35 protein-coding genes and 1 pseudogene (1 of these 36 running past the window's edge) are annotated in these 57,671 nt (G+C 64.4%); 10 read left to right on the top strand and 26 right to left on the bottom strand.

The window, feature by feature from the left end; all coding sequences use genetic code 11:
• Positions 1-280 precede the first annotated feature (280 nt).
• Positions 281-2,428: an InlB B-repeat-containing protein gene (locus JS533_RS04005; protein WP_241513232.1), complete on the bottom strand. Its 2,148-nt coding sequence runs from the start codon at positions 2,426-2,428 to the stop codon at positions 281-283.
• A 720-nt stretch (positions 2,429-3,148) separates the two neighbouring features.
• A complete protein-coding gene (locus JS533_RS04010) occupies positions 3,149-5,620 on the bottom strand; it encodes a YfhO family protein (protein WP_241513233.1) in 2,472 nt (823 codons plus the stop codon).
• A 307-nt stretch (positions 5,621-5,927) separates the two neighbouring features.
• Between JS533_RS04010 and JS533_RS04015 the strand changes: the two genes are divergently transcribed.
• From JS533_RS04015 to JS533_RS04025, 3 genes are all read left to right on the top strand, one after another.
• A complete protein-coding gene (locus JS533_RS04015; protein WP_241513234.1) occupies positions 5,928-6,953 on the top strand; it encodes a glycosyltransferase family 2 protein in 1,026 nt (341 codons plus the stop codon).
• A 47-nt stretch (positions 6,954-7,000) separates the two neighbouring features.
• Positions 7,001-8,200, top strand: a complete 1,200-nt coding sequence (locus JS533_RS13775; RefSeq protein WP_241513235.1) for a glycosyltransferase — start codon at positions 7,001-7,003, stop codon at positions 8,198-8,200.
• Between the two features lie 182 nt (positions 8,201-8,382).
• Positions 8,383-9,315: a lysylphosphatidylglycerol synthase domain-containing protein gene (locus JS533_RS04025; RefSeq protein ID WP_241513236.1), complete on the top strand. Its 933-nt coding sequence runs from the start codon at positions 8,383-8,385 to the stop codon at positions 9,313-9,315.
• Between the two features lie 906 nt (positions 9,316-10,221).
• On the opposite strand, the gene JS533_RS04030 is transcribed toward JS533_RS04025, so the two are convergent.
• The 5 genes from JS533_RS04030 to JS533_RS04050 form a co-directional block, all read right to left on the bottom strand.
• The gene (locus tag JS533_RS04030; protein WP_241513237.1) at positions 10,222-11,478 is read right to left on the bottom strand and encodes a L,D-transpeptidase; all 1,257 of its coding nucleotides are present in this window, start codon (positions 11,476-11,478) and stop codon (positions 10,222-10,224) included.
• A gap of 90 nt (positions 11,479-11,568) precedes the next feature.
• Positions 11,569-13,506: a glycoside hydrolase family 25 protein gene (locus JS533_RS04035; protein WP_241513238.1), complete on the bottom strand. Its 1,938-nt coding sequence runs from the start codon at positions 13,504-13,506 to the stop codon at positions 11,569-11,571.
• Between the two features lie 154 nt (positions 13,507-13,660).
• Positions 13,661-15,121, bottom strand: a complete 1,461-nt coding sequence (locus JS533_RS04040; protein ID WP_241513239.1) for a DUF6020 family protein — start codon at positions 15,119-15,121, stop codon at positions 13,661-13,663.
• Between the two features lie 137 nt (positions 15,122-15,258).
• On the bottom strand, positions 15,259-17,547 hold the full coding sequence (locus JS533_RS04045) for a DUF4012 domain-containing protein (protein ID WP_241513240.1): 2,289 nt from the start codon (positions 17,545-17,547) through the stop codon (positions 15,259-15,261).
• A 163-nt stretch (positions 17,548-17,710) separates the two neighbouring features.
• Positions 17,711-19,201, bottom strand: a complete 1,491-nt coding sequence (locus tag JS533_RS04050; RefSeq protein WP_420838618.1) for an LCP family protein — start codon at positions 19,199-19,201, stop codon at positions 17,711-17,713.
• 569 nt (positions 19,202-19,770) lie between these two features.
• On the opposite strand from JS533_RS04050, the gene JS533_RS04055 reads away from it, so the two are divergent.
• Positions 19,771-21,132, top strand: a complete 1,362-nt coding sequence (locus JS533_RS04055; protein ID WP_241513241.1) for an FtsX-like permease family protein — start codon at positions 19,771-19,773, stop codon at positions 21,130-21,132.
• Positions 21,129-22,457, top strand: a complete 1,329-nt coding sequence (locus JS533_RS04060; RefSeq protein WP_241513242.1) for an ATP-binding cassette domain-containing protein — start codon at positions 21,129-21,131, stop codon at positions 22,455-22,457. Before JS533_RS04055 ends, JS533_RS04060 begins: the two co-directional genes overlap by 4 nt.
• Before the next feature lie 342 nt (positions 22,458-22,799).
• Here the strand turns inward: JS533_RS04060 and JS533_RS04065 are convergent, their stop codons facing one another.
• The 8 genes from JS533_RS04065 to JS533_RS04100 all read right to left on the bottom strand — a co-directional run bounded on the left by JS533_RS04065 (position 22,800) and on the right by JS533_RS04100 (position 33,460).
• Complete coding sequence (locus JS533_RS04065; RefSeq protein WP_241513243.1) at positions 22,800-23,609, bottom strand: HD domain-containing protein; 810 nt, start codon at positions 23,607-23,609, stop codon at positions 22,800-22,802.
• A gap of 66 nt (positions 23,610-23,675) precedes the next feature.
• Positions 23,676-24,560, bottom strand: coding sequence for a class II glutamine amidotransferase (locus JS533_RS04070; protein WP_241513244.1), 885 nt, complete (start codon positions 24,558-24,560; stop codon positions 23,676-23,678).
• A gap of 57 nt (positions 24,561-24,617) precedes the next feature.
• Positions 24,618-27,014 carry a KUP/HAK/KT family potassium transporter gene (locus JS533_RS04075; RefSeq protein WP_241513245.1) on the bottom strand — a complete coding sequence of 799 codons (2,397 nt, stop codon included), beginning with the start codon at positions 27,012-27,014 and terminating at the stop codon, positions 24,618-24,620.
• A gap of 259 nt (positions 27,015-27,273) precedes the next feature.
• Positions 27,274-28,233 carry a TatD family hydrolase gene (locus JS533_RS04080; protein WP_241513246.1) on the bottom strand — a complete coding sequence of 320 codons (960 nt, stop codon included), beginning with the start codon at positions 28,231-28,233 and terminating at the stop codon, positions 27,274-27,276.
• Between the two features lie 541 nt (positions 28,234-28,774).
• Complete coding sequence (locus JS533_RS04085) at positions 28,775-29,740, bottom strand: CTP synthase (protein WP_241513247.1); 966 nt, start codon at positions 29,738-29,740, stop codon at positions 28,775-28,777.
• Positions 29,741-29,923: 183 nt separating this feature from the next.
• Positions 29,924-30,220: a hypothetical protein gene (locus JS533_RS04090; RefSeq protein WP_241513248.1), complete on the bottom strand. Its 297-nt coding sequence runs from the start codon at positions 30,218-30,220 to the stop codon at positions 29,924-29,926.
• 377 nt (positions 30,221-30,597) lie between these two features.
• On the bottom strand, positions 30,598-31,563 hold the full coding sequence (locus JS533_RS04095; RefSeq protein ID WP_241513249.1) for a family 43 glycosylhydrolase: 966 nt from the start codon (positions 31,561-31,563) through the stop codon (positions 30,598-30,600).
• Positions 31,564-31,840: 277 nt separating this feature from the next.
• Complete coding sequence (locus JS533_RS04100) at positions 31,841-33,460, bottom strand: type 2 periplasmic-binding domain-containing protein (RefSeq protein WP_241513250.1); 1,620 nt, start codon at positions 33,458-33,460, stop codon at positions 31,841-31,843.
• Between the two features lie 305 nt (positions 33,461-33,765).
• On the opposite strand from JS533_RS04100, the gene JS533_RS04105 reads away from it, so the two are divergent.
• Both JS533_RS04105 and JS533_RS04110 read left to right on the top strand, forming a co-directional pair.
• Positions 33,766-34,911, top strand: coding sequence for a LysR family transcriptional regulator (locus tag JS533_RS04105; RefSeq protein WP_241513251.1), 1,146 nt, complete (start codon positions 33,766-33,768; stop codon positions 34,909-34,911).
• A gap of 96 nt (positions 34,912-35,007) precedes the next feature.
• Positions 35,008-36,324 carry a MalY/PatB family protein gene (locus tag JS533_RS04110; protein WP_241513252.1) on the top strand — a complete coding sequence of 439 codons (1,317 nt, stop codon included), beginning with the start codon at positions 35,008-35,010 and terminating at the stop codon, positions 36,322-36,324.
• A 254-nt stretch (positions 36,325-36,578) separates the two neighbouring features.
• Here the strand turns inward: JS533_RS04110 and JS533_RS04115 are convergent, their stop codons facing one another.
• From JS533_RS04115 to leuC, 5 genes and pseudogenes are all read right to left on the bottom strand, one after another.
• Entirely contained in the window at positions 36,579-37,481 is a 903-nt protein-coding gene (locus JS533_RS04115; RefSeq protein ID WP_338024161.1) for a LacI family DNA-binding transcriptional regulator, read from the bottom strand.
• A 57-nt stretch (positions 37,482-37,538) separates the two neighbouring features.
• Positions 37,539-37,676, bottom strand: a pseudogene (locus JS533_RS13780) (LacI family DNA-binding transcriptional regulator); the annotation flags it as partial.
• Positions 37,677-37,927: 251 nt separating this feature from the next.
• On the bottom strand, positions 37,928-42,184 hold the full coding sequence (locus JS533_RS04120) for a DEAD/DEAH box helicase (protein ID WP_241513254.1): 4,257 nt from the start codon (positions 42,182-42,184) through the stop codon (positions 37,928-37,930).
• Between the two features lie 322 nt (positions 42,185-42,506).
• Complete coding sequence (leuD, locus tag JS533_RS04125; RefSeq protein WP_033495654.1) at positions 42,507-43,193, bottom strand: 3-isopropylmalate dehydratase small subunit; 687 nt, start codon at positions 43,191-43,193, stop codon at positions 42,507-42,509.
• Positions 43,194-43,389: 196 nt separating this feature from the next.
• A complete protein-coding gene (gene leuC, locus JS533_RS04130) occupies positions 43,390-44,793 on the bottom strand; it encodes a 3-isopropylmalate dehydratase large subunit (RefSeq protein ID WP_241513255.1) in 1,404 nt (467 codons plus the stop codon).
• Positions 44,794-45,096: 303 nt separating this feature from the next.
• Between leuC and JS533_RS04135 the strand changes: the two genes are divergently transcribed.
• Positions 45,097-45,891 carry an IclR family transcriptional regulator gene (locus tag JS533_RS04135; protein WP_033495729.1) on the top strand — a complete coding sequence of 265 codons (795 nt, stop codon included), beginning with the start codon at positions 45,097-45,099 and terminating at the stop codon, positions 45,889-45,891.
• Positions 45,892-46,092: 201 nt separating this feature from the next.
• Here JS533_RS04135 and leuA read toward each other — a convergent pair whose 3' ends face one another.
• Positions 46,093-48,006: a 2-isopropylmalate synthase gene (gene leuA / locus JS533_RS04140; RefSeq protein WP_033495658.1), complete on the bottom strand. Its 1,914-nt coding sequence runs from the start codon at positions 48,004-48,006 to the stop codon at positions 46,093-46,095.
• Between the two features lie 240 nt (positions 48,007-48,246).
• Between leuA and JS533_RS04145 the strand changes: the two genes are divergently transcribed.
• Positions 48,247-49,689 carry a metallophosphoesterase family protein gene (locus JS533_RS04145; RefSeq protein WP_051923970.1) on the top strand — a complete coding sequence of 481 codons (1,443 nt, stop codon included), beginning with the start codon at positions 48,247-48,249 and terminating at the stop codon, positions 49,687-49,689.
• A 365-nt stretch (positions 49,690-50,054) separates the two neighbouring features.
• Complete coding sequence (locus JS533_RS04150) at positions 50,055-50,909, top strand: FadR/GntR family transcriptional regulator (RefSeq protein WP_081892314.1); 855 nt, start codon at positions 50,055-50,057, stop codon at positions 50,907-50,909.
• 185 nt (positions 50,910-51,094) lie between these two features.
• Here JS533_RS04150 and JS533_RS04155 read toward each other — a convergent pair whose 3' ends face one another.
• From JS533_RS04155 to JS533_RS04175, 5 genes are all read right to left on the bottom strand, one after another.
• The gene (locus JS533_RS04155; protein ID WP_241513256.1) at positions 51,095-52,057 is read right to left on the bottom strand and encodes a dihydrodipicolinate synthase family protein; all 963 of its coding nucleotides are present in this window, start codon (positions 52,055-52,057) and stop codon (positions 51,095-51,097) included.
• A 251-nt stretch (positions 52,058-52,308) separates the two neighbouring features.
• Positions 52,309-53,154, bottom strand: a complete 846-nt coding sequence (locus JS533_RS04160) for an ABC transporter ATP-binding protein (protein ID WP_033495661.1) — start codon at positions 53,152-53,154, stop codon at positions 52,309-52,311.
• A complete protein-coding gene (locus tag JS533_RS04165; protein ID WP_241513257.1) occupies positions 53,151-55,226 on the bottom strand; it encodes a dipeptide/oligopeptide/nickel ABC transporter permease/ATP-binding protein in 2,076 nt (691 codons plus the stop codon). Before JS533_RS04165 ends, JS533_RS04160 begins: the two co-directional genes overlap by 4 nt.
• A 2-nt stretch (positions 55,227-55,228) precedes the next feature.
• Positions 55,229-56,185 carry an ABC transporter permease gene (locus tag JS533_RS04170; protein WP_152600630.1) on the bottom strand — a complete coding sequence of 319 codons (957 nt, stop codon included), beginning with the start codon at positions 56,183-56,185 and terminating at the stop codon, positions 55,229-55,231.
• A 141-nt stretch (positions 56,186-56,326) separates the two neighbouring features.
• Positions 56,327-57,671: the 3' portion of an ABC transporter substrate-binding protein gene (locus tag JS533_RS04175; protein ID WP_241513258.1), read on the bottom strand. 230 nt of this gene lie beyond the right edge of the window; the window shows 1,345 of its 1,575 coding nt (coding positions 231-1,575); its start codon lies off the right edge, out of view — the gene reads right to left on this strand; its stop codon occupies positions 56,327-56,329.

A 57,671-nucleotide genomic window follows, 5' to 3' on the forward strand; every position in this document is an offset into this window, starting at 1 on the left:
TACAAGGGCAGCGAGGAGCACCTGTACACGGCCGATCAGAACGAGTACAAGGTCAACACCACGAAGAACGGCTACACCGGCAACGGCGTGATGCTGTACGCCTCCCTGACCAAGGTCACCGAGTGACATCAGACGGCATGACCCACAGGGTCTAACCGTCGAACGATGAAAGGGCCAGCCCCCACCACGGGGACTGGCCCTTTCGTCATATGCGAGAACGATAGTCGATGTTTAGCAGTGGAAGGAACCCGTCTTCCGAGGCTTATTTATCGACGCTCGATCAGTAGCCGAGGAAAGCGGTGCCTTCGTTCTTCCAACCGTACTTCTTGGACAGAGCGGACTGCTCGTTACGGTCGGTGGACAGGAGGTGGCGGCTGTCCTTGTGCAGGCGCGACACGGTGACGGTGCCGGTGTACGTGGGGGTGAAGAAGGCGATGCCTTCGTAGTTCCAGTCCGCCTTCTTGGACAGCGAGGTCTTCTCGTTGTCGTCAGAAGACCAGACATGGTCGCCATTCACCTTGTTGTACAGACGGTAAACCGGGGTGACGATCGGATCGGAGATAGCGGCGATCTGAGCCTTGACGGCCGTGGTGCCGGGGAACTCGGTGAATTCCTGGAGATCCTCGTTCTTCTCCACTGCCGGGGCCTCGAACAGTCGGCCTTCATCGGACCAGCCGCCCTTGGTGCTGGTGGTGGAAGTCAGGACCGCGATCTCGTTCGCGTCGCTAGTGTAGAAGTGCTCGCCGGCCTTGTACAGACGGTGCACGGTGGCTCCGCCGAGAACATTCGCGTTGGTTTCGTGCTTGAACACGAGCTTCTGCCAAGCGGTGGCAAGCTCCTTGACCAGCTTGGACGCGGTCTCGGAAGTGATGCCCGAAGCAGGGGCAGCGTACTTCGCGGCGACGTATTCGTCCTGAATCTTCTTGTACGTCGACTTGTATTCAGCCCAAGAAGACGCCTCGAAGCGTTCCGCGTTCGCGTCATTGACCTCGATGTACTTGAACGCAGAAGTCACAGTGTCGGCGGTGTACTGGGACCAGACGGCAGTCAGCACGAAGTCTTCAGTCGTGTCGGTGAACAGCTGGCCGAAGCTGTAGGCCTTGCCATTCAGAGTCCAGCCAACCAGCGTGTAACCGGAACGCGTCCAAGCCGGAGCGTCAGAAGAATTCAGCGTGGAGCCGGCATCGAAGTACTTCACGACGTCATCGTGCTTGCCGTTGTAAGAGGCATCCTGGAACGTGACCTTCACCTGAGTGGTCTTGTTGCCGTACACCGCGACAAAGCGAACGTTGTTCGTAATGGCAACGTTGTTGATCGCGTCATTGCCCTTGGTCACATACTTCTCGGAACCGACATACGCATTGAACGCATCGACGGTGGCATTGGAACCGGAATCAGCCACGGCCAGCCAGCCCTTGAAGGCATATCCGGCAACGGTCGGATTCGCAGGCAGCTTGGCATAGGAGCCGCTGGCGACTTCCTGAGAGTCGTACAGGGCGCCATCATTGTAGAAGCGGACCGTGTAAGCCTTGGACGTGGACTTGAGAGAGAAGGTACGATCTTCGTTCACACCCAGCGTGATCGAATCGCCCGGCTTGTACTCCTTGCCGGAATCGTCACGGTCGCGAGTCCACACCGGAGAAGTCTCGGCCTGAGTCGTATCGTCGTTCTGCGGATAGGAGAACCACGCCGGAATGGTGAACTTGGAACCGTTCGCCACGTCCACGACGAGATCCTGATCCGACGTGCCGTCGGACTTCGCACCGGTCACATAGCCAGCGGAATCGCCCTTAACGGTAACCGTACGAACAGCATCCTTGCCGGCAACGGCAGCCACGGTGACCTTGACCTGATCGCCCGGATCGCCAGCGGCGACAGCCAGGAACTTCGGATCGGACAGAGTGGAGACGGTGAAGGCCTTGCCCTTGGTCGGAGTGACGAGGTAGCTGGTGACCAGCTGATGGTCGCCGCCCTTATCGACGGGCAGCACGTTCTTCGACAGTTCCTTCGTTCCCTGCTGGACCTGGAAGTACTCGCCACCGGGCAGCTGCTCGTACTTGGCGAGGTCGGTCAGATCAAAGGAAACCACGGAACGGCCGCTCTCGGTGACCGTGTCGGCGTAGTTATAGGACTTGAGGACGGACAGGGTGGTGTCCTCCTTGATAACGGTATTCCAATCCGCCGGGGTCTTACCGTCCAGAGTCCAAGTCTCATCGTCATATCCGTAAGCGTTGACGATATCAGCGAGGGTCTCGCCCTTGTAGCCCGTGACGCTGCCGGAACCCTTAAACGTCACCGTGGCCTGATCCTCGGCCGCGGTGCTGGGAGCAGCGTTCGCGGTGCCGGCGGCGACGCCCATGGTCGCGAGCATCGCGACGGAGGCGAGGCCGGCGAGCGGCGCGCGCCAAACCTTGTTGTTTCCTGTCATAGTCAGGAACCTTTCTTCTAGGGACATCGGGTTTTCTTATGGGGACTTTCCCCATCCCGACTGTGCTCTTTTTTACCTCTACCCCTCGGACATTGTCAACTCGGGGTCGGGAGGCATCTCACAGAATCCGTGTCGGGTTCCACAAGTCTGCCTCAACTCGGTTGACAGTCTAGCGCCAGCCCGTCCCAAGCTTTCCGGGCGACTTTATGGGGGTATTCCAGCGTTTTCCCCGGCGACTACGGGCTTCTACGTAGCTTTGCCAAACGCTGAATCCTTTCAGGCAAATATCAGGAATGAGACGTTCGTATTTCCTTTTTGTTACGCCACCTTATAAGAGAAAGTGATGGCTTCGGCGTGTCGTCGTGAACCGCCTTGGAATCGGATGCGACAATGACCTCACATGTCCGCTTGGCGAACTCCGTATCAGCTCGACACGCCCGAACTTCCCCCCTATCGGCAAAACGGGCCATTTATGTCCGTGGACGCATTTATCGTTCGTTTTAGGCGCGGGATTTGTGTGCGAGCATAAGTTTTGTACCTACTCTTCGTAATGCGTTACGCAAAATGCATTACGCTTTTTTCGGGACATCGCGGTGTCGTGAGCCCCCGCAGGCGATCACTCGTCTGCGGGGGCTCACGACATTTCTGGGCCGGTTTCCCGATTCCCGGGTTCCCGGCCCTCCCAAGGCCACGGTGTAAGGATCCGCGGCCGGCTCCTCATCAGATCGCGGCGAGCAGCTCGTTCTCCTTCCTGGAGCACACGATCGCCGCGACCAGCAGCACCGCACCCACGCCGGTGGCGATGAAGAACAGCCGCTGCGTGGTCGGCTCGTACTTCAGCTCGACGGTATGCTTCCCCGCGGGCACCTCCACGGTTCGGAACAGGCCGTTGCCCTTGTACAGGTCCGTCTTCTGCCCGTCGATGTAGGCGTTCCAGCCGGTGTCGGCGTATTCCGCGACCACCAGATACTTCTTGGCCGTCGTGGACACGGTGATCGTCATATTGCCGTTGCCGGCCGTCTGCACGTTCTCGATGCCGGAGGTCGTGTCCACGTCGCCGGAACCGTCCGTCTCCCCCGCATCCGTCGACGCACCATCCGCGGCATCATCCGGAACCCCATACTCGCGGCTGAAGAACACCGTGTTCGTCCGGTACTCCTCACCCATGTCGGCGAGCACATCCGCGTTCGTGTCATAGACCACCGCATTGTCCACCAGCTGGACCTCGGGCGCGGTCTCGCCCAAGTCCTTGACCAGCAGACCGTCGTCGCCCACGGCCGTCATGCCCTCGCCGCTCGAATACTCGGGAGTATCCTCCTGATTGGGACTGCTGACGATATATTTGACGCCCATGTAGCGCAGCAGGTTCTCGTTGCGCACGTTCAGGAACACCGTGTTCGTCGGGCTGGACTTGTACGCGGTCTCGTCGATCGCGTTGTAATAGGCCATGATGTCCTCGTTCGTCATGCTCAGGCCATGGCCGCGAATATCGCGCAGACCGTAGAACATCGGCGAGTCGACGGGGAAATCGACGTTCTTGGACACGATCTTCTCGCCGTTCTTCGTATGCTCCTGCAGATACGTGATCGTCGACGTCGCCGGCGGCACCGCGGGCGCGCTCTTGTCGACAAGCGGCACGTACTGCGCGGCGAAATAGCCCGTATCCACGACGACCGAACCGCACAGCGCGATCGTGCACACGATCGACAGCGCCTGCGCCGCGCGACCACGCAGCACGCCCGTCAGACACGTGCGGGCGATCACTACCAGCAGGAACACGATCACCACCGCCAGCGCCAGCCGCCGCTGCAGCGCACCGTATCCGTTCTCCTGCAGGCCGAGGCCGCGCGTACGCAGCGCGATGGCCGCGAACCCGGCCGCTCCGATCGCCGCGGCGACCCATACGGGCACACGGTCGCGCATCGTGTCGAACACGCGCGTCAGCAGATCGTCCATGTTGATGCCGAGCATCACGGCGAGCGCGAAGTTCAACAGAATGACGATGCGGAACTTGTACGAGGTGTTCACCATCGGCATGTGCGTGAATACGATGTCAAGGGCCGGCGTGAACAGCAGCAGCGTGACCACGATGGCCGAGATCGCGAAGAAGCCGACGCGCGGCTTGCTGCGGAAATGCACGACGGTCAACGCGACGGTGAGCACGGCCAGCACGCCCGTGTACAGCATGCTTTCGATGTTGTTGCGCGTCGCGGTGGTGGCGAGGAACGGGAACACCAGCGTCTTGAGCTGCGGCCATTCCAGGCCGATGGTGCTCCAGCCGGCGCGCGACTCCGAATAGCCGTTCGAACCGACCGACGTAAGCAGCTCACCCGTGTACGGCAGGGACATCACCGCGCCGACCGCGACCGAGCCGATGCCGCACGCGAGCGTGGCCGCAAGCCTGCGCCACGAGCCCCAATGGCGGCGGCATGCATAGAACAGCGCATAGAAGAACGCCAGATACAGGAAGTACGCGGCAAACGTGGGCATGCCCGCCATGAGCATCAGGAAGGTGAGGACGGCGGTCCACACCATATATTTCACCTTCAACTGCTTCACCAGCAGGTCAAGCACCATGAACAGCCACGGCGCGTACATGCCGACCTCGGTGTGCGGCCATCCCTGCCAGGTGACCATGGCCGCGGACAGCGCGTACGTGGTGCCGGCGATGAAGCCGCCACGCGCCGAATAGCCCAGCTGGCGCATGAGGAACACCATGCCGAGGAAGGCGACGACCACCTTGAGCACGGCGATCAGCGGCATCGCGATATCGAACGGCAATATATATAGGTAGTTCAACGGCGAAAAATACAGGTTCACCGTCATGGGCGCGCCGATGCTGAACATCGGCACCCACGAGGTGAAGATGCCCGCATGGATGGTCGTGTAGGCGATCGGCAGCACGTTGTCGGTGATGTCCGAATAGCAGTAGCCCTGCGTGGCCACGCCGAGCGATGAGAACGGCTTCCAACGGTACAGGCAGTTGGTGTACGAGTACGACCAGTGGCCGAAGACGACGTTGTGGTACACCACCATGAGCAGGGCGATCAGTCCCGCCACGACGCAGAGCGCGGCGATGAGCGACCGCCGGCGCTTCGGGGACAGCCACGGGACGCCGTGCCGTACGGACGGGCCGGCGGCGGATGAGCCGTCTGAAGATGCACTGTCTGAAACCGCGCGCGACATGGACATACTGGGGATTCCTTACTTTCGCACTACCTTGGAACTGGACCGATAATACACGCGCGAACTGAACTCAAATCTGAACGGACGGTGAACGGGACGGCAACCGGGAACGTCACCGAGTAGGATTGAAGCGTTTGCATCGCAGGACCGGACACCACGGCGGCCCGCCGCGCCGGCCGACAGCCCGGGCCGACGGCCGATCGGACGGATCGGCCGCACGGTCTGACAGCCGCACGGCCCGATAGCCACACGGCCCGACAGCCGCACGGCCCGACAGCCACACGGCCCGACATACAGCTTAAAAAGAGGAATCATGCGTCTGTTTATCCAAATCCCCTGCCTGAACGAGGAGAAGACCCTCCCGCTCGTGCTCAAGGAGCTCCCCACCAGCATTCCCGGCATCGACGACGTCGAATGGCTGGTCATCGACGACGGCTGCTCCGACAAGACCGTCGAAGTCGCCAAATCGTACGGCGTGAAGCATTTCGTGCACCATGCCAAGCCGATGGGCCTCGCCCGCGCGTTCCGCGACGGCGCCGACTACGCGCTCAAGCACGGCGCCGACATCGTCGTCAACACGGACGGCGACAACCAGTATCCGAGCCGGTACATCGCCGATCTCGTGCAGCCGATCGTGCGTCACGAGGCCGAAATCGTCGTCGGCGACCGACAGACCTCCAAGATCGCGGAATTCTCCGCGTTCAAGAAACTCATGCAGCACTTCGGCTCGTGGGTCGTCAACAAGGCCGCCGGCACGCACATCCCGGACGCGGCCAGCGGCTTCCGCGCCTACTCGAAGAAGGCGCTCATCCAGCTGAACATCGTCACCGAATTCAGCTACTGCATGGAGACCATCATCCAGGCCGGCAACAAGCGCGTGCCGATCACCAGCGTGCCGATCACCACCAACGCGAAGACGCGCGAATCGCGCCTGTTCTCGAACATCTTCGAGCATATGGCCAAGTCGGGCGGCGCGATCATCCGCAGCTTCCTCATGTTCAAGTCGAACGTGATCTTCAAGTGGGCGGCGATCGTGTTCGGCGTGCTCGGACTGATCCCGTTCGTGCGGTATCTCGTGTTCTTCTTCCAGGGGCATTCCGCGGGGCATCTGCAGTCGATGCTGGCCGGAGTGGCGCTGATTCTGCTGGCCGCGTTCTGCATCGCGCTGCAGATCATCTCGGAGGTGCAGAGGATTCAGCGGCGGCTGGTCGAGGATCAGCTGGAACGCGTGAAGGAGATCCAGTATTGCGAGCCTTATCAGAGGATCTGGGGCAAGCAGGACGAGTTCGGCGGGTATGACGGGGCGCCGACGGGGATTGACGAGGTCCACGCCGCATGACCGCACGGAATAATGCGCCGCGAGTGGTGGCGTTTGGGACGTTTAATGTGCGGAAGCATCCTCGGGTAGGGATTCTGATCGATGGACTGCGCAAGAACGGGTGCGTGGTGGAGGAGATCAACCGTCCGCTGACGCTCTCGACCGCGCAGCGCGTGGAGATCCTCAAGAAGCCGTGGAAACTGTTCGGCTTCGCATGGAACCTGCTCGGCCTGTGGCGCGGGCTGCGCCGCGACGCGCGCGCATGGATGAAGCGCAACGGCCGGCCGGACGCGGTACTCGTGGGCTACATGGGGCATTTCGACGTGCTGCTCGCGCATCACGTGTTCCGCGGCGTGCCGATCATCCTCGACCATCTCATCTTCGCCGGCGACACGGCCAAGGATCGCGGCGCGCAGGGGCTCAAGGTCAAGCTGCTGAAGCGTCTGGACCGTATGGCGATCGACGCCGCCACGCTCACGCTGCTCGACACGCGCGAGCATCAGGCCATGTGCAAGCCGGGCGACGAGACCATGGTCGTGCCGGTCGGCGCGCCGGACGAATGGTACGCGGCCGGAGCGGCGCAGGATACATCGACGGCAACGGCGACAACGGCCGACGGTACAGACGGCACCGCCGTCTCCGTCGCAGGTACTCAGGCCGCATCGGCGAACGCGGCGGAACAGTCGTCCGCGCCGATCCGTCATGCATCCCGCAGTCATGCAGATCGCACCGCGGACATCGTGTTCTACGGACTGTACACGCCGCTGCAGGGCGTGCCGGTCATCGCGCAGGCCGCGCGCGAACTCGCGTCGCGCGGACTCACGCCCAAGTTCACGCTCATCGGCAAGGGACAGGACTACGCCGAAGTGCGCCGCATCGCGGACGGACTCGACAACGTGGAGTTCCGCGAGTGGGTCGAGCCGGAGGAACTGCCGGCATTGGTGGCCTCGCACGCGATCTCGCTCGGCATCTTCTCCACCACGCCGAAGGGACTGCACGTGGTACCGAACAAGGTGTACCAGTCGATGGCCGCCGGCTGCGCGGTCATCACCAGCAACACCGCACCGCAGCGACGCATGCTCGGCGACGGCGTCGTGTACGTCGCGCCCGGCGATCCGGTCGCGCTGGCGGACGCGATCGAACGGCTGCTCGACGATCCGGCGGCACTGTGCGAGGCGCAGCAGGCCGCCGTCGCGACGGCGCAGTCGTTCACCGACGACAAGATCACCCGGCCGCTGACCGAATGGATACGTGCGCATACCCGGTGACGGGATTCGGTGACGCGGTTCGGGAACGGGATTCGGGAACGGGACCCGGCAGCGGGATCCGGTGAGGACGAGGTCATGCTGAACGGATGCGGTCCGGATGCGGTCCAGTTACGGTCCGTCTGCGGACCGACTGCCGGCCGGCCGGGCGCGAGACGTGACCAAATGATGTGAGGAAAACGACCATGAATATGTTGAAGAAAATCGCGAAATCGCCGGTGACGCGCTGGGTGTTCCTGGCCGTCGCGCTGGCGGGACTGCTGTGGGCGGTCATCAAGAACTGGGATTCGCTCCTGTCCGCGCTGGCGGTGCTGCCGCCGTGGATCGCCGTGGTCAGCGTGGTGCTGTCCATCGTGTACGTGTTCTTCACGCTGTGGTCGTGGAAGGTGATCCTCGCCGATCTCGGCTCCGATCTGAACTGGAACGCGGCGGTGCAGCTGTTCGGCGTCAGCCAGATCGGCAAATACATTCCCGGCGGCGTGTGGAACATCGTCGCCGCGGCGGAAATCGGACGCGACCATAAGATCCCGGCCCGCCGGTCGGTCACGGCCATGACCGTCGCTGTGCTCATCTCGCTGCTGTCCGGCACGGGCATCGGCGTGATCACCGTGCTCGGCACGTCCGTGAACATTCAGGTACCGACGTGGATGATCGTCGTACTGCTGGCGGTACTGGTCGCCCTGCTCACTCCCCCGGTGCTCAACCGGCTCATCGGATTCGGATTCGCGCTGCTCAAGCGGCCAGCTCCGGAACGGCAGATGACGTTCCGCGGACTCGGGCTCGCGACCCTGCTCGCGGTGATCGCGTGGGCCGTGGCGGGCGTGCAGGTGTGGCTGCTGGCGGTCGGCTTCGGCATGAAGGCTGGTCTTGCGGGCATGATGCTGGCGATCGGCGCCTATGCGCTGGCCTGGGTGGTCGGTTTTCTTGTGGTGTTCGTGCCGGCGGGCACCGGCGTGCGCGAAAGCGTGCTCGGACTGTTCTTCGCCGGAGTGCTCAGTTCCGGCGGCGTGCTGGCCGTGGTGCTGGTAAGCCGCATCGCCATGACCATCGCCGATCTGGTGTTCGCGGGCGTGGGCGCGCTGCTGCTGCAGCGGCATAAGGCAACGCGTAATGCGTGATTGCGGTATCGCGCGAAGCGCGATGCTGTGTTGTTTGCGGCCTTTGGCCGCGGAGCTCCCCCACCCGGCTTCGCCGGGAGCCCCCTCAGTGAGGGGGCCGAGGCTCCGCCAGCGTCGTCCGCCAGCGTCGTCCGCCAGCGTCGTCCGCCTATCCGGTAGGGAACTATAGAATCGTGCTTTAGTAAATTACGATTCTATAGTTGACGCAACAGTGCTTGCGCTTGTGGGCAGAGATCAGGAGCTTGCCGCGTCCAGGACAATCTCAGCGTGGAGATCCGGCGACGGTCTATCTGGCTTGCATCGCTAAGAACGGCCAGCGTGGCAAATCGGTTGGAGTATCGGCAAAGCGCCGCGGATAGGGATACGTAAGCGTGGCGATATGGAGGAGCCCTATCCGTTTCTCTACGCTGAGACCGCTCAGCGTAGAGAAACGGCTGGAATATCGGCGGGTTACCACGCTGAAGAGGGTCTCAGCGTGGTGATTTGACGGAAGACCATCCGATTTGCCACGCTGAGACCGGTCAGCGTAGTGAAACGGTTAGAACTTCGGCGGGTTACCACGCTGAAGAGGATCTCAGCGTGGTGATTTGACGGAAGACCATCCGATTTGCCACGCTGAGACCGGTCAGCGTGGCGAATCGGTCGGGACATCGGCAAAACGCTACGATGAGGGGAGTATAAGAGCAGCGACACGGAGAAGGCCTATCCGATTTGCCACGCTGATAATGAAGTCTGCAGGCGGCTATGGGCTTCCGACCAAAGGTAACTTCCTCATCTACATACATGGGGGTATCGGCGGCGGTAGCGGCACCGATGCCAAGATTATGCGGAGGCGATGATGCTGAAACGCATGTGCATCGCTCGTAGCGCAATTTCGCCTCGTGCATTGGGCGCGCGGGGGAACTTTTAGTGGATGACTACCTTGGTGCCTTCGGGAAGCTGGTCGTAGAGCCATTTGGCGTCGGGGACGGTCAGACGAACGCAGCCGTGCGAGGCGGGGCGACCGAGCTTGTTGGCTTCGGAGACGATGTAGTTGCCGTTGCGGTCGGTGGGCACGGTGTGGAACAGGTAGGTGCCGTAATCCTTCCACGACACCCAGTAGTTGGCGCCCATGCCTTCGGTGGAGTTGTAGAAGCTGCCGCCGCGGTTCTGCACGTAGTAGGTGCCGTGCGGCGTCGAATCGTCCATGCCGGTGGAGGCGAGCATCGTGTAGATGGTGGTCGAACCGCTCTTCACGTAGACCCGCTGGGCCGCAAGCGACACTTCGATGCTCAGGTTCGCGACCTTGCCCAGATTCGGGTAGGCCCCGCCGGACGGGCGCAGGTACTGCGGCGTCTTCGGCGCGTCGTTGTCGCGGCGCACAGCCAGCGTATCGGTGCCGTTGCCATCCCAGTCACCGACCAGCACGCCGTCGGTTTCACGGCCGAACGTGAACGTCTCATCCGCCGCACCACCGGCGATCGCATTCTTCACGTAGAACGTGCTGCCGCGGCGCACCGCGAACGTATCCTTGCCGTCGCCGTTCCAGTCACCCACCAGCACTGCGTCGTCGGCACGACCGTACGTGACGACCGAGTCCGCCGGTCCGCTCGTGATCGAATCGCTGATGTAGTACGTGTTGCCACGCTGCACGGCCAGCGTGTCCTTGCCGTCACCGTTCCAGTCGCCCACCAGCACCGTATCGTCGGCACGACCGTACGTGATCACAGCGTCGGCAGGTCCGCCGCCGAGCGTGTTCTTGATGTAGTAGGTGTTGCCGCGGCGCACGGCCAGCGTATCCTTGCCGTCACCGTTCCAGTCGCCCACCAGCACCGTATCGTCGGCGTGTCCGTAGGTGACGACCTGATCGGCCGCACCGCCGGCGATCGCGTTCTTGATGTGGTACTGGTTGCCGCGGCGCACGGCCAGCGTATCCTTGCCGTCGCCGTTCCAGTCGCCGACCAGCACGGTGTCGGATGCCTTGCCGTAGATGGTCTCGCGGTCGGCCTTGCCGCCGTGCAGACCGTTCAGGAAATAGTAGTAGCGGCCGCCCTGTCCGAACGACGGGTCCGCCGCTGCGGACGCCGTGGGCGCGGCGATGACCGACAAGCCGAATACGGCCGCGGCCGCAACGCCGGCGGCGCACGCCTTGCGCATGGAATCACTGATCACGTGCGTGTTCATGATGAATCTCTCACTTTCTGCGGGCCATGCGGATGGCTTTGTTTGGCGCGTCCACGGCCCGACTCACAAGCCGATCAGCCGATCACCCGATCAACGGTGGACGATGAACGAATCCTTGCCGTCGCCGTTCCAGTCGCCGACGAGCACGTCGTCGAACTCGCGACCGAAATAGAACACGGTATCGGCTTCGCCGCCCTTGATGGCGTTCTTCACGAAGTACGCGTTGCCGCGACGCACGGCCAGCGTGTCCTTGCCGTCGCCGTCCCAATCGCCCACCAGCACCTCGTCGTCGGCGCGGCCGTAGTAGATGACGGAATCGGCTTCGCCGCCCTTGATCGAATTCTTGAAGTAGTAGGCGTTGCCGCGACGCACGACGAGCGTGTCCTTGCCGTCGCCGTCCCAATCGCCCACGTACACTTCGTCGCCGGGCTTGCCGTATCCGATGACCTGATCGGCCTCGCCGCCGGACACGGAGTTCTTGAAGTAGTAGGTGTTGCCGCGGCGCACCGCGAACGTGTCCTTGCCGTCGCCGTCCCAATCGCCCACCAGCACGGTGTCGTCGGCGCGGCCGTAGTAGAAGACGGAATCGGGGTTGCCGGTCGACAACGTGTTGCGTACGCGATACTCGTTGCCGCGCCGCACCGCCACGGAATCCTTGCCGTCGCCGTTCCAGTCGCCGGCGAACGGGATGTCGCCCTGGTCGCCGTAGCTGAAGGAGAACTCGGCCGTGCCGCCCTTGAGCGTGTTGGACACGTAGTAGCCGGTGCCGGACAGGTACGTGGCGTTGCCCGGATTGGTGGCGTTTTCGTTGTCGGATCCGTTGACGTCGGTGGAACCGTTGCCCGAATTGTTGCTGCCCGAGCCGGCGTTGGCATTGGCGACGCCGAACGCGTTCAGATCGGCGCGTCCGGAGATGCCGTTGACCTTGCCGCCGGACGTGTACTGCCAGCCGCGGTCGTTGGTGGAGAAGCCGGTGAACGTCATCTGCGCGCCGTACTGGGCGACCCAGCGGGTCTTGGCGTGCAGCGAGGAGCTGTTCAGCGGGCCTTCGAGATAGTTGGTGTACGAGTACAGCGACAGGTTGGTGTAGCCGGCGGACTTGAGCACGCCGTACCATGCGTTCACGATGCTCTCATAGGTCTTCGGGCTGGTGGGCGGCTTGTGGCCGGTCCACGTCCAGCGTTCGAGATCGTAGAAGACCGGATACGAGAGGTCCTTCGGGGAGACGCCGGCCTCGTTGAGCAGCTTGACGACGTTCTGGCCCTCGGCCTTGCCGGTGTTCTCGTTTTCGGCGTACGAGTAGAGGTAGACGCCGAACGGGATGCCGAGACGCTTGCATTCGTCGATGTTGTACTGCGCGGTCGCGTCTAGCCCGTTGCCCCAGCCGTAGCCGATGCGGATGATCGCGCCCTGCACGCCGTCGGCCTTGGCCTTCGCCCAGTCGATCTTGTGCTGCCATTCGGACACGTCGACCACGCCCTTGGCCTTCTGCGCGAACAGGGCGTTGTTGCCTTCGAAGAACGCCGGGCTGCCGTTGTACGTGCCCCAGTGGGCGCCGTATTCGTTGCCGCCGAGCGCGGCGAGACGGACGGTCGCGGAGGCGGTGGAGACGGCCGCGTCGGTCGTGCCGGTCGCGTTATCGCCGGTCGCGTTATCGTCGACCGTGCCGGAGTTCACCGCGTCCTTCACCGTGCCCGCATCGACCGGGATGAACGAGTCGCCGTCGGTTTTCGCCAGCGGATCGGCCTGCGTGTGCTTGGTGCCGACCAGTTCGGGATCGGTGACCGTTTCGCCGGTTGCGAGATCCTTGACCTCGCCTTCCGGCGTGACGGCAAGGTCCGCGGAGACGACGGTCGCGTCGTCCGGAATGTCGTCGCTGACGGTCTGCGGCAGATCGGTCGTGGGATTCTCCGGCATCGCGTCGGACGACGGGGTATCCTGATCGGCCAGCAGGACGGAATCGTTTCTGACGTCCACCGCCGTGTCCGTCAGCGCGAACGCCGGCGCAACCCCCACGGCAAGCGTCATCGCAGCCGAAACCGCTGCGGCACAGCACAACCTCATTGCCTTCGACTCAGTCATTATGTTCTCCACTCGTTCCCGCTGCGCTCCGCAAGATATGCATCATAAACTGGAAAAGAGCACAACTGTCTTCTACAGTAACCCGAAACGTCGATCGGAATCAGCTCTGGGAACAGGAACGTCGGATATCCTCGCAAAATGATGACAAACCGGATCCGGACGCCGCGACGGCGAGCGCGAGCGGCATCACGCATATCAGGGGGAAGACGTAGCGGGTCGCCTCCTGGTACAGCGACGTGGGCCCGACGTACAGGGACATCGCGGTCAGCAGCATCGGCGACAGCCGTACGAGATCTCTCAGCCTGGACATGAGGACCGCACGGATACCCGTCCGGCCGTCCGTCCGGCCGCCCGGCCGCCGCCGGCACAACGTGAGGAACAGGCAGAACGCGGGCATGATGGACGCCCAGAACGCCTTGCAGTACAGCAGGTTGAGCACCGGGATCCGCCCCCATGCCGCATCCACGGATCGGAGCAGGGAGCCGCCGATCGTGACGTCCCGCCAGCCGGCGACCGTCTCCATATGCTCGTAGTGATGCGCCGAATCCGCGGGGATGTCCAGATCGGCGCCTCCCACGTTGGCCCAATCGTGCGGGGTGGGCAACGACCACCATCCGGCGGTGAGCCCGGCGAATGCGTTGGCGTAGGCGCCCGGGTTGATCGACGCGTGCCTCAGCCAGATCTTCAGGAACTCCCGTTTGCCGGTCGTGCCGTGGAGGTCCACCCAATCCTTGACCGGATCCACGGCGTCGGGCCGGTATACGGCGGCGAGTTCGCGCGCGTTCTTGGTGTAGAACGCCTCGAGCGCGGCGTTTTCGGCCTTGGTGAAGGTGTCGCCCTCGCGTATCCACGCGTTGGCGACCTGTTGGATGGGCAGCGCCAGCGATTCCTGCGGGCGGCCTTCGCGGATGTCCAGTATGCGGGACGCGGCTTGAGGTATGGCGATCGAGCAGACCAGTACGGTCAGTACGCCGAACGCCACGCATGCGGCGCGCAGTCGTGCGGTCATGTTCGCGAACACCAGCAGCAGCATCGATCCGAGCACGATCAGCACGCCGGTCTTCTTCGACATGCCCATGCCGACGCACAGCAGCGCGAGGGGAGCCATGAACGCCGGCCTGCGCAGCACCGCGCCCTTGGTGCGTACGATCTCGCAGAACATGATGAAGAAGACGACGAACATCGGCGTGAACACCGTGTCCTTGACCAGCGTGCAGAACATGCGGGGAATCGGCGGGAACAGGGCGAACAGCAGCAGGCATCCGAAACGGGCCTTCCACGCGACGCCGTAGCGCTCCAGATAGGCGGCGAGCGCCGACAGCGTCGCCGCGGCGGCGATCATCTGCAGCGTGATCAGTATGAACAATCCCGCCTGGCAGTCGCCCCACGCGACCTTGCCCAATTCGGCGAACGCGCCGAACAGCAGCGAATCCATGAACGGATGCTGGTTCCACAGCACGCGCGGCGAGGATTCGAACTGCGCGATCTGCAGCGTGGTGTCCCACCAGTAGATGCCCGGGTAGGACAGGCCGAGATACGGCAGCCAGCAGGCGAAGATCACCGCTGCGCCGGTTGCGATGTCGGGTGTGGAGCATCGCAGGGGCAGGTGGTACTGCAGCCACGGACACAGTCTCGGTTCCCGTCGCGGTCGCAGCGATTGCAACCGCAGCGACCGCAACGACCGGGGAAGGGCCCGCCTCACGAGGCGAGTTTCTTCAGGCTGACCGGGCATTCGATCTGGGACTTGAGCTTGTTGAGAGAGTCGAGGGTGAGCGCCGAGCCGGTGCCGTCCGTGCTGGAGGACTTGCCGGAGGACGACGAGCCGGAGCCTGAACCCGATCCGGAGCCGGAAGTACCCGACCCCGAGCCGCTGCCCGAACCGCTGCCCGAACCGGACGACGAACCAGTCGACGTGCCGCTACCCGAATCCGACCCGTCCGCATCGGTCCCGTCGATCGCCCCGCTGTCGCCGGCGTTCACGTCGCCGTCCGCGGAACCCGAACCGTCCCCGGCATCCGCCGCCGCGTCCGGCACATCCGTGCCGCACTCGTCCGTCACCGCGCCGTTCGTGCCCGTGTACTCGCCGTGGTCACCGATCACCGGCGTCGTCACGAAATCGATCGGCCGCGAACCGGCCTTCTCGGACACGCGCACCGTGTACACGATCACGTCTGTCTTGCCGGGCGCAAGTCCCGTGTCGGACGGGTCGAGCACCACGAACTGACGGTCCTCGACCGGACCGTTCGCCTGCATCACCGCATTGCCGAACGAGATCGCGGTGATCTCGCCGCCGGCCGGGGCCATCAGCGTGGTGCGCAGGTACATCCAGCCGGTCTTCTTCTCCTTCTCCTTGCCGGTGACGAACTTGGGCAGTTCCTTGATCTGCTGTTCGGTCAGCGTGTTCTTCAGCCGCAGCACCACCGTGTATTCGTCGCCGAGCTGCGAATCCTCGACGCCGCCCAGATCGGTGGCCATGGCGGGCGCGTCGGCCTCCTGCTCGCTGGACAGCACGGCATTGGCGGCGTTGAACGTGGTGCCGCACGTTTTGGTGACGGTCGCGCTCACGTCGAGATACCAGCTGAGCTTGCTGGCCTGCAGTTCGGAGAAGTACGCGCCGGTCACCGGGTCGGTTTCGGTGCCGGGCAGGAGACCGGCGGCGTTCGCGTCGATCACGCCGGTCTGCACGAGCGCGGAGAACTCGTCGTCCTGCTGCATCCACAGCTTGAGATGCGAGCTGGCCGACGTGTCGCGCACGGCCTTGAGCACGGCCGACGCGGTGGACGTGTTCAGCGAGGAGAACACGTGGTTCATGATCTTCTTCGACGCGGCGTTCGTGTACTTGTTCTGCTCCTCGTACTTCGGATGGTCGATGTACAGGTCGTGCAGGAAGAACCTCACCGTGTTCGCGCCGTCGAGCACCTTGCCGTCGGAGAGCGTGACCGAGCCGGTCGCGCCGATCAGCGACTGCATGAACACCGGGTCGAGCGCGATCACGCCGGCCACGTCCTTCTTGGAGTTGCCCTTCTGCGACTTCCACAGGTTCGCGAGCGTGATCGCGGCGCGGCGGTAGTCGGGGTTCATCGTGGTGGTCTGCGGGTATTTCCAGATCCACTCGCCGAACACCTCCGCCTCCTTGGCGTTCTGCGCGTCGAGCGGCTCGCTGGCGTACGTGTAGTCGGTGGTGGTCACGAAGTCGCCGATCGTCACCTTGCCGTGGTCGACGGTGACCGGCGCGATGTTGCCGACCATGCCGCCGGACGAGCGCAGTTCGGCGGGATTGTAGATCGCGACCAGATACGTGCGTTCGCCGCTCTCGCCGAGCAGCTGCGGCATCAGGTCGATGAGCTCGTCGTATTCGTCGAGCAGGCTGTCGGCCGACGCGAGTCCGCTGCGGCCGGCCGCGACGAGCTGCGTGGTCGCCGACAGCCGCGTGCCGTGGATGGCGGAGAGCCGCTGCTGTTCGGTGGCGATGTCCTTGCGCGCGTCCTTGACGACCTGCGGCAGGTCGGTGAGCGGGCTGAGATCGACGGTCTTGTCGTCGACGGAGAACTTCTTGAGCCGCGACAGGACGTCCGACATGTCGGTGAACGGGCCGTCGACCAGGTTGCCGACCGCGTCGAGCATGGTGCGGGCGGCGTCGATGTCGTTGCCGTAGGCCGTATGGTCGCGGATGAACGTCCACTTCGGCGTGTTCAGCTCGTCGCGCAGCGCGCGGGCGGAGGTGACGAACTGCTTCGACGCGGTGGGCACGTCGGTCTCGCCTCCGCAACCGAGCGCGCTGTTGGCGATGCTTTCGCCCGAGGCGACCAGTTCGGTGGCGTCCGCGTACATGCGCGCCACCGACACGCCGTAGAACAGTACGGCGGACAGCACCAGGCCGGCGGCGGCCATGAGCGCGTAGAGTGCGATGCGGGCCGGCGTGAACCGGTCCCTCTCCGGTGTGCCGGAGCCTGTGCGGGCGGCGTGCTGAGAGGGGTTCTGGCTCATGGGTGGCATCTCCCGTCGTGGCTGGTTCGATACGCGATACGCACCGTATCGTAGCGCGTCGAAATGAAAACCGGGAGTCTCACGTGGATGGAATGCACGGGTTGTTCACGCTCACACCGCGCGCTACGTAGTCACTTTGCGGGATCGCGCCTCGCGCGGTGCCTCACGAGATGCCGGGGCAGTAGGTGACTTCGATGTAGCGGTTGGCGAGGCCCATGAACTGGCCGGTGTCCGGGTCGGTGATCGCGCCGGTCTCCGGGTCGATGATGCCGTTCGTGTCCGCGTCGATCAGCGTGCCGTCGGCCTTGGTGATCGTGTTCGTCGCCGCATCGTACGTCGATCCGTCCGTACCGGAGTCCGTACCGGACGTCGACGAACCGTCGGACGAGGACGACGAGCCGCTCGAGTCGGTGCCGTCGCTCGTGCCGGAACCATCCGACGAACCGTCAGACGAACCGTCAGTCGAACCGGACGACGAACCATCCGACGAGGACGAAGACGACGTGCTCGTCTCGACCAGCGACTTGTGCTCGCGCAGCTTGGCCCACATGGCGTCCGCGGTCGAGGCCCACACCACCGTGGCCTGCGGGTTGAGCGGATCCGCCTCGATCGGCACGGTCTGCGAATACAGGCGCGACGTGTCGAAGTCCTTGAGGCTCATCGCGAGCCCCGCCAGCGCGGTCACGTCCGCGAGGCTCTCGCTCATCTGCACCGACTGGATCGCGGCCTTCGCGAGCTGGTACAGCTGGCTCGTCTGCGTGAAGTAGTTCTTCGACAGCGCGGTCTTGACCAGACGTTTGATCAGATACTGCTGACGCGTGGTGCGCATGATGTCCGAACCGTCGGTGCCGGTGCCCTTGCGCATGCGCGCGTACTGCGTGGCCTGCGTGCCGTCGAGATGGTGGATGCCGCGCTTGAGGTCGAGCTGCGTCGTGTCGTCCTGCGTGTCGACCGGCACGCAGATGTCCACGCCGCCGATCGCGTCGATCATCTTCACCAGACCGGCGAAGTCGACGACCATGAAGTTCTTGATGTCCATGCCGGTCAGCGAGTTCACCGCGCTCAACGTGCAGCTCGCGGCCGATGCGAGATCGCCGCCCGTCGCGTACGCGTTCGCGAAGATCGAGTTGAATCGCACGTAATACTGCGCCGCGATCTCGCCGTTCGACGTGGTGCAGCTCGGCACGTCGACCATCGAGTCGCGCGGAATGGAAACCAGATTGATGTACGAACGGTCCGCGGCGATCTGCAGGACCATCGTCGTGTCCGAATTGTGCAGTCCCTGCGTATCGTCCGCGGCGCCGCCGACGGCCGTGTTCCCGCTGCCCTCGCGCGTATCCTGGCCGATGAGCAGGATGTCGATCGGCTCGTTCGCGTACGGATCGATCAGCGTGTTCTCCGTATCGTCCTTGCCGTCCTGCACGATCGACTTCACGCCCTGGCTCTTCACCGTGCCGGACATGTCCGTCCACACCGCGGCCGCGGCCGTGCCCACGAACGTCAGCGCCGCGACCAGCACCATCGCGACCACGCTGACCGCCCGGTGGCTGACCCGGTATCCCAGCGAATGCCGCGGCGTGCCGGCATGATGCCAGACGAGATTCGGCAACTCGGTCGAACGATGGGTCGAACGCGTGAGTTTGTGTGCCGCCATGGTTACCTCCCGTTCGCCGAGCACGGCCGGCAAGCACCGCCATACCCACGCGCGACCGGGACGATCCGAAGGCGGATGCCGCGGAATGCCGCGATGGTCGCAAAAGTCGCAATGCGACGCGGGGTCGCTCCGCATGGAGCCGCCGACAATGCGCTGCCGTGCAGCGAATTGCATGTACGTAGGGGAAGTATAACAGAGGGTGTCTCGCCGGTTAACGCCGATTCCGCAACGGACCGGGCGACATTCCGGCTACGTTGTGTCGGATCGGGCCGGATTGTGTCTGATTGTGCTGAGTCGTGTCGGCTTCCGGACACGTGCGCAACCGGCCCGCGCATGTCGCATTCAGGATTTTCCCAGACTTATTGCAGGACTACAGTAGACTTCGACAAGAAAACATCCACATATCACAGCCATAGTGTTGCCACGGGATGCCTAGCCCTGCCGGCCGGCACGCCCCGGCCGCGTCGCCGGGAGCGGAACCGCCCCGGCGGCGTCCCGGCCAACGCAACCGACGGTCCGCGCCCATGACGACGTGCGGCCGCACAACTCGGGAGAACTGGAGAAGCCGTATGTTCGTTCTCAAGAACGCCTGGGGTCAGCTCATGCGCCACAAACTGCGCACGCTGCTGATCCTTGTCATCGCACTCGTCGTCGCCTTCGGGTCGCTGTTCACGCTGTCCGTGCGACAGGCGAACGAAACGGCCACCGTCACCGACCGCGCCTCCCTCGCACCGGGTGCAATCGTGCGCATGACCGCGGCCAAGCAGGCGAAATACGACGGCACCGACTCCAGCTGGGTCAAGAACTACCTGACCACCGACACCTACAACGGCTACTACGCGGTCGTCACCACCGCGAACATCACACTGTCGACCGTCAACGCATCCGAATCGTTCCCGGTGCGCCAGACCTCCGACTCCATCCAGGCCATCGCCGGCACGTCCGACGCGAGCGCCGACAAGACCGGCGGCGAGTTCACGCTCAAGTCGTTCACCTCCGTCGCCACCGCGCGCGACAACGACCTCGGCTCCTACAAGGTCGTCAAGGGCAAGCATCTGAGCTACTCCGGCAAGGCCGAGAAGGGCGCGCTCATCTCGCAGGCGCTCGCCAGCAAGAACAATCTCAAGGTCGGCGACAAGTTCACCATCGCCAGCCCGTCCGACGCGAAGAAGACCACCGAGCTCGTGGTGCGCGGCATCTACGAGTACACCGACGAGGCGGCCGCCGGCCACGGCTCCGACGCCAAGCTCGCCAAGGACAACCGCGACAACGCGATCTACGTGGCCTACAGCACGATGTACACCACCGAATGGGCCAACGAGAAGGCCTCCGACTGGAGCAAGCCCGACCTGAGCTACGTGTTCGAGTTCAGCTCGATGAGCGACTACAACAAGTTCGTCAAGAACGTCAAGAAGACGCTCAAGTCCGGTTACGAGGTCTCCTCGCCGACCATCACCGCGTATGAGCAGAAGATCAAGCCGATCACCGCGCTCAACGAGCGGATGAACACCGTGTCGGTCGCGGTGCTGGCCGCCGGCGGCGTGCTGCTGCTCGCGCTCGTGCTGCTGAGCGTGTGGCGTCGCGGCGACGAGATCGGCACCGCGCTGATCTGCGGCGTGACCGGCGGCCGCATGGGCTGGCAGCTCATGCTCGAGGCGTTCATCCCGCTGCTCGTCGGCCTGGGACTCGGTCTGCTGGTCGGCGGATTCGCGTCCAAGCCGCTCGGCGCATCGCTCGCCACCGGATATGCGACCACCATCAACGGCGGCATGATCTGGCACGTCGGCTGGATCGGACTGGTTTCCGTGCTCGCGCTCGGCATCGTCGCGGCGCTGCGCGTGGCCTGCTTCGGACCGCGGAAGCTGTTCGCGGCGCGTGCCGGGTTCGTTGCCGGTGCGCGTGACAACGCTGCGGAAGAGGCGACGGCATGAGCGATACGAAGAACGACAACAGCGTCGACAACGGCACCACCATCGACGAAAGCGAGAAGAACACCATGACCACCGATAACACGGACAGCACCGTCGACAACACCGTCGACAACACCGGCGCCGCCGAAGCGACGGACGTCGCGCAGAACGTCGCGGAGCATGCCGCGGAGAGCGACAAGGCAACAGCCGACGCCGATACGACGGATGCAGCCGCGCAGAACGTGCAGTTCAGCATCGTGTTCGACGATGACGATGATGATGCGGATGCGTCCGAAAACGCATCGGCGGACGACGACGAGACCATCGCCGTCGATATCGCAAACGTAAGCGAAACGCTCGCCTCGGCCGTGAACGCTACGGATCGCGCGGACGGCACGAACGACGACGTCGACGTCGATGCAGACAAGTCGGACGACACCATCGCGGACGGCGCGAACGATTCCGTCGACGCCACGATCGGCGATGTGGCGGGCGTGGCCGCGGCCAACGCGGCGCGCGTCAACGAAACGCTCGCGCTCGGCAAGAAGCAGGACGCGACGTCGCAGGCCATCGCCGAGGCGGATCATGCGAACGCGGCCGGCGGCGCATCGGCCGACGACCAGTCGCTGCGACTGTCCGTCCGTCTCGACAAGGAGCTCAAGGCCGGGCGCGAGGACGACAAGCTGCTCAAGGCGTACCCGTCGCTCGCGCTCAACAAGGTGACGCTGACGGATCGCAAGAGCGGGCACAACACGCTCGACCGCGTCAGCGCGTCCTTCTACAAGGGGCACCTGTACGCGATCCGCGTGGACGGCGACGACGAGCGCGTCGCGCTGCTCGGGCTCGTGACCGGCTTGACGCGTCCGACCGACGGCGCGGTGATGAACAAGAGCCTCAACGTGCTCGAAATCGATCCGGGTGAGCTGCTCGGCCACCGGTTCGGCCTGATTCCGCAGCGTTACGCGGTGCGCGACGATCTGAACGCCGAGCAGAACGTGCTGTACGCGATGGATGCCTCCGGACGCACGTTCCTCAAGCCGAAGCCGGTGCTGGCGCGCGAGCTGCTCATGCGCGTCGGCTTCGACGCGGACACGCCGAACGTGCCGGCCGGCAAGCTGCCGGAGGTGCAGAAGCGGCTGGTGGCGATCGCGCGCGCGATCTCGTGCGACGCGGAGGTCATCATCGCCGACGAGCCGACCGGCGGACTGGACGCGGACGACAGCGTGACCGTGCTCAAGACGCTGCTTTCGCTCACCCGCGGCGACGACAAGCGTTGCGTGGTGGTCCTCACCTCCGACGATGAGGTGGCCGAAGTCGCGGAGCACGTCACCTACCTGAGTGAGTGACGCGGCGGTTGTGACACACAGCGGCCGGCACTGACCGCGCAGATACGGCAAACGGCCCGGTTCCCCTTGGGAGCCGGGCCGTTCCCGTAGTTTCGGAATCGCATGGCATACCGTGCCTATTGTCCGACGGAGGTCTCCACCCGTCGTGCGCGGCCTGTTTTGAAGCATATCTTGCAGTTCTAGGTCGTTCCTGCAGATATCCGGTCACAATTCAGTCGAATCGGTGTTGAAATTCCGCCATTTTCCGGCCCTCACGCACGCGGTCGAACGAGTAATACCAAGACAAATGACCTAGAACTGCAAGATGCATTTCAAAACAGGCCATGCAGCGCGATACCGCAGTCACACCATGCGCATGTGGTATTTGGCGGCGAGCGAGGCGATGTCGGGGCGGCCGTAGCGTTCGACGAGGGCGAGCCAGCGGCGGCCGTTTTCCTCGCCGAAGCGCAGGGCCTTGGCCGTGTACGCGTCGACGGACAGGAACTTCGGCGGCGTGGACTTGCTGTGGAACTTGTCGGCCACCATCACGGTCTCCTGTTCGAGGTTGACGGGCGCGTAATCGTCGGGCGGCAGCGGCAGGTCCTGCCGGATCACGTCCTCCTTCGTCAGGCCCACGCCGGTGTGGTTGCGCGCGAATTGGGCGATCGACTCGTCCACGCCCTGTTCGAGCAGCCACTCATAGCCGAGCAGGCCGTGCAGGATGTAGCGTTTGCCGTCGAATTTGAGCGGCTCGTCGTCGGAACCGTCGTGCTTGAGCACGCGGTAGGTGCCGATGTCGTGCAGCAGGCCGCCGATCATCACCAGATGCTCGTCGAGCAGTCGCGGCGGCACGGTGCCGCCCTCCACTCCCCCGCTCGGCGGGACGGTCCATGTCAGGTGCGCTGCCGCGGCCGGCGCATCCGCAGCGGTCGGCGCATCCGCTGCCGTCTCGCCGCTCACGCTCCCGTTCACGTCGACCGGCCTCAGTTCGGGCGCGTCCTTCGGCAGCGTGCAGCGCCGGGTGAACAGCGCGTTCTGCCGGCGGGCCAGCTGGCAGGCGATGGTGGCGACGATCACGCAATGCGTGTGGATCAGCTCGTACGCCGCTTCGGAGGGGGAAATACGGCGATGCAGCTCGTCGATTTGCTCAAGGGTTGGAATGTATCCGCTCATACCCGCCATTGTAGGGCTGATTCCGTGCGGACTCCCGTGCCGGACGTCGGTCGGATGCCGGATGAATCAGATGGAACGGACGCGGAACTCGCCGGTGCGGTTGGAGGCGACGATCATCTGGTCGTTGTTGAGCCGCGTCCAACCGTCGGCCTCGTCCTGCGCGAAGCCGGAGCTGGCCACGACCACGCCCTTCGGCTGGTCGGTCGCAGCACCGTCCGTCCCCTCGCCCAGCGCACGGTAGCGGATCACGCGATAGTCGTGCGCCTTGTCGGCCTTGCCGTACTGGTCGTAGATCTCGACGATGCGCGGGCTGGTGACCTCGCGGCCGGCGGCGCACAGCGCGATGAACTGGTCCTCGCTCTGGATCATGCAGTTGTAGCTCGACTTCGGGTAGGCCTGACGCAGCTGGCGCACGGCCTGCGCGACGGCCTCGTCGAGCGCGAATCCGAACGCCACGTATTCGAGGATGACCGAGAAGAAGATGGCCGAGTCGGAACGGCCGCCGGTGGACAGGAACGCGCCGCGGTTGACCGGATAGTTGCGGTTGTGGATGATGTTCACGCCGTTCTCGTCGGAGATGTCGCCGTTGTGGATGAACGACAGGCCGTTGGCGAAGAACGGCTGCTGGTTCTCCATGATGAGCGGCTGATGCGAGCTGGCCAAGCGCAGGTGCCACAGCGCGCCGCGCGCCGGGTCGGCGGCGAAGTCGGCGGACAGCGGATCGTGGTAGGCGGCGATGGTGCTCTTGTACAGTTTGACGCCGGTTTCGGGCGCGGGCGCGCCGCCGTCCCGGACGTGGGGCGGGTCCGCGGGTTCGGAGATCAGCGAGGCGCCCCAACCGTCGTTGTGGATCTCGCTCAGTTCGATGAACTCGCGCGCTGCGGATTGACCGAGCACGTCGTTGAGGCTCAGGTTGGTCCCTGCCGTTGCGTATCCCAGTAATCTGCACATGGTTGATTACTGTACCGGAGCCGCGCCGCGACATGGCGGCGCGGTTATAGGCGTTCCTTATAGCTTGGTCTCGGACGTCGGCGCGGGCGTCAGCTTGGGGTTGGCCTTGGCGTTGGCTTTCGGCTGACGCTCCATCACGATGGTGGTCTCGGCGTCCGACGGCAGTCCGCGTTTCGGCTGGGGCCTGCCGCTGCGCGCGTCACGGGCCCCGTCCTCGACGGATGCGACGAGTTCGGCGAGCTGTCCGGATTCGGCCATGCGCCCGTCGTTCGGCTTCTTGAGCGGCACGCGCTTGAGCCTGGGCGGGCGGCGGGTCGCGATGAACAGCGGCTGCACTTCGACGATCGGATTGAACGGCGCGAGTCCGAACCATTTGACCGGCGAGCCGGCGACGTGGCGGATCGCGTACTTGGTGCGCAGCGCGACCGCGCCGCGCGTGGTGACCTTCGACTCCGGCATGAGATCCTTGTGGACCAGCACGTAGCGGATCGTGCCGATGTCGGGATCGGCGTCGACCTTCGGGTAGAGCGACTTCTGCTGCGGCAACTCGCCGGAGCGGTTGAGGTCGTGCATGATCTGGTGCAGGTAGACCGGGATCGACTGCGAGACCTTGAATCCGAGGCGGATGCGCACGCGGAACAGGAAGTTCGTGCCGAAGTTCTCGACCGAGTATTCGCGGGTGAACGGCTCGTCGGTGGTCTGCACGGAGACGGCCCACCATGCGCGGGCGCGCTTGGGGTGGTCGGCGAAGATCGAGAAGAAGATGTCGGTGTCGAGCCGGCGCATCTCCGAATCGGCGGTCATGTACACGAGGTTGTCGGCGAAGTACGGGATGCGGAAGTCGCCGTGCAAACGTTCGAGCGCAGGCAGGAAATCGCCGGTCTTCATATGCCGACGCTGCGAACGTTCGATCTTGGTGCCCTCGTTCCACGTGTACATCACGAACAGGATCGCGAGCGTGAGCAGCATCGTGAACCAGCCGCCGTGCAGGAACTTCGCCATCGACGCGATGAAGAACATGATCTGGATCGCGAGGAACACGAGCAGGAACACGATCGCGCCGAACCGGCGTCCGCTGTACCAGATGTACACGGTGAGCAGCACGGTGGTCGTGATCATCGTGATCGTCAGCGCCAGTCCGTACGCGGCGGAGATGTGCTCGGAGTCGCGGAACATGGCGAGCACGGACAGCGTCGCCGCCAGCAGCACGCCGTTGACGACCGGGATGTACAGCTGTCCGCGCGTGCGCGCCGGGTAGCGCACCTGCAGATGCGGCATCCAGTTGAGTCGCGTCGCTTCGGACACCATCGTGAACGCGCCGGTGATCAGGGCCTGCGAGGCGATCACGCCGGCCGCGACCGACAGGATCACGGCCACATAGCGCACGTTCGGGTTCATCATCTGGAAGAACGGGTTGAGGGTCGTCAGATGCGCGAGCGCCGGATTGTGCTGGTTGCGCAGGATCCACGCGCCCTGGCCGAAGTAGCACAGCACGAGCGCGACCTTGATGAACGGCCAGGTGAAGTAGATGTTGCCGCGGCCCACGTGGCCCATGTCCGAGTAGAGCGCCTCGGCGCCGGTGGTGGACAGAAACACGGTGCCCATGAGCGCGATGCCGGCGGCGTTGTGCGGGCTGAACAGGAACCTCACGCCGTAGACGGGGTTGAGCGCGGCGAAGACGGTCCAGTCGCCGGCGAGGTTCACCGCGCCGACGACGGCGAGGAACGTGAACCAGACGAGCACGACGGAGCCGAACACCTTGCCGATGCTTTCGGTGCCGCGCGACTGCACGCAGAACAGCACGACGATGATGACGACCGTAATCATGAGCGTCAGGTCGGGGTTCGCATCGAACAGCGGCTCGATCTGCGGCAACGTGGTCAGGCCTTCGACGGCGGAGCTGATCGAGACGGCCGGGGTGAGCACCGAGTCGGCGAGGAACGCCGCGCCGCCCACCATGGCCGGGATCGCCAGCCACGAGCCGTGGCGGCGGATCAGCGAATAGAGCGCGAAGATGCCGCCTTCGCCGTTGTTGTCGATGCGCATCGCGATCAGCACGTACTTGACGGTGGTGATCAGCGTGATCGACCAGAAGATCAGCGACAGCAGGCCGAGCACGGCCTCGCGGTCGGCATTCGCGATGCCGCCCTGCCCCGACAGGAACGTCTGCGCGGTGTACAGCGGCGAAGTGCCGATGTCGCCGTAGACGACGCCGAGTGCAACGATTGACATGGCGAGCGAGATCTTATCCGGGCCTGACTGGAGTTTGGCCCACCAGCGTCCCAGCGGTCCCTTGGACGCGGTCTCATACAGCTTGACGGCCTCTTTCTGCTCGGCCTGCCGCTGCTTGGCGAGTTCTTCTTTTTCCTCTTCGGTCAGTGTTCTGCGGGAAACCTTGGGCGCGTTCGTGAACGTGTCGGCTTTCAGCAGGGTTTCGTCAGGTTGTTGCGCCATAACGCATCCTCCACATTGGCGGGGACCCTCCCCGCTCATGCACCACCTCACACGCGAAGAAGCCCGCCGGAGGGTTCCGACGGACTTCTTCGTTGCTTAAGCGGACAGTATAGGCGCGCGCCGAATATTTGCCAAATCACACAATCGCGGCTGAATCGTGTAGACACATGTCGACCGACCGTTGATCGGCTGTTGATCGGCTGTTGATCAACCGGTCAACCAACCGTCAACCGACCGTCAACCGGCGGTCAACCGACCGTCAGATGCCGTACACCTCGCGCGTCGTGCGTCGCGTCGCGCGCGCGACCTCGGCCACGGGCAGATCGAACACATCGGCGAGCGCGGCGAGCGTGTACGGGATCATGTACGGCGCGTTGGTGCGCCCACGGTACGGCATCGGCGTCAGGTACGGCGCGTCCGTCTCGACCATGATGTGGTCGAGGCCGACGATGCGCGCGGATTCGCGGATCCCGTCGTTGCCCTTGTAGCTGCACGTGCCGGACATGCTCAGGTACCAGCCGTGCTCGCGCGCGATCTCGGCCATCGCCACGTCGCCGGAGTAGCTGTGGAAGACGGTGCGTTCGGGGGCCCCGTCGGCGAGGAGCGTGTCGATGACTTCGGCGTGCGAGTCGCGGTCGTGGATCTGCATGGGCAGACCGAGTTCCTTGGCGAGTGCGATGTGCGCGCGGAACGCCTCGATCTGGATGTGCTTGGCGGATTCGCCGGTGCGGAACAGGTCCATACCGGTTTCGCCGATGGCGACGACCTGCCTGGGGTAGGCGCGTGCGAGCCGGTCGACTTCGGCCATCGCGTCGTCGAAGCTCACGGCGTGGTACGGCTTGTATTTGACGGCGAGCCCGTCCGGTCCGGGCACGGCGCGATGCCCGTGGCGCACGGCCTCGTTGGGATGGATGGCGATGGCCGCGTGGACCTGTCCGGGATGTTCGCGGGCCATGTCGATGGCGACCTGCAGGTTCGGCAGTTCGCAACCGCAGTCGATGATGCCGCTCACGCCGACGGCCGCGGCCTGCGCGAGCAGTTCGTCGACGCCGTATACGGGGACTTCCGGCTGGCCTTTTTCGACGGCCTCGTGGCTCATGGCCCGCGCGAACGGCACGACGGAGGCGACGTGCGTGTGGTTGTCGATGACCTGCGCGTCCTCGGGCAGCGCGGGAGGCGCGGGCGCCCAGCTGCGGTCGCGATGATGATGCTTGCTCATGCCCTCCAGTCTATGAAGGGCCCTGCCGTCCGGCGATCGCCGGGGCATGTTCGGCTCCCGCCCCCTCTCTTCGTTGCGCATTGAACTTAATCCACCCGACAGAGGCGGCGCCTTTGAAGACACCCCTCTCACGCGTTGCTCTCTGGCGAGCAATCAACGGCTCTCGCCACAAACCAACACTTCACACCCCTCCCGCGTTGGCTCATGACGAGCAATCAACGGCTCTCGCCACAAACCAACACTTCACACCCCTCCTGCGTTGACTCATGACGAGCAATCAACGGCTCTCGCCACAAACCAACACTTCACATCCCTCCCGCGTAGGCCACTGACGATTAACAGATAGTTCTCGCCACCAGCCAACGTTCAGCGCCCCTTTTGCGTTGGCATATGGCGAGCAGCCGATAGAGCCCGCCACAAACCAACGCCGCGAGGGTGTTCAGCGTTGATTTGCGGCAAGGACCATTGGCCACCCAACTGCCCCCGGCGGATGTCCCATACCATCAGCAAACCGCTCCGGGGCGGAATCGGCATCATCCGATCAGAACGGCCTACCGGCACGCGGCACCCCGGCCTCCGTCAGCTTCATTGTCACAGGAGTACGGCGGACGACATCATCGTAATCGACGCGTACAATCACGTCGACCTTCCCCCACGTCAGCAGGGCGCGTTCCCGTCTGGCCTGCCGGTTCACCACTGTTCGTATGGACTGCCGGTCGGTCATGGCGGGATCCGTGTATTTCGCCATGCCGTCGTATTCGGCCACGATGATGCGACCATCCCGCAGAAACCAGACAAAATCCACCCGGTACCATTCATTCGGATCGTTCGGGTTCACGAATACATGCTGCAGCACCGGAACCATGAACCCATCCTCCACGATCACGGCGCGCAGCAGGGATTCCCCTCCGTTCTCACTGCGGGGATCCGCATAATCCAACAGACGGCCCACAGGCGTGCAATCCCGACGCACACCGTTGCAGATCTCCCGCACCTCATCCTTCGTCACGCCCGCTCTCAGCAGCGCAGAATCGAAGATGGCCAAAGCTTGGCCGAACGGCAGCAGCAGGCCACAATCCACCAACGTACGGGGGACAGAAGTCACCGTCACGTCACCGACGACGACAGACGGAATCGACGACATGGAAATATAGTTCAGCCCGCATCGTGGACCGGAGCCGCGGACGGAATCCGCCACATACAATCCCGGATGGTGGATGCTCCACTGATGGTCGAATCCATGTATGGCGGCAGCGGTCGGCCCGGCGAACACCCAACCCGGATGAAGCAGCGACAACGTCCTGGCCATATGCACGGCCTGGACCGCAGGGTTCAGGCCGTTCCAATACGTCGCGTCCGCATACAATCCACGGCGTGGGCGTATCACCTGTCCGCATCGGACGCGGCGGGACAAAGCCATAAGGTCGGCATCATTCTGCGGGATGGCGCATCGTCCATCACGATGCGCGTCCGCCAGCAGGCGATTGATTCGATGGTGCGCTTTCATGCTCCGACCATATCCGCAATTCTCCCGACAGCCACCGGTTTTCGGGGCATGTGGACGCAGACTCGACCTATCGGCGTGTTGTGGATAACTGGCATGTGGATAACTCGGCGGAGGACGTCCGGACAGCCACCATGAAGCCATGTCGCACCGTCCAGTCGGCTATGATCCGCTCCAACCGCCGACCTAACCGAAGGTTTTAGCCAAGGACCAACGCCAGATGCTCCTCTTGCGTTGGCTCCTGACGAGCGGCACATGGTTTTCGCCATAAACCAACTCCTCGATCCTCTTTGGCGTTAGCGTCTGGTGGGCAGCTCCTGCCACAAACCAACGCTCAACACCCCTTTTGCGTTGGCCGCTGACGGGCAACAGATGGCTCTCGCCGCAAACCAACGCTTCGGCCCTCTTTTGCGTTAGCGTCTGGCGGGCAATCAACGGTTCCCGCCACAAACCAACGCCAAACACCCCTTTTGCGTTGGCCACTGACGAGCAGCACATGATTCCCACCACAAACCAACGCTCAACGCTCCTCCCGCGTTAGCTCCTGACGGGTAACAGACGACTCCCCGCCACAAACCAACACTCCACATCCCTTTTGCGTTGGCATATGGCGAGCAACCGATGGGGCCCGCCGCAAACCAACGCCACGAGGATCCCCGGCGTTGGTTCATGGCCGGGCATTCAATGGATCCCGGGTCAGGCAACCGCGGGCAGGTATGCAGCAGAGGAAGGAGACCGCCCGACAACCACCAGAAGGAGGGAGACATCCAACAGCCGCCCAACAAGAGGACAAACGCCACAGCGCCCAACAGAAGGACAAACGCCACAGCGCCCAACAGAAGGACAAACGCCACAGCCGCTCAGAAGGAGAGCGGGCGCACGTAGGAGCCGATCTGGGGGATGATCTGGGCGAGCGTGCCGTCGGACTTGTGGATGAGCGGCGCGAACACGGTCTCGCGGTGGCAGCCGTTGCCGCCATGCCAGCGGCCGACCGGGTTGTACGCGAAGCGGTGGTAGGCGACGATCCATTCGTCGGTGCCGGGGATGTTCACGATGTTGTGGTGGCCGGTGGCGTACAGCTTGTGCGCCGGATCCTGTTCAATGAGCGTGCGCGGCTCGCTCCACGGCCCGTGCAGGGACGGGGCGGTCGCGTATTTGACGCAGTATTCCGGGTCGCGCGCGTCGTTTTCACTCCAGCTCGCATAGTAGACGCCGTCGCGCTGGTGCAGCCAGATCGCCTCGCGGAAGTCGCCGGGCACCCAGCTGAACGCCTTGGTCTCGTCGAACGAGACGCAGTCGTCGTTGAGCGGCGCGGCCCATGCGCGGCCGTTGCCCCACAGCAGGTAGCGCGTGCCGTCGGCGTCCACGAACACGCCGGGGTCGATCGTGTGGCACTCGAACGTGCCCTTGCGGATCAGCGGCTGCGGTTCGGCGACGAACGGTCCGTACGGCGATTCGGCGACGGCCGCGCCGATCTGCGATCCGGCGACGAAGTAGAACACGTAACGTCCGTCGGGGCGCTGGACGATGCTGGGCGCCCACGCGCCGTCCGTGCCGTCCCACCACGGCACGTCGCGCAGGTCGAGCGCCGGGTAGCGCTTCCACGAGGCGAGGTCGTCGGACACGTACACGCTGAACGCGGTGGTGCCCCAGTTGTCCACGCCGTCGTCGGTGCAGTAGAGGAAGTAGTGGCCGTCGAAGATGGCGAGGTTCGGGTCCGCGCAGTAACGCTGCAGCGGGTTGGTGGCGAGCCGCATGTTGTTGACGCGGTGCGGCAGTTCGTCGCGCGGCACCGCGCGGACGACCGGCTGTTCGAGTACGGTCATTGGTATCAGGCCTTTCTGAAGTTCGTGTTCGCCGCACGATCCGCCGCCAAGTCGCTGCCGGCGTCGCGGTGCGTTGTGGCTCCGCGCTCGTGCGATTACATGCTATGTATCGTTATACATGACTTTTTGAATCGAGACAAATCAATGTGCGCGATGTTGCATGATTTTGTCGCGTTTGTCGCGGGATATGACGACGGCCGCACCCCGCCGGGATACGGCCGCCCTGTCGGGCCCGCGGGACGTCACGCCCGCGGATCCGGCGCCACTTGACGCACCATCACTTGACGTACTTGTCGTACGCCTTCTGCCACAGCTGGGTCGGCTCGTCGATGTTGAGCTGCGTGAGCTGGTCCTGGAACGCCTTCCACGTCGCGTCGGTGGTGCCCTCCTGCGCGAACTTGGCGATCTGCGGCATCGCCGTGCTGAACACGGTGGTGAAATCGTTGGCGACCGTGTTCTGGTCCGCCTCGTCCAGACGCACGTAGATCGGCATCATGTCCTTGGTGTGGTCGTAGTTCTTGTACTGCTCCTCGTTGGCCTTGTCGGCGGCAGCGATGGAGTCCATCGACTGGTCGTTCTTGATGGTCACACTGTCCGGGATCCAGCCGGCGAGACGGTCGGCCAGAGCCGGGCCCTTGCCTTCGGCCCACGCGTCGATCTGCGCCTGGGTGACGGTGTAGGTGCTGTTGCCGTTGTCCTCGAGGTACTCAGGAATCGCGCCGTACAGCTGCTGCACGGAGTACTTCTCGGAGTAGAGCAGGTTGATGACCTTGAGCGCGGCGTCCTTGTTGGCCGCGTTTGCGCTCATGGACATGTGGTAGTCCTCGAACTCGTTGTTTTCACGCGAGCCGTCCCACACGGTTTCGGACGCGGAGACGCCCGGAGCGGACGGCACCGGAATGGTGATGTACTGCTTGTACAGATCGGAGTCGATCGCGCCGAACGCGGTGCCGTCCCAGCCGAACGCCGCGCCGACGGTCGCCTCGGAACCGCCGGGCTGCAGCTGCGCCCAGTACTTGCTGTCGTCGAGCGTCACCCAGTTGTCGGGCACGAGGCCCTTCTTTTTCAGGCTGGCGAGGTAGTCGAGCACCTGGCGGAACTCGTCGGTCTGCATGTAGTTGCCGACCTTGCCGTCCTTGACGTAGATGCCCTGGCCGGACGGACCGGCGTTGTACTGCGTGACGATACCGGTGGAGTTGAGGAACAGGAACGGGCTCCACCACATGCCGACCTGATCGGTCGGCAGGGCGCGCAGGTGCATCGGGATCTCATCCTGCTTGCCGTTGCCGTTCGGATCCTGCGTCTTGAACGCCTCGAGCACCTTGGTCAGCTCGTCCCAAGTGATCGGCACCTTGAGACCGAGCTTGTCGAGCCACGCCTTGTTGATGAGCATGTGCTGGCCGGAGGCGAGGTAGCCCTTGCCGCGATCGGAGGGCAGGACGCGGATCTTACCACTGACCTCGACGAACTTCTTCGCAATGGGCTTCTCCTCGAAGAACTTCTTGACGTTGGGCATCTTGTCGATGTCGTCGGTGAGTTCCTCGAACACGTCGGGATTCTTGGCGGTGTCGTCCGGATTGTAGGCGCGGATGTTGAGGTCCGCGACGTCACCGGCCGCGAGGGAGACGTTCTTCTGCTGATCCCAAGCGCTCTGCTGGACTTCCTGCCACTTGATCTTGACGCCGGCCTCCTTCTCGAGGTCCTGCGTCCATTTCATGTCTTTCATCGGGATCTGCGTGCTAGCCTTGACGACCAGAATCTTGACGATCGGCTTGCCGTCCGAAGTTTTGGCGTTGTTCGCGGTGCTGGCGCCGCACGCCGCAACCGACGCGAGCATCGCCAGCGATGACGCGACCGCAAAGCCCTTGAGAATCACACTGCTCTTCCTAGTGCGCATGATTGTTTCCCGTCTGTGTTGACTATGTTCTCTCCATACCAGCATCCGTCGTTGAATGCAGGCTTTCATTTGCTTGAATCGTGTCAAACAAACAACATGTATGTTATATCGAACTTCTTGAATCGTGTCAACCGGTTACGCCGAGCCTCGCGTGTCGCATCGGCCGAAACGCCCCGCCGCGACCGTCGCCACACGGCGGAAAACGGCACCTCCGACGACTCCCAGCCATATCCACGGCCACGCCGCAACCGCCGCCCGCCCAACTGTCCGCACCCGCTTGCATGTTGGATATAAGGAGAGTTGCTATGGAAGGTTCCGGCGAATATGGGGTCGCGTTCGACAGCGCGATCGTCAATCTTGATCCAAATCTGCTGGTCACGCTGTGGCGCGTCGGATCGGAAGGATCGCTGACCGCGGCCGCACGCGTGCTCGGCTGGTCGCAGCCGGCCGTCAGCCAGCAGGTGCGCAAGCTCGAACGCGACTGCGGCTGTCAACTCATCGAACGCACCGGCCGCGGCGCAGCGCTCACACCGGCCGGCGCGATCCTCGCCAAACACGGCGAACTCATCGCGCTGCGGCTCGCGCAGGCAGGCAAGGAATTCGCCGAATACCGGCGCCGTACCGACACGTCGCTGCGTCTGCTCGCTCCGCCGTCGATCTGCTCGACCATCGTTTCGCGCGCGCTCGCCAAGCTCAGCGTCGACTCGACCATCGACGTCAGCCTCGCTCAGGCCGAACCGCCGGAGGCGATCGCCGCCGTGGCCCGCGACGAGGCCGACTGCGCGGTGATCTTCCGCTATGAAAGTATCCCGCAATATCTCGTGATCGACGACGACGTGCAATTCGACCGTCTCGGCGACGATCCGCTGCTACTGCTCGCGCGCAAGACGCCCGATCCGGCGCGCGGCGAGTCCAACGGCAAACAGACGGCCGACGCGCGGTGCGCAACCGACGGACGCGACGATAGCACGATTGCCGATGCGGCGAACGGCACGGACACAAGCGGCGCAAACGCAAGCAATACGAACGCCGGCACCGCGAACGAGAGCGGAGCGACCACCGACGACGCGCGATCGGCGCGATCGGAACGACACCCACGCACGGTGCGTCTGCGCGAATACGCGGACCACGGCTGGATCGCCGGCTGCCCGTTCTGCCAGACGAACCTGCTGAGCATGGCACGGCGCGAGGGATTCGAGCCGAACATCACGTACTGCGTGGACGACTACGCGACCACGCAGAGCCTCGTCGCGATCAGCACCAGCGTGTCGATCGTCTCGCGGCTCGCGTCGATGGCGCCCCTGCCGCCGAATCTTGAGCTGCTGCCGATCGACGACCCGTACGCGAGGCGCGGCATCGGCATCATCACGCGCCGCGGCGACGACCGGCCCGCCGTGCGCACGCTCGCGGACGAACTGCGCTGGGCCGCCGCTCCCCTGCTCGAACGCTGATTTCACACCAAGCCATTCGTTTGCTTATGGGTCGTCTAAGCGACATGCGGCGTTCGCGGCTTTCGCGGCACCATGCCGAAGCGCGAGAGTAGAGGCATGGATTATGTGAAGGACATCATCGGATTCGACGCCCAGGCCATCGACGCGCTCACCGCAGACAAGCTCGCGCAAAGCGGCAGCGACAAGTGGTCGCGCTACCCGGGCTGCGTGGGCGCGTTCATCGCGGAAATGGATTTCGGCCTCGCGCCGTGCATCCAGCGCGCCATCGACCGCGCGGTGCAGGGCTGCGCGCTCGGCTACATCCCGACCCCGTGGAAGCGTCACGTCGCCAAGGCATGCGCCGACTGGCAACGGTTGCGCTACGGCTGGAACGTGGACCCGGAGCAGGTGCGCGTCGTGCCCGACGTGGTTGAGGCGTTCGAGATTTTCCTGCGCGAGATCGTCAGCCACGGTAATCGCGTGATCGTGCCAACGCCGGCGTACATGCCGTTCCTGAGCCTGCCGCGGCTGTACGACGTCGAACTGGTCGAGATTCCGATGCTGCGCGTCGACGGCCGCAATGCCGGTTGCGCAGCCGGTTGCGACGACGGTCGGGCCGACGGCGACTGGCTGTTCGACTTCGACGCGATCGAAGCCGCGTTCCGCGACGGCTGCCGCGCGTTCGTGCTGTGCAACCCGCACAATCCGATCGGCAAGGTCTGCACGACCGACGAAATGCTGCGGCTGTCCGCGCTGTGCGAACGGTACAACGTGCGCGTCTTCTCCGACGAGATTCACGCGCCGTTCGTGTTCGACGGCCACCGCCACGTCCCGTTCGCGGCGATCAACGAGATGACTGCGCGGCAGGCGTTCACCGCCACGTCCGCGTCGAAGTCGTTCAACATTCCGGGCACGAAGTGCGCGCAGGTGATCCTGACGAATCCCGACGACGTTCGCATGTGGACGGACCGCTGCGAATGGTCGGAGCATCAGACCGCCACGATCGGCGCGATCGCGTCCACAGCCGCATATGAGGAGGGCGGACTGTGGTTCGACGAGGTGCTCAAGTACGTCAAGCGCAACGCCGAGCTGGTCGACGAGCGCATGCGCCGCGATTTCCCCGGAGTCGGCTACGTCAAACCGCAGGGCACGTACATCGCGTGGCTTGATTTCAACGGACTGGGCATTGCGGATCCGGCCGCGTATTTCCTTGAGCATGCGAGCGTGGCGCTGACCGACGGCCGCGAGTGCGGTGCGGTGGGTACAGGCTGTGTGCGCATGAATTTCGCCATGCCGTATCCGCTGCTCGAACGGTGCCTCGACCAGATGCGCGACGCGCTCGCCGCGGACGGCCTGCTGCCGGCAGGTGCCATGGCCCCGACCGCGATGGCTTCGGCCGGACTGACTCGAGCCGATATGCGCGACGCCGCGTGACATCGCCTGCATGCCCCGCACCCATGCGTGACATTGGCGCTATAAGACCCCGGGCTGCTGGTGTCAATGTCACGGCAATCACCCGTTTTGCGTGACATCGGCACCAGTAGCCCAAACGAACTGGGCTCAATGCCACGCATGTTGCCCATCTTGCGTGACATTGAGCCCGGCAGCCCGAGCAAACCAGGAGCAATGTCACGCCAATTACTTGCTTTGTGTGACATCGGCACCAGTCCCCTGTCACACAGCAATCGCTAGCGACGGGTGGATTCGCGTTTGACGAGTTCCCATGCGGCCGTGAGCCGCTGGGGTGCGTCTGGGAAGGCGAGGCCGTCACCGGCATTGTCGCCCGTGCCGCCCGTCGCGTCGATTCCCGCGCCGCCGACGTTCGCGTTGATGCGGTCGATGAGCAGGTCAAGCGTCCGGCGCGCCAGATCGTCGAGGTCGGTGCGCACGGTGGTCAGGGACGGGACCGCGTATTCGCTTTCGGTGACGCCGTCGAAGCCGACGAGCGCAATGTCGTCGGGCACGCGCACGCCGCGGTCGGCAAGGCCGCGCATGAAGCTGATCGCGATCGTGTCGGTCATGCAGAACACGCCGTCGGCGTCGCGATAGTCGTCGGAGTCGAGCAGACGGTACGCGGCTTCGCGTGCGGGGATCGGATCCCAATGCTCCAACGGCAGGAAGTTGCTCGCGTCCACGTCCACGCCAGCCTCCTCGAACGCGCGCAGGCAGCCGGTCATGCGTCGGCCGACCACACTGGAGGCCATCTTGTCGTCGAGCAGCATGTCGTAGGACGGGCCGACCACCACCACGTGCTTGCAACCGATGTCGATCAGGTGGCGCACGGCCGCAGCGGAGCCGTCCTCGCAGGCGGTGTTCACCGAGTCGAACACCGGGTCGGGGGAAATGTCGTCGAGCAGCACCATCGGCTTGCCGTGCGAGAGCGCGCGCAGTTCCTCGTCGGAGACCTGTCCGGGGCTGAAGATCATGCCGTCGCACAGCTGGCTGGTGACCTTCTGCAGGATCATGATTTCGTCGTCCTTGGAACCGGACGTCTGCTGCACGATCGGCTGGTAGCCGCGACGCGCGATTTCGCGCGACATGGCCGCGCTCATTTCGGAAGGATACGGGCGGTCAAGTTCGTAGATCGCCACGCCGATGATGCCGCTGCGGCCGGAGCGCAGGGACCGTGCCGATATGTTCGCGTTGTAGTGCAGCTTTTGCGCGGCCTGGCGAATTTTCTCCGCCGTGGCCGCGGCGATGCGCGGATCGCCGCGCAGCGCGTAGGAAACCGTCGCCCTGGAAACACCCGCCGCCTTTGCGACGTCGCTCATTGTGACCATAACATCCTTCCGACAACGAGCTTGCGATAGGCACTACTTTACATGCCCGACTGGTTAAATCGTGTCAATGCTCGTGTCTATGCGCGCAATGCGGACACGACCGGCCGACGGGCCGTCGATCCGGCAAAAATTCCGCCCGTTCGACAGCAAACGATCACACCATCTCTCGGCCGGTTCACCGCACGCCGCACGCGTCCCGCCGGGACCACAGCCGGAAACCCGGCCCCGAATCCGACGGCCGACGTCCCGAACCGGGATCAGCCGAGCAGGGCGAGCAGATCCTCTTTGGTGAGCGAGGCGACGGACGTTCCGGACGCGGTGGCCGCGGCATCCACGAACCGGCTGGCGAGGTCGGTTTTGGCATGCTGCAGGTTGATGATGCGCTCCTCGATCGTGTCCTTGGCGACGATCTGGTACACGTTCACGTCCTGCGTCTGCCCGATGCGGTGCGCGCGGTCGGTGGCCTGGTTCTGCGCGGCTGCGTTCCACCATGGGTCGGCGTGCACGACCACGCACGCGCCGGTCAGGTTCAGGCCCGTATTGCCGGCCTTGAGCGAGATGAGGAACACCGGGGTCTCGTCCTGATTGAACCGGTCAACCAGTTCGACGCGCTGCTTCTTGGGCGTGGCACCGGTGATCATGTCGTATTCGACGCCGGCCGCGTGCAGCCGTTCGGCGATCAGGTCGAGATAGCTGGTGAACTGCGAGAAGATCAGCATCTTCTTGCCCGCGTCTCGGCACGAGTCGACGAGTTCGGCGATCGCGTCGAGCTTGGCCGACGTGGCTTTCTTCGACGGACGGCCCGGCTTGCGGGCGGTTCTGTCGACCGGCCCGGCCTGCGCGGTCTGCCCGGCCTGCGCGGTCTGCCCGGCCTGCGCGGTCTGCCCGGCGTGTACGGTCTGCCCCGCCGGCGTGAGATCGCTCGCGGCAGGCGCACCGGACACCGCCTCCACGCCCGCCCCGGCGTTCTCCCCCGCGTTCTCGTAGATGAGCCGCGGATCGCAGCACACCTGCCGCAATCGCGTCAGCTGCGCGAGAATCTGGATCTTGCCCGTGTTGAAGTCCTCGGGCTTCTGTTTGAGCACAACCGCGCGCAGCTGCTGCTCGAGCGCGGCGTACAGCTTGCGCTGTTCGCCTTCCAGTTGGACGGTAATCACGTTCTCGATCTTGTCGGGCAGGTCCTTAAGCACCTGCGATTTGAGCCGACGCAGGATGAACGGCCCGACGAACTCCTGCAGCTTGCCCTGCGCGCGACCGTCGCCGCTCAGGATCGGCATTTCGAACCGTTCGCGGAAGTGCGCGTACCTGCCGAGCATGCCGGGCATGAGGAAGTCGAAGATGCTCCACAATTCGCTCAGCCGGTTCTCGATCGGCGTGCCGGTGAGCGCGAACCGATGCCGCGCGCCGACCTGCCGCACGGCCTTGGACGCCTTGGTGGCCGCGTTCTTGATGTACTGGGCCTCGTCGAGCGCCATGCAGAAGAATTCGATGCCGTCGTAGTCGTCGACGTCGCGCCGCAGCAGGTCGTAGGAGGTGACCAGCAGGTCGGGCATCGTCGGAACTGCCCTATCAGCCGACGCATCAGCTGATGCATCGGTCGCTGCGCTCTCGACGCGCACGTCGGCGGCCGGTACCGTCACATCAGCCGCAGCAGGATCGTCGTCAGTGCCAACCGTGACCGTTGCCACCGTCGCATCGGCAACATTCGCATCGTTCGCCCCTGCATGCGCCTGCACCATCCGAATGCGGTCGAGCAGCGCGCGCCGCGCCGCCTTGCCGCCGGCGACGGTTTCCACGCGCAGGCCGGGCGCGAATTTGGCCGCTTCGGCCGCCCAGTTGTATACGAGCGACGCCGGGCACACGATCAGGCTTGGCTGCTGCGCCGCGCGCGATTCGCCTTGCCGGGCAAGCAGGAACGAGAGCAACTGCACCGACTTGCCTAGGCCCATCTCGTCGGCGAGGATGCCGCCGAATCCCTTGTCGCACACCGCGTTGAGCCAGCGGAATCCTTCGGTCTGATACGGTCGCAGCACGTTCGCGAGCGAGTCCGGCACGTGGTACGTGGCGGGATCGATCACACGTAGACCGTTCAGGTACGTGCGGAAACCGTCGTCCTTGTCCGCATCGTCCACCTCGTGGTCAAGATAGTACGACTCGTACGCGGGCACTTCGACCGAGCCTTGTTCGAATTCGGCCGGATCGACGCCGAGGTCGGCGGACAGTTCGTCAACGGCGGACGTGTCGACGTTACGCAGGTCGACGAACGCGCCGTTGCCGAGCCGATGGAACCGGCGCTTTCTGCGATACGCGGCGAGCAAGGCGGGCACGTCGGCCGGGTCGATTTCGTCGGCGATCGGCGAAATGCGCACCAGATCGGATTTGACGGACAGGCCGAACTTGATGGTGGGCCGCGGCATGGCAGTCATGCCGTCGAACGCGGGGGTCGCGTACACGTCACCTAGCCCGCGGAACACGGCAAGGCCCTCGGTGAGCAGCTTGTAGATCGCCTCGTCGTCATCATCGGGCAACAGCGCGACGGAGCCGGCCGGACGCGGGAAGTAGTGCAACACCGCCTCGACGGCGAGCCGTTCCGTGTCCTTGTCGCGCCGCACGTCGGCGGGGGTGCGTCCGATGCCGTCGAAGACGCGGAACATGTCGGCGCCGTAGTAGGCGCGCGCATCGCAGGAAATGCCGTGCTGGTCGCGGTCGAAGTAGAACGCGATGCGGCAGGGCACGCGCATGAGCCGGCGCAGCGAGTCGGGCACGTCGATGGACAGCGCTCGTTCGCTGGCATCACCGGTCGCCCCCGTCTTTTTGCTAACGCTTTTATAATTATTTTGTACCGACGTATCGTCGAGGGGCTCATCGTCGACACGATCGCCGGCTGGTTCCTCCTCGGACCGGGCCGCCGCCGGGGACGCGAACTCGGGCAGCACGGTGCGCGCGAACAGGTCGGCGTCGTTCGCGTTCAGCATCATCGTCGACTGATCGTTGTCGCCGCACAGCAGTTTCAGCAGTTCGCGACGATCGGCCGAAATATCGCCGCAACGGTAGATCACCGCCGGCCGCGCATCACCGTATTCCCGGGAAAACGCGGCGGCCTGCGCTCCGAGCGCGCGGGACGCGGCGCTCGCATTCGACAGCGCGGCATTGTCGGCCGCGATCACGGCCCGCGACAACGGACGCACGATCATATACGTCGACGATTCGCCGGAGACGACCGCCTCCAGACATTGCGTATGGCGTATCGCATACCCGGTGACCGTCGGTTCCGCGTTCGCGGCATCGGCTCCCGGCATACCCGGCAGCATACGTTGTCCAGTCGCCGGGCGGTCAGTCACCGGCACGATCGACAGACCGAAATCCGGTTCGCCGACGACCACGCGGGTCGGCAGCGACGGCAGCAGGAATCGCGCGCCTGGCGCATAGTCGAGCGTATCGTCCGTGCCGACGTACAGGTCGAGCAGCTCGGCGATCTCATCCTCGGACAGTCGCAGCTCCGAATCATCCGATTTGCGCCAATAGTACGAACGATACGAATCGCCACCGTTCACGCTCGCCCGAATGCGCAGCGCGCGACCGGCAAGATCGAGCACGCACCGCGAACGTTCGTCGAACGCCTCGCGCGTATGCACGAACGCGAGCCTCTTGCCGTACGACACGAATTCGCGGTCGCGCACGGCCTGCAGCAGGCCGGCGATGTTTTTCACCACGTACGAAACGGACGTGCCGTGCACCACGATGCGCAGTTTGACGCCCCATCCGTCACCCTGCTCCGCGATACTCACGCGCAGTCCGATACTGTTCGCCGGCATGGTGCGAACAGCCTGCGAACCATTGCCGTCAGCAGTGCCGCCCGCGTCGGCAATGCTGCTGATCTCCTTGAGCAGGCTGAGCTGGCGATCCTTCGACTCCCGAGCCAATGCGTCGTCGCGCTGCCGCATGAACAGCGACAGCGCGCGCGACGTGGCCGCCGACGCCTTGCGTTCGACCTCGTCTGCGGCGGAACCGGGGATGCTGCGGAACTCGTACGCGGCCTGGTTGTAGTGCATGATCAGCGCGACGACGTGCTTGCAGTAGCCGCTGGTCGAACGGTTGAACGCGGGGCAGGTGCAGTGCGCCTTGATGACGTCGTGGGCGCGCGTGTCGATATCAGCCCAGACGCGATAGTCGTCCGACGATTCGTACGTGCTGACGACCAACGCGGCCAGCTCGATGCCCTGCTTGATCGGCGCGCTCGTGCATTCGTGCATGCGGCCGGAGTCGACGATGTCCTGAGCGCGCCAGTACGCATTGCCGGCGAGATGCTGAAGCCGCTTGTCCGGGACCACAGCGTTGAGGGAGCGCGAACCGCCGTACGTGACGCCGGAATCCTCGCCGTAGTCGTCGTAATCGTCGTAATCGTCCTCGTCGTCATCATCGACGCCGCTCGTGCCACGGCGGTCTCCGTACAAGCCGAGGAACTTCGCGATGTCCCGGTACGAGGGCCTGTCCTTGCGCGAACCAAAACCCATATCGGCCCCTTCCATGCCCGTCTCTGTTCTGTCTGCCGTCGGCCACTGCCTTTCGACAGTAACACCTATCTTCCATAACCGGACAAAACAAAGCCCCCTTCGTCAGAAGGGGGCTAGAGGAAAAGGCATCCAATACATTACCGCATGCAATGCGATGGGTTCTGACTACCCCTCAGTCACTTCGTGACAGCTCCCCTGACAAGGGGAGCCGAGAAAAAGGGCTGCGGCGAGGCTTGACATTACCTTCACTCGACTCTCGTCTCGTTCAGGCCGGGCCGGTGGACAGTCCACAGGACTGTCCACCGCCGAACGCGACGCTGCGCTAGTCGCGATCGGCGATCGGACCCGGCCATGCCGGTTCGTTCTCCGGCTCGCGGGCGGAGGCGATGGTCTCCTCCGGCCAGTGCTTGGCGGGGATAGTCTTGGGCTTGAACGGGAACTTTTCGGCGCGCATCTTCTCGTACGCGGCGATGTCGTCCTCGTGCTGCAGCGTCAGGTCGATGTCGTCGTAGCCGTTCATCAGACGCCAGCGCACGTAGTCGTTCACCTCGAACGGCAACGTCACGTCGCCGCAGGTCACCGTGCGGTCCTCGAGCGACACGGTCATCGTGCGGCCCGGTTCCTCCTCGAGCAGCTTCCACAGCAGCTCAACGGACTCCTGCGGCATGATCGCCGCCAGCACACCGTTCTTGGCGGTGTTGCCGTAGAAGATGTCGGCGAAGCGCGGCGCGATGACCACGCGGAAACCGTAGTCATGCAGCGCCCACACGGCGTGCTCGCGCGAGGAGCCGATGCCGAAGTCCGGTCCGGCGACCAGAATCTGGCCTTTCGCATACTCGGGCTTGTTGAGCACGAAGTCCGGGTTGCGGCGCCATGCGTAGAACAGCGCGTCATCGAAGCCGGTCTTGGTGACGCGCTTCAAAAACACGGCCGGAATGATCTGGTCAGTGTCGACGTTGGAGCGGCGCAGCGGCACGCCCACGCCGGTCAACGTGGTGAGTTTTTCCATACGTTTTCTCTTTCTGATGCCCTCTGCTAAGGGCTGACAAGCTTGTGTTACAACGAACAGCGATAGTCTCGCATATCATGTGCCATTTCGAGCGACGCGAAGCGGAGTCGAGAAATCCGTCACGGTAACGAACCGTCGATAGATTTCTCCGTTCGCTTCGCTCAGTCGAAATGACACCGTCATGTAGCGGATTGTGTCACAGGTCGGCCGGCGACGAGATCGTGCCGCGGATGGCGGTGGCGGCGGCGACCTGCGGCGAGGCGAGGTGCGTGCGCGAACCCTTGCCCTGACGGCCTTCGAAGTTGCGGTTCGACGTCGAGATCGAACGCTCGTCGGGCACGAGCTTGTCGGGGTTCATGCCGAGACACATCGAGCAGCCGGCGTTGCGCCATTCCGCACCGAAGTCCTTGAAGATCTTGTCAAGCCCTTCCTTCTCGGCCTGCAGGCGCACGCGCGACGAGGCCGGCACGACGAGCACGCGGTGGATCGACTTGGCCTTGTGGTGGCCCTTCATGATCGCCGCAGCCGCGCGCAGGTCGTCGATGCGACCGTTCGTGCACGAGCCGATGAACACGGTGTCGACCGGGATGCTCTTGATCGGCGTGCCCGGCTCGAGATCCATGTACTTGAGCGCGCGTTCGGCGGCGGCGCGCTTGGTCGCGTCCGCGATCTCGCTCGGCACCGGCACGTTCGCTGTGATCGGCAGACCTTGGCCGGGGTTGGTACCCCACGTCACGTACGGTCCAAGCTTGGTCGCGTCGATGTCCACGACCTTGTCGAATACGGCGTCATCGTCGGTCTTGAGCGTCTTCCAGTACTCGACGGCCTTATCCCACATCTCGCCTTCCGGCGCGTGCGGACGGCCCTTGAGATACTCGAACGTCGTCTCGTCGGGCGCGATCATGCCGGCTCGCGCGCCGGCTTCGATCGACATGTTGCAGATCGTCATGCGCTCGTCCATGCTCATCTTGCGGATCGCGTCGCCGCGGTACTCGATCACGTGGCCCTGGCCGCCGCCGGTGCCAATCTTCGCGATGATCGCGAGGATGACGTCCTTGGCAGTCGCGTCGGCCGGCAGCTCGCCGTTGACATTGATCGCCATGGTCTTGAACGGCTTGAGCGAGAGCGTCTGCGTCGCCATCACATGCTCGACTTCGGACGTGCCGATGCCGAACGCGAGCGCGCCGAACGCGCCGTGCGTCGAGGTGTGCGAGTCGCCGCACACGATCGTCATGCCCGGCTGCGTCAGGCCGAGGATCGGCGCGAACGCGTGCACGATGCCCTGATCGGTGTCGCCCAGCGGATGCAGGCGCACGCCGAACTCCTTGCAGTTCTTTTCGAGCGTGCTCAGCTGCAGTGCGCTCGTCTTGTCCGGGTTCGGACGGTCGATGTCGACGGTCGGCGTGTTGTGGTCCTCAGTGGCGATGAGCTGGTCCACGTGGCGCGGCTTGCGTCCGGCCAGTCGGAGGCCCTCGAACGCCTGCGGGCTGGTGACTTCGTGCATGAGCATCAGGTCGATGTACAGCAAGTCGGGTGCGCCATCGCTGCCCTTGCGTACCAAATGATCGGCCCAGACCTTTTCGGCCAGTGTCGTTCCCATTCGGAATTCCTCCTAATTTTTTCTCGCGAGGTCTTGTACTCTCGCGTCCTTCGTGGTATATAGCCTATGGTTCGAGCCCGGGGAAACGGCCTGCAAGGCCGGTATATGAGATACGTCACGGACACCGGGACATGCCCGTCGCCCGTCGCTGTCGCGAATTACAACACGGGCACGGATTCCGCGTTTTGCGTTTCACTATGTGAGATGGCATAATCGACCACTATGACTTCCTCCAACGCAGACAGCAGCATGCCCAGCGAGCCGAACGCGCCGCTGAACGAGCTTAACGAACCGGCCGACCGCATGGACGCCGTCGACGCGACCGACGCGACGGAATCGGACGCCGACGCGACCGACGCTTCGGCGAACGACGGCGAAATCCACTCCGGCGTCGGCGTGCTCGACAAAACCGTGAAAATCCTCGACGCGCTCGAGTCCGGACCGGCCACGCTCGGCCAGCTGGTCGCCGCGACCGGCCTGGCGCGCCCGACCGCGCACCGTCTCGCCATCGCGCTCGAACGCCATCGTTTCGTGCTGCGCGACCAGCACAGCCGTTTCGCGCTCGGCTCGCGTTTCGCCGAACTGGCCGCGGCCGCCGGCGAGGACCGACTGCTCACCGCGGCCGGCCCGATCCTGCAGACGCTGCTCGATCGCACCGGCGAATCCGCGCAGATCTACCGCCGTCAGGGCGACCAGCGCGTGTGCATCGCCGCCGTGGAACGCGCGTCCGGCCTGCGCGATTCGATTCCGGTTGGCGCGATGCTGTCGATGGAGGCCGGTTCGGCCGCGCAGATCCTGCTCGCGTGGGAGGATTCCGACCGCATGCATCAGGGCCTGCGCCACGCGAAATTCAGCGCCGCCAAGCTCGCCGCCGTACGCAAACGCGGCTGGAGCGAGTCGGTAAACGAACGCGAGGAGGGCGTGTGCTCGATCTCCGCGCCGATCCGCAACGCGTCCGGCCAGGTGATCGCCGCAATCTCGATCTCCGGCCCGTCCGGCCGTATGGGCAACGCGCCCGGCCGCCGTTACGCGCCGCTCGTCATGGCCGCCGGCAAGTATCTCACCGACGCGCTCATCAAGGCGTCGTCCGGCCGCTGAGTTCCTAAGTCCACGCCGTTGAACGGCGTCTCATGCCGCCAATACGCGAAGAGCCCCCTCACCTTGAGGGGGCTCTTGTCATATGCGATCAGTGCCGATCAGCACTGACGGCAGTCAGCGTTCCGACGAACAGTCCAGTGAACTGTTCGTAGCCGGAGCAACATCAGTTGCGACGCGCTGAACACAGCACGCTGACGACAGTCAGCGTTCCGATCGATTGACGGCGGAAATAATCGCCTTGAGCGAGCTGGTAATGATCGAGGAGTCGATGCCGACACCCCAGATGATCTGGCTTTCCGCATCCTCGCCGACCTGCGCCTCGACGTACGAAGCGGCCATCGCGTCGGTGCCGACGGACATCGTATGCTCGACGTAGTCCATCACCGACACTTCGATGCCAAGGTTCGAGATCGCGTTGATGAACGCGGCGATCGGGCCGTTACCAATGCCCGACAGCTCGCGCACGACCGGTTCGGAGGCGTTCGAAGCGCCAGCGCCGCGATCGAGCAATTTCGCCTTGAGCACGGTGTCCGAACCGTCCTCGCCGGACGAGACCGACACCTTGAGTAGCTTGAGACGACCCCACTGCTCGAGGCTTTCGTCGCGAGTGTCGCCCACGACCGCGCCGGCCGCCGTGGCGCCCGACTCCTCGACCGGCAGGTACTCGTCCTTGAACAGGCGCCAGATGTCCTCGTCCTTGACTTCCTTCTTGGTCTCGTCCGCGTACTTCTGCACGATCTTCTCGAACTCGATCTGCAGGCGCTTCGGCAGGTCGAGGTTGTGGTTCGTCTTGAGCAGGTAGGCCATGCCACCCTTGCCGGACTGCGAGTTGACGCGGATGATCGCCTCGTACGTGCGGCCGATGTCCTTCGGATCGATCGGCAGGTACGGCACGAGCCACACGAAGCTGTCGAGATCGGCGCCGGCACGGTCGGCCGCCATCTGGCGCGCTTCGAGGCCCTTCTTGATCGCGTCCTGATGCGAACCGGAGAACGCGGTGAACACGAAGTTGCCCGCGTACGGGTGACGCTCGGAGATCTTGATCTGGTTGCAGTATTCGACCGTCTTGCGGATCTCCGGCACGTTCGAATAGTCGATCTGCGGGTCGATGCCCTGCGTGAGCAGGTTCAGGCCGAGCGTGACGAGATCGACGTTGCCGGTGCGCTCGCCGTTGCCGAGCAGGCAGCCTTCGACGCGGTCCGCGCCGGCCAGCATCGCCAGTTCGGTGGCGGCCACGCCCATGCCCTCGTCGTTGTGCGGATGGAGGCTCAGCACGATCGAGTCGCGGTCGGTCAGGTTGTTGGACACGTACTCGACTTCGTCCGCGAAAACGTTCGGCGTGGTCATTTCGACCGTGGCCGGCAGGTTGATGATCATCTTGTGCTCGGGTGTCGGCTTGATGACGTCGATGACCGCGTTGCACACCTCGACCGCGTACTCGGGCTCGGTGCCGGTGAACGATTCGGGGCTGTACTCGTAGTACAGGTCGATGCCCTTGGCCTCGCCCTCAAGCTCCTTGCACAGCTCGGCCGCGTCGGTGGCGAGCTTCTTGATGCCGGCCTTGTCCTTGCGGAACACAACCTCGCGCTGCAGCACGGAAACGGAGTTGTAGAAGTGCACGACCGCGCGCTTGGCGCCCTTGAGGCACTCGTACGTCTTGCGGATCAGGTGCTCGCGGGCCTGGGTGAGCACGACGATGGTCACGTCGTCCGGGATCAGCTCGCGCTCGATGAGCATGCGGATGAAGTCATAATCGGTTTCGGACGCGGACGGGAAACCGACCTCGATCTCCTTGAATCCGAGCGAAACCAGCAGGTTCCAGAAGCGCAGCTTGCGCTCGGAATCCATCGGGTTGACAAGCGCCTGGTTGCCGTCGCGCAGGTCGACCGAGCACCAGCGCGGGGCGCGCTCGAGACGCTTGCCCGGCCACGTGCGCTGCGGATAGTCGAACGGCACCTGCTTGTCGTAGGCGACGTACTTGGTGTACGGCATCTTGCTCGGCTTCTGCGGGTCGCCGATGAATCGCGCCGGAGGCAGCAGCGGGTCGTTGTTCCCTCCGTTGGACGCTGCGGCGACCGCCGCAAGATCAAATACCGATGATTGATCCTGACCCATCTCTCCTCCTTTTCTTTGGAATTTGCGCCGGTGGTTCAGCCCGGCCGCATCGTTTACGCGTACGTAACATGTACAACCTTTCATCTTACCGGCCTTGTCCGCGCAAATCGCCGCGATTCCGGCATTCGGAGCGCATTCGGGACACGCAAGGTGAACCGCGCGCGACGCAAACGTGCGGTTCCCGCGCAGATCGCACGCATCGCACGGCGCACGGACTCGTGGCACGGTTCAATGGAACGCATGACACGCTCCCCCAAAACCCAGCAATCGCCGACCGCGCGCACCCCGTTGCGCTTCCGCCGCGACGGCAGCTTCCGTATCCTGCAAATGGCCGACATCCAGGACGGCCCGAACGTCAAGCCCGATACGATCCGCATGATCGAGGCCGCGATCAAGGCCGCCGATCCCGACCTGATCGTGTTCACCGGCGACCAGATCCGCGGCTACGATCCGGCGTACATCGACACGTTCCTGCGCCGCCGCGGCGAGAACCCGGGCGCGAAGGTGCGCCTCGTCACCGAGGTCGAGGCGAAGCTACAGGGCATCAAACGGCGCATCGCGGCCCGGCGCAACCCCGATCTTCCGCCGTCCGAGGACGTCGTCACGCTCGACGACCTGCTCGACGACACCCGGCAGAAGGTGCGCGACACGTTCAGCGCGTTCCTGTCCCCCGCGATCAAGGCCGGCGTGCCGTTCGCCGCGACGTACGGCAATCACGACTTCCAGTGCGGCATCCTCGCCGACGAACAGGACGACATCTACCGCGAATATCCGGGCTGCATGAATCCGGCGCCCGGCACGAGCGAGCTCGCTATCGAGCCGGGAACGTTCGCACTGCCGATCGAATCGTCCGACGGGTCCGGCCGCGTCGCGATGAGCGTGACGCTGGTCAACTCCGGCGACTACGCGGGCAAGCCGGAGGAAAACGACGCGCAGTATCCGCGTTACGTCGCCAATTCGCGCGGGCTCGACCTGGCCGACTCCGACGGATACGGCACGCCGAGCGACAAGGCGGTCGCGTGGCTGGGCGACGTGCAGCGCTCGCTGGCGACGCGCAACGGCGACGGCAAACCGGTGCCCACGATCGCATTCCAGCACATCCCGCCGCAGGAGTTCTACGACTGCCTCAAGGAAGTGCCCGCGTGGACGCCGAACGCGGTGGAGGGAGCGCGCAACTACGCGGGCCACTGCTACGTGCTCAACCACGAGGTGTGCCGGCCGGGCTCGCGTCTCGGCGAGGCGATCGGCTGCGCTGACGACAACGTGGGCGAAGTGGATGCGATGCGTCGCGCGGGCGGCTATTTCGCGCTGTTCTGCGGCCATGACCACAAGAATTCGTTTGTGGGGCACGTCGACGGCATCGATCTCGGCTACGCGCCGACCTGCGGCTTCGAATGCTACGGGCCGAAGTCGCGCTACCGCGGCGTGCGTCTGTTCGAGTTCCGCGAGGACGCGCCGCAGCTGTACGTGACGCGCATGCTCACGTGGGGCGAGCTGGTCGGCCGCTACTCGGGCAACGAACTGCGCGTGTTCTTCGAAGATCACTGCGTGACCGGCGCGGTGAGCCTGCGCAACGAACTGCGCCGTCCGCAGGTGTTTGCCGGCGTCGCGATCGGCACGACGGCCGCGTTCGCCGCGATCGTGCATGCTGCGGTCAGACAGGTCAGACAGGTCAAGCGCTGACGGTTGTGCCCGGGCAGCGGCCGTGGCGGCTGTTGCCCGGGCACGTCTGTACATGTCCTGTTATGTCGTGGTATGATGAAAGTTGTCAGATGTCTGATAACTCAGCGCAGAGCCGTTCACGCCTGACCGGCACGTCCCGCAAGGCGGACGGCGATTCGCCGCAGTCAGCACCGGACGCCGCTCATCCGGCAAACCCGCACCCCTGTCGGAGCGAAAAGTATCGCAATAGGAGCAAAACCTAGTCGTGCGTTGTGTTTGCGCACTATTGTGATGCACAGGACCCGCCGGGGGAACGGTGGTACCGAATGCGACACACCAACGACAACGTCGCACCCCGCAAGGGCAAACAAGACAAGGAGCGTATCATGAGCAACCCATCCGGTTCGGCCGCACTTGAGACGCCGAACCAGAACGGGAACCGAGTCCAGATACCGGGCGATGAAATCCCAGACGACTACACCCAGCAGGAATTGGCGATGCTGGCCCGTCTATCGCTGCAACACACGCCTACTGTCTCCGCGCGCAGCCGTTGCGACGAGACGATGGACGCCATCAAATCCTATATCCTGCACGAGCATCTGCAGCCCGGCGACGTGCTGCCGACCGAAGCGCAGTTGTGCGACACGATCGGCGCCTCCCGATCCTCGGTGCGCGAGGCCGTGCGCAAGCTCGAGGCGCTGAACATCGTCAAGGTGGAGCACGGCAAGGGCACATTCGTCGGGTCACTGTCCCTGGACCCGATGGTGGAGACACTCGCCTTCCGGTCGATGGTGTCCGTGGGCAAGAACTTCGCCGACCTGCAGGACGTGGTCCAGCTGCGCCGGTTCCTGGACCTCGGCTGCGCCGACGAGGTGGTAGCCTCCCTGGCGAACAGCGAGCAGCCCCATCTCATGAAGCTCGCCGACTCCATGACCGCCACCGCGAAGGACGGCAAAACCTTCCTCGCGCTGGATATCGACTTCCACATGGGCATTCTCGACTCGATCGGCAACACCATCGTCAAGCAGATGGTCCGGTCCCTCTGGCTCGTCCACATGGCGGTGCTCCCCCAGCTCGGACTGCCGGTGTCCAGCGAACTCGACCGCACCGCCTCGGCCCACCGCCGCATGCTCGACGCCGCGCTGGCGGGCGACATCGACGCGTATCGCCAGGCCGTCGTCGACCACTACGAGCCCATCGAATCCATCCTCAGACAGCGTATCGAAGACGGTAACGAGTAATCCTCCTGCTCTCTTCCACCGCTTTCATTCCTCGTCCAACGCATTCCACACGCATCAAAAAGGCGGGGTCGGTTCCGGGAACATTCCGGAACCGACCCCGCCTTCGCATTGGAGGAGAACAGGAAAGGAAAGAAACGAATACTGGCCGCCGAGCCGTCAATCCGGTCAGCGCCAGCGGTTTAGACTCAGTCGATTACGGTAGAAGCGCTCACCTCCTCGGCCGTGCGCACCGGCTCCAGGCCGCATTCGCGCAGCACGCGGGCCACGGCCTCCACGTTCGCACCCGTCAGCGCGCGCACCGGATTGGGCATCTGGTTGGTTTCGAACACGCCGAGCAGAGCCATGGCGGTCTTGAACGCGCCCACGCCGGCGCCGAAGCCGGAGACGCCGGAGGTGACGTTCACGATGTTCATCAACGCGGCGAGCCTGTCCTGCTCGGCGCGCACGGTGGCCCAGTCGCCGGCCTCATAGGCCTGCCACATGCGCACGTAGCCGGTGCATTCCACGTTGCCCAGACCCGGCACGCTGCCGTCGGCGCCGGCCATGTAGGCGCCGTCCACCACAACTTCCTGGCCGGTGAGCAGCACCAGCGGATGGCCGGCCTTGCGGTTGGCATCGCACAGGAAGCGGAAGGAGACGTCGTCGTTGGAGGAGTCCTTGACGCCGGCGAGCACGCCGTCGAGGCCGAGGCGGATGAGCAGGTCGCCCGGCAGCTTGACGTGCACGCATACAGGGATGTCGTAAGCGAACAGTGGCAGGTCCACGGCCTCGTGGATGAGGCGGAAGTGGTTCTCAATCTCGGGCAGTCCGCCGAGCGCATAGAACGGCGCGGTGGCCACGATGGCGTCGGCGCCGAGCTCGGCGGCCACTTTGGCGTGTTCGATGACGCGCTCGGTTTCCGTGTCGATGCAGCCGACCAGCACCGGCACGCGTCCAGCGGTGTATTCGATGGCAGCTTCGATGATCTCGCAGCGGCGGGCGTCGGTGCTGAAGGCCACCTCGCCGGAGGAGCCGAGGAAGAACAGGCCGTTCACGCCCGAGTCGATCAGACGGTCGACGGAGCGCTTGAAGCTGGCGCGGTCGAGTTGACGGTCGGCGGTCAATGGGGTCACGACCGGGGGGATCACGCCGCGGAAAGTGGTGTTCATGATGGTTTCCTTATGTCTGTGTGTCTGTGGGTCTGGTTCGTCGGGAAAGGACGATGGATGGATTCGCGGGTCGCGAATTGGACAGGGGAAGGCGATCGGGCCTGCCGGGTCGACCGGGACGGTCGGGTCGACCGGTCAGCCGGCGGCCGCGTCGGCGGGAATCATCGATGATCCCGCCGGCTCGGCTGCCGGCGTGGCTACTGTGACCGGAAATCATATGCCCGGACGGGGTCCGGATGCCGCCCGGACGCTCAGATGCACTCCTCCGGCGTCGGGTGCAGCAGCGACGGCGCCGCACCCAACAGCAGTTTCGTGTAGTCGTCCTGCGGATTGTTCAGCACGTCCCGGGCCAAGCCGTGCTCGACGATGGTGCCGTGGTTCATCACGACGATCTCGTCGGAGACGTAGCGGACCGTCTGGATATCGTGACTGATGAACACCATCGACAGGCCGAGCGACTTCTTCAGATCGGACAGCAGGTTGAGGATCTGCGCGCGCACGGACACGTCCAGCGCGGAGGTCGGCTCGTCGGCGATGATCGCGTCCGGGTTGAGCGAGAGCGCGCGGGCGATGGCCACGCGCTGCCGCTGGCCGCCGGACAGCTGCCCCGGCAGCGCGTTGAGCGCGGACTTCGGCAGGCCGACCATGTCGATGAGTTCGTAGGCGCGCTTGCGGCGTGCCGCCGGATCGCCGAGCTTGTGCACCACGAGCGGGTCCATGAGCTGGTCCTGCACGCTCATGCGGGCGTTGAGCGCGGTGGCCGGGTCCTGGAAGACCACGGAGACTACGCGGCCGATGTCCATGCGCTCCTTGGCGGTGCGCTTGGTCACGTCCTGCCCCTTGAAGAACACGTGGCCGCCGGTGACGGACTGCAAGCCGCACATCACGTTGGCCGTAGTGGACTTGCCGCAGCCGGACTCGCCCACGATGCCGATCGTGCGTCCGGGCATGAGCTTGAGGTTCACCTTGTTGACCGCCGTCACCTTCTTGGGATGGAACAGCGTGCCTGCGCGCGTGGTGAACACGACTTCGGCGTCCCGCAGCTCGATGATCGGGGTTGCGCTGCCGTTGGCGTTGCTGGTGGTTGTGCTGCTCATCGCTGTGCTCCCTTCAGGGCTTCCGCGGCCTCCCGGGCGGCCACTTCCGGAGTCGGTGCGAACCAGTCGTAGGTGAATGCGGGCGCCGGCGCGGGCTCCGGGTCGTCCGGCAGACAGGCCACCATGTGCTGGGTGCCGGGCACGCGTTTCATGACCGGGTGGACGTCGAGTCCGCGGTCCGGGTGCGAGGAGCGCGGCGCGAACCGGTCGCCCTTGGGGAAGTCGGCCGGCGAGGGCACGGTGCCGGGCACCTGATGGAGGCGTCCCTGTCCGGCCTCGATGGAGGTGACGGAGCCGAGCAGGCCGCGCGTGTACTCGTGGCGGGGATCGGTGAGGATCTCCTTGGTGGATGCCTGTTCGACGACCTGGCCGGCGTACATGACGGTCACCGAGTGGGCGACCTTGGCCACGAGCGCCAGATCATGGCTGACGAAGATCATCGCGAAGCCGAGCTTCTCGCGCAGCTCGTTGAGCAGGTCGATGACCTGCTTCTGCACGGTCACGTCGAGTGCGGTGGTCGGTTCGTCGGCGATGATGAGCTTCGGGTCGCGGGTCAGGGCCATGGCGATGAGCACGCGCTGGCGCTGGCCGCCGGACAGCTCGTGCGGATAGGATTCCAGCGTGCGCTTCGGGTCGAGGCCCACTAGTTCGAGCAGTTCCTCGGCGGTGCGGGTGCCGCCGCGCTTGGTCAGCTGCTTCATCTGTGCCTTGATGAGCATGGACGGGTTGAGGCTGGAGAGCGCGTCCTGATAGATCATGGCGATCTCGTGGCCGCGCAGGGCGTTGTGCTCCTTGGGGCTCATGCCCACGAGGTTCTTGCCGTCGAACAGGATTTCGCCGCTGATTTCGGCGCGCGGGTCGAGCAGGCCCATGATGGCCAGCGAGGTGATGGACTTGCCGCAGCCGGACTCGCCCACCAGGCCCATGGTCTGTCCGGCGCGCACGGCGAAGGACAGGTGGTCGACCACGTTCACGTCGCCGTGGCGCGGGAACTTGATGCACAGGTCGCGCACTTCGATGACCGGCTTGGCTTGGGACAGCGGGATGAAGCGGTCCTTGCGCTTGAGCTCGGCCTCGCGCAGCTGCGCGAGACGCTTGTCGAGGCTTTCCTTCTGGGCGGCGTAGGCGGCCACCGGGTCCACGAGCAGGCGGTCCTCCTTGCGGCTGAGCTCCCTGCCCTCCTCGCTCTGCTGGATGGGGGCGGTGGGGGCGGCCACCATGGCGTCGGTGATGCCTTCGGACAGGATGTTCAGGCACAGCACGGTGATCATGATCGCCAGGCCCGGGAACATGGCCTGCCACCAGTAGCCGTAGAGCACGCCGGCCTTGGCGGAGGACAGGATGTTGCCCCAGGTCGGGGTCGGTTCGGGGATGCCCGCGTTAATGAACGACAGGGACGCCTCGAACACGATCGCGTCGGCCACGGACAGCGTGGTGAACACCATGACGGGGGCGGCGATGTTGCGCGTGACGTGCTTGCAGAGGATCCACGGCGCGCGTGCGCCGGAGACGATCACCGCGCGCACGTAGTCCTTGCCGTATTCGCTGATGATGTTCGCGCGCACGATGCGGGCCACCTGCGGCACGTACAGCACGCCGATGGAGATGATGATGCCGATCATCGACTGTCCGAGGATGGAGACGAACACGGCGGCGAGCGCGATGGTCGGCACGGACATGACCACGTCGATCAGTCGCATGATAATTTCGGACACCCAGGTGCGCGAGACCGCGGCCACGGCACCGATGACGGAGCCTACGACGAGCGCGAACGCGATGGAGCTCAGGCCGATGACCAGCGAGTACCGTGCGCCGTAGATGACGCGGGAGAAGACGTCGCGGCCGAGGTTGTCGGTGCCGAACCAGTGGTCGGCGGTGGGCGCCTGATAGCTGAGGGTGATTTCGGTGGGGTTGTGCGGGGTCACGACGGACGCGAAGATCGCGGCCAGCGCGAGTACCGCGATGACGATGACGGAGATGCGCGTGCCGATGCTCATGCTCGACCAGCGCTTGACCCTGACTTTGGTATTGGGTTTGTTGAATTCGCGGGTTGCGTTGTTGCTTCCGAGCATCGTCACACCGTCCTGATTCGCGGGTTGATGAGGACATAGAGCAGGTCGACGATCACGTTGACCACCATGAAGGCCAGTGCCACGACCAGTGCCACGCCCTGCACGAGGGTCGGCTGGTTGTTGTTGATGCCGTCGAACATCGCGGTGCCCATGCCGGGCAGGGCGAAGATGACCTCGATGACGATGGCGCCGCCCATGAGGTAGCCGATCTTCATGCCGAGCATGGTGACCGGGGTGATCAGGGCATTGCGGAACACGTTGCGGGCCACGACCACGCGCTTGGGCACGCCGGCACCGATGGCGGTGCGCACGTAGTCCTTGTCGAGCTCCTCGACCATGGACGTGCGGATGATGCGGGTGAGCGAGCCGGCCACGGGCAGGCCGAGCGCGAAGCTGGGCATGGCCATGCGGGCCAGGTATCCGGCCGGGTCCTGGGTGAAGGCGGGCAGTTCGCCGGCGCCGGGCAGCCAGGCCATTTTGATCTGCAGCACGTAGATGAGCAGCACGCCGAGCCAGAAGGACGGGGTGGCGATGGCGATGATGGAGACCACGCGAATGGCCTGGTCGACCCACGTGTCGCGGTAGAGCGCGGCCAGCACGCCGAAGATGACGGCGAAGACGATGGCGATGAGCAGGCCGATGAAGGTCAGCTGGAGGGTGATGGGGAACGCGGTGGCGATGCGGCCGCTCACCGGGTCCTTGTTGACGCCGTAGACGCCGAGGTCGCCGCGCAGCAGTCCGCCAAGGTAGGAGAAGAACTGCTCCCACCAGGGGCGGTCGAAGCCCATTTCGTGCCGGTAGGCGGCGAGCGCCTGCGGGGTGGCGTTTTCGCCGAGGGCGGCGACGGCCGGGTCGTATTGGGAGAAGGACATCAGGAAGTAGACCAGGAGGGTCACTCCGAATGCCATGAACGGCAGGGCGATCAGTCGTCTGCCGAGAAGGCGTAGCAGGTTGTTCAATGGGACTCCCTTGTCAGGTGGTTCAAGACAGGTGATTCAGGATGGCTCTGGAATGGCATGGCCCTCCCGTCTCGCGGACGTTCATGTGGCCCGCGGGACGGGAGGGCCTTTGTCTGGCTGCGGAGCGCTACCGGAGCGGCGTTACTTGTTCAGCTCGGCGTTCACGAGGTTGATGCCGGTCGAGCCGATCGCGTCGACGCTCTTGAACACGCCCTTCTTGAAGGCGGTGGTCGTCTGGCGGTGGAACAGCGGGTAGAGCGGGACCTCTTCGCTGAGCAGGTCGAAGCACTGGTTCCAGTAGTCCTGGCGCTCGTCGTCGGTGGAGGCGGCCAAGGCCTGGTCCATCAGCTCGTGGAGCTTGGTGTAGCCGTCGGAGCCGTTCCAGAAGGTGCGGGTCTTGGTCCAGGCGTTGTCGCCGTACCACCAGTTCATCAGCAGGTCGGGGTCGTTGCCGAACACGGACGGGTCGCCGGGGGCGAGCACCATCGAGTAGTCGGCGTCGGCCTTGTCGGTGATGTTCGGGTAGAGGGCGGAGGAGGCCATCGACTGGATGTCCACGTTCATGCCGATCTCGGCCAGATCGTTCTTGATCTGCGGGGCCAGCTGGGTGATCCAGGAGTGGTCGGTGGTGTAGAGGGTGAACTTGAGCTCACCGGTGACGCCGGCCTCCTTGAGCAGCTCCTTGGCCTTGTCCACGTTCTTGGTGTAGACGTTGCTGGCCTTGTGGTAGTTCGAGAAGTTTTCGGGCAGGAAGCTGGTGGCCGCGGCGGCCTGGCCGGACATCTGGTTGTCGATGAGCTTCTGGACGTCGATCGCGTAGAAGACGGCCTGACGGACCTCCTTCTTGTCGAACGGCGCCTGCTTGGTGTTGAACATGAGGAACGGCAGATTGAAGCCCTGGACGGTCTCCAACTCGGATCCGGAGGATTCGAGGGTCTTGAAGGCGTTGGCGGGCACCATTTCCATCACGTCCACCTTGCCGGCCTGCATGGCGGTGACGCGGGCGGTATCGTCGACGGACACGTTCCACACCATGTGCGCGGTCTGGGCGGGGTGGTCGCCGTTGTACTGGTCGTTCTTGTCGAACTTGACCTGCTGGTCGGTGATCTCCGTGTACTTCCACGGACCGGAGCCGACCGGCTGGGCCTTGAGGTCCTCGTTGCTCATCGAGGAGGGGACGATCTGGATGAGGGCGAGGCGCTGCTTGAACATCGGGAACGCGCGGGTGAGCTTGAAGGTCACTTCGGTGTCGGACTTGGCCTCGACGGAGTCGATGAAGTCGAGCATGGAGATGTACAGGCTGCCTTCGGCGGTGGTGCGCTTGTAGGAGGAGACCACGTCGTCGGCGGTGACCGCGGTGCCGTCGGAGAACTTGGCCCCGTCGCGCAGGGTGACCACGTATTCGGTGTCGGACACCTGCTCCGGCTCGCCGGATGCGAGCGCGTCGAACGTGGAGTAGTCCGTGTAGTTGAGCGCGTACAGCGGT

Source organism: Bifidobacterium amazonense (assembly GCF_018555435.2).
In the GTDB taxonomy this organism is placed as follows: Bacteria; Actinomycetota; Actinomycetes; order Actinomycetales; family Bifidobacteriaceae; genus Bifidobacterium; species Bifidobacterium amazonense.

What these genes read in the sequence shown, in the direction of transcription:
- JS533_RS04060 (WP_241513242.1), top strand. Translation starts at nt 21,129, where the DNA reads ATGAGCGATACGAAGAACGACAACAGCGTCGACAACGGCACCACCATC.
- JS533_RS04025 (WP_241513236.1), top strand. Translation starts at nt 8,383, where the DNA reads ATGAATATGTTGAAGAAAATCGCGAAATCGCCGGTGACGCGCTGGGTG.
- JS533_RS04100 (WP_241513250.1), bottom strand. Translation starts at nt 33,460, where the DNA reads ATGCGCACTAGGAAGAGCAGTGTGATTCTCAAGGGCTTTGCGGTCGCG.
- JS533_RS04145 (WP_051923970.1), top strand. Translation starts at nt 48,247, where the DNA reads ATGACACGCTCCCCCAAAACCCAGCAATCGCCGACCGCGCGCACCCCG.
- JS533_RS04050 (WP_420838618.1), bottom strand. Translation starts at nt 19,201, where the DNA reads ATGGCGGCACACAAACTCACGCGTTCGACCCATCGTTCGACCGAGTTG.
- JS533_RS04055 (WP_241513241.1), top strand. Translation starts at nt 19,771, where the DNA reads ATGTTCGTTCTCAAGAACGCCTGGGGTCAGCTCATGCGCCACAAACTG.
- JS533_RS04080 (WP_241513246.1), bottom strand. Translation starts at nt 28,233, where the DNA reads ATGAGCAAGCATCATCATCGCGACCGCAGCTGGGCGCCCGCGCCTCCC.
- JS533_RS04150 (WP_081892314.1), top strand. Translation starts at nt 50,055, where the DNA reads ATGAGCAACCCATCCGGTTCGGCCGCACTTGAGACGCCGAACCAGAAC.
- JS533_RS04110 (WP_241513252.1), top strand. Translation starts at nt 35,008, where the DNA reads ATGGATTATGTGAAGGACATCATCGGATTCGACGCCCAGGCCATCGAC.
- JS533_RS04105 (WP_241513251.1), top strand. Translation starts at nt 33,766, where the DNA reads ATGGAAGGTTCCGGCGAATATGGGGTCGCGTTCGACAGCGCGATCGTC.
- JS533_RS04035 (WP_241513238.1), bottom strand. Translation starts at nt 13,506, where the DNA reads ATGACGCTTGCCGTGGGGGTTGCGCCGGCGTTCGCGCTGACGGACACG.
- leuA (WP_033495658.1), bottom strand. Translation starts at nt 48,006, where the DNA reads ATGGGTCAGGATCAATCATCGGTATTTGATCTTGCGGCGGTCGCCGCA.
- JS533_RS04075 (WP_241513245.1), bottom strand. Translation starts at nt 27,014, where the DNA reads ATGGCGCAACAACCTGACGAAACCCTGCTGAAAGCCGACACGTTCACG.
- JS533_RS04095 (WP_241513249.1), bottom strand. Translation starts at nt 31,563, where the DNA reads ATGACCGTACTCGAACAGCCGGTCGTCCGCGCGGTGCCGCGCGACGAA.
- leuD (WP_033495654.1), bottom strand. Translation starts at nt 43,193, where the DNA reads ATGGAAAAACTCACCACGTTGACCGGCGTGGGCGTGCCGCTGCGCCGC.
- JS533_RS04045 (WP_241513240.1), bottom strand. Translation starts at nt 17,547, where the DNA reads ATGAGCCAGAACCCCTCTCAGCACGCCGCCCGCACAGGCTCCGGCACA.
- JS533_RS04165 (WP_241513257.1), bottom strand. Translation starts at nt 55,226, where the DNA reads ATGCTCGGAAGCAACAACGCAACCCGCGAATTCAACAAACCCAATACC.
- JS533_RS04015 (WP_241513234.1), top strand. Translation starts at nt 5,928, where the DNA reads ATGCGTCTGTTTATCCAAATCCCCTGCCTGAACGAGGAGAAGACCCTC.
- JS533_RS04070 (WP_241513244.1), bottom strand. Translation starts at nt 24,560, where the DNA reads ATGTGCAGATTACTGGGATACGCAACGGCAGGGACCAACCTGAGCCTC.
- JS533_RS04005 (WP_241513232.1), bottom strand. Translation starts at nt 2,428, where the DNA reads ATGACAGGAAACAACAAGGTTTGGCGCGCGCCGCTCGCCGGCCTCGCC.
- JS533_RS04160 (WP_033495661.1), bottom strand. Translation starts at nt 53,154, where the DNA reads ATGAGCAGCACAACCACCAGCAACGCCAACGGCAGCGCAACCCCGATC.
- JS533_RS04010 (WP_241513233.1), bottom strand. Translation starts at nt 5,620, where the DNA reads ATGTCCATGTCGCGCGCGGTTTCAGACAGTGCATCTTCAGACGGCTCA.
- JS533_RS04155 (WP_241513256.1), bottom strand. Translation starts at nt 52,057, where the DNA reads ATGAACACCACTTTCCGCGGCGTGATCCCCCCGGTCGTGACCCCATTG.
- JS533_RS04085 (WP_241513247.1), bottom strand. Translation starts at nt 29,740, where the DNA reads ATGAAAGCGCACCATCGAATCAATCGCCTGCTGGCGGACGCGCATCGT.
- JS533_RS04065 (WP_241513243.1), bottom strand. Translation starts at nt 23,609, where the DNA reads ATGAGCGGATACATTCCAACCCTTGAGCAAATCGACGAGCTGCATCGC.
- JS533_RS04030 (WP_241513237.1), bottom strand. Translation starts at nt 11,478, where the DNA reads ATGAACACGCACGTGATCAGTGATTCCATGCGCAAGGCGTGCGCCGCC.
- JS533_RS04120 (WP_241513254.1), bottom strand. Translation starts at nt 42,184, where the DNA reads ATGGGTTTTGGTTCGCGCAAGGACAGGCCCTCGTACCGGGACATCGCG.
- leuC (WP_241513255.1), bottom strand. Translation starts at nt 44,793, where the DNA reads ATGGGAACGACACTGGCCGAAAAGGTCTGGGCCGATCATTTGGTACGC.
- JS533_RS04135 (WP_033495729.1), top strand. Translation starts at nt 45,097, where the DNA reads ATGGACGCCGTCGACGCGACCGACGCGACGGAATCGGACGCCGACGCG.